Origin of the sequence: Methanobacterium sp., from assembly GCA_039666455.1 — an archaeon.
Classification (GTDB): Archaea; Methanobacteriota; Methanobacteria; order Methanobacteriales; family Methanobacteriaceae; genus Methanobacterium_D.
Window position 1 is genome coordinate 1 of sequence record JAVSLW010000035.1, and the last position, 57,671, is coordinate 57,671.

General features: G+C 35.0%; 57 protein-coding genes, 1 tRNA gene and 2 pseudogenes. 33 read left to right on the forward strand and 27 right to left on the reverse strand.

The genetic code is table 11. From position 1 onward, the window contains the following. Positions 1-44 precede the first annotated feature (44 nt). Genes rrp42 through PQ963_09135 form a run of 8 tightly spaced genes read left to right on the forward strand, consistent with a single transcriptional unit; the run spans position 45 to position 3,381 of the window. Complete coding sequence (gene rrp42 / locus PQ963_09100; GenBank protein ID MEN4029822.1) at positions 45-836, forward strand: exosome complex protein Rrp42; 792 nt, start codon at positions 45-47, stop codon at positions 834-836. 48 nt (positions 837-884) lie between these two features. Next, a complete protein-coding gene (gene rpl37A / locus PQ963_09105) occupies positions 885-1,154 on the forward strand; it encodes a 50S ribosomal protein L37Ae (protein MEN4029823.1) in 270 nt (89 codons plus the stop codon). Beyond that, positions 1,155-1,286 carry a DNA-directed RNA polymerase subunit P gene (locus tag PQ963_09110; protein MEN4029824.1) on the forward strand — a complete coding sequence of 44 codons (132 nt, stop codon included), beginning with the start codon at positions 1,155-1,157 and terminating at the stop codon, positions 1,284-1,286. A 29-nt stretch (positions 1,287-1,315) separates the two neighbouring features. Beyond that, the gene (locus PQ963_09115; GenBank protein MEN4029825.1) at positions 1,316-1,783 is read left to right on the forward strand and encodes a ribosomal biogenesis protein; all 468 of its coding nucleotides are present in this window, start codon (positions 1,316-1,318) and stop codon (positions 1,781-1,783) included. Then, complete coding sequence (locus PQ963_09120) at positions 1,780-2,049, forward strand: KEOPS complex subunit Pcc1 (protein ID MEN4029826.1); 270 nt, start codon at positions 1,780-1,782, stop codon at positions 2,047-2,049. Before PQ963_09115 ends, PQ963_09120 begins: the two co-directional genes overlap by 4 nt. A 33-nt stretch (positions 2,050-2,082) precedes the next feature. Next, positions 2,083-2,433 carry a prefoldin subunit beta gene (locus PQ963_09125; GenBank protein MEN4029827.1) on the forward strand — a complete coding sequence of 117 codons (351 nt, stop codon included), beginning with the start codon at positions 2,083-2,085 and terminating at the stop codon, positions 2,431-2,433. A 10-nt stretch (positions 2,434-2,443) separates the two neighbouring features. Then, a complete protein-coding gene (locus PQ963_09130; GenBank protein ID MEN4029828.1) occupies positions 2,444-2,701 on the forward strand; it encodes a DUF3194 domain-containing protein in 258 nt (85 codons plus the stop codon). Then, positions 2,698-3,381 (forward strand): HisA/HisF family protein, encoded by a 684-nt coding sequence (locus PQ963_09135; protein MEN4029829.1) that lies wholly within the window; start codon positions 2,698-2,700, stop codon positions 3,379-3,381. The genes PQ963_09130 and PQ963_09135 overlap by 4 nt, the downstream gene beginning before the upstream one ends. 3 nt (positions 3,382-3,384) lie before the next feature. Here PQ963_09135 and PQ963_09140 read toward each other — a convergent pair whose 3' ends face one another. Continuing rightward, entirely contained in the window at positions 3,385-5,664 is a 2,280-nt protein-coding gene (locus tag PQ963_09140) for a CDC48 family AAA ATPase (GenBank protein ID MEN4029830.1), read from the reverse strand. Between the two features lie 250 nt (positions 5,665-5,914). Between PQ963_09140 and PQ963_09145 the strand changes: the two genes are divergently transcribed. After that, positions 5,915-6,802 (forward strand): PfkB family carbohydrate kinase, encoded by an 888-nt coding sequence (locus PQ963_09145; protein MEN4029831.1) that lies wholly within the window; start codon positions 5,915-5,917, stop codon positions 6,800-6,802. Between the two features lie 41 nt (positions 6,803-6,843). Here PQ963_09145 and PQ963_09150 read toward each other — a convergent pair whose 3' ends face one another. The 3 genes from PQ963_09150 to PQ963_09160 all read right to left on the reverse strand — a co-directional run bounded on the left by PQ963_09150 (position 6,844) and on the right by PQ963_09160 (position 9,115). Further along, positions 6,844-7,653, reverse strand: coding sequence for a PIG-L family deacetylase (locus tag PQ963_09150; protein ID MEN4029832.1), 810 nt, complete (start codon positions 7,651-7,653; stop codon positions 6,844-6,846). A 230-nt stretch (positions 7,654-7,883) separates the two neighbouring features. Continuing rightward, on the reverse strand, positions 7,884-8,078 hold the full coding sequence (locus PQ963_09155) for a hypothetical protein (protein ID MEN4029833.1): 195 nt from the start codon (positions 8,076-8,078) through the stop codon (positions 7,884-7,886). 107 nt (positions 8,079-8,185) lie between these two features. Further along, positions 8,186-9,115, reverse strand: coding sequence for a sortase (locus PQ963_09160; GenBank protein ID MEN4029834.1), 930 nt, complete (start codon positions 9,113-9,115; stop codon positions 8,186-8,188). A gap of 659 nt (positions 9,116-9,774) precedes the next feature. On the opposite strand from PQ963_09160, the gene PQ963_09165 reads away from it, so the two are divergent. From PQ963_09165 to PQ963_09175, 3 genes are read left to right on the forward strand one after another with little or no spacing between them, the layout of a single operon-like run. Then, positions 9,775-10,548 carry an exodeoxyribonuclease III gene (locus PQ963_09165; protein ID MEN4029835.1) on the forward strand — a complete coding sequence of 258 codons (774 nt, stop codon included), beginning with the start codon at positions 9,775-9,777 and terminating at the stop codon, positions 10,546-10,548. Positions 10,549-10,587: 39 nt separating this feature from the next. Next, complete coding sequence (locus PQ963_09170; protein ID MEN4029836.1) at positions 10,588-12,864, forward strand: DEAD/DEAH box helicase; 2,277 nt, start codon at positions 10,588-10,590, stop codon at positions 12,862-12,864. Positions 12,865-12,876: 12 nt separating this feature from the next. After that, positions 12,877-13,131 carry an SWIM zinc finger family protein gene (locus PQ963_09175; GenBank protein MEN4029837.1) on the forward strand — a complete coding sequence of 85 codons (255 nt, stop codon included), beginning with the start codon at positions 12,877-12,879 and terminating at the stop codon, positions 13,129-13,131. A 16-nt stretch (positions 13,132-13,147) separates the two neighbouring features. On the opposite strand, the gene PQ963_09180 is transcribed toward PQ963_09175, so the two are convergent. Next, positions 13,148-13,300, reverse strand: a complete 153-nt coding sequence (locus PQ963_09180) for a hypothetical protein (GenBank protein ID MEN4029838.1) — start codon at positions 13,298-13,300, stop codon at positions 13,148-13,150. Between the two features lie 178 nt (positions 13,301-13,478). On the opposite strand from PQ963_09180, the gene PQ963_09185 reads away from it, so the two are divergent. After that, entirely contained in the window at positions 13,479-14,273 is a 795-nt protein-coding gene (locus PQ963_09185) for a response regulator (GenBank protein ID MEN4029839.1), read from the forward strand. 17 nt (positions 14,274-14,290) lie between these two features. On the opposite strand, the gene glmS is transcribed toward PQ963_09185, so the two are convergent. Then, on the reverse strand, positions 14,291-16,069 hold the full coding sequence (glmS, locus tag PQ963_09190) for a glutamine--fructose-6-phosphate transaminase (isomerizing) (GenBank protein ID MEN4029840.1): 1,779 nt from the start codon (positions 16,067-16,069) through the stop codon (positions 14,291-14,293). A 125-nt stretch (positions 16,070-16,194) separates the two neighbouring features. On the opposite strand from glmS, the gene PQ963_09195 reads away from it, so the two are divergent. From PQ963_09195 to PQ963_09235, 9 genes are all read left to right on the forward strand, one after another. Beyond that, positions 16,195-16,941: a phosphoribosylaminoimidazolesuccinocarboxamide synthase gene (locus PQ963_09195; GenBank protein ID MEN4029841.1), complete on the forward strand. Its 747-nt coding sequence runs from the start codon at positions 16,195-16,197 to the stop codon at positions 16,939-16,941. 15 nt (positions 16,942-16,956) lie between these two features. Then, a complete protein-coding gene (gene purS / locus PQ963_09200; protein ID MEN4029842.1) occupies positions 16,957-17,211 on the forward strand; it encodes a phosphoribosylformylglycinamidine synthase subunit PurS in 255 nt (84 codons plus the stop codon). Between the two features lie 18 nt (positions 17,212-17,229). After that, positions 17,230-17,889, forward strand: a complete 660-nt coding sequence (purQ, locus tag PQ963_09205; GenBank protein ID MEN4029843.1) for a phosphoribosylformylglycinamidine synthase subunit PurQ — start codon at positions 17,230-17,232, stop codon at positions 17,887-17,889. A gap of 4 nt (positions 17,890-17,893) precedes the next feature. Next, entirely contained in the window at positions 17,894-18,601 is a 708-nt protein-coding gene (gene cobA, locus PQ963_09210; GenBank protein MEN4029844.1) for a uroporphyrinogen-III C-methyltransferase, read from the forward strand. 2 nt (positions 18,602-18,603) lie between these two features. After that, entirely contained in the window at positions 18,604-19,377 is a 774-nt protein-coding gene (locus tag PQ963_09215) for a uroporphyrinogen-III synthase (GenBank protein MEN4029845.1), read from the forward strand. A 10-nt stretch (positions 19,378-19,387) separates the two neighbouring features. Continuing rightward, positions 19,388-19,666 carry a signal recognition particle subunit SRP19/SEC65 family protein gene (locus tag PQ963_09220; protein ID MEN4029846.1) on the forward strand — a complete coding sequence of 93 codons (279 nt, stop codon included), beginning with the start codon at positions 19,388-19,390 and terminating at the stop codon, positions 19,664-19,666. Positions 19,667-19,905: 239 nt separating this feature from the next. Continuing rightward, positions 19,906-21,255 carry a single-stranded-DNA-specific exonuclease RecJ gene (gene recJ, locus PQ963_09225; protein MEN4029847.1) on the forward strand — a complete coding sequence of 450 codons (1,350 nt, stop codon included), beginning with the start codon at positions 19,906-19,908 and terminating at the stop codon, positions 21,253-21,255. Between the two features lie 378 nt (positions 21,256-21,633). Then, positions 21,634-22,593: an alpha/beta fold hydrolase gene (locus PQ963_09230; protein MEN4029848.1), complete on the forward strand. Its 960-nt coding sequence runs from the start codon at positions 21,634-21,636 to the stop codon at positions 22,591-22,593. A gap of 57 nt (positions 22,594-22,650) precedes the next feature. After that, positions 22,651-22,926: a DUF5750 family protein gene (locus tag PQ963_09235; GenBank protein ID MEN4029849.1), complete on the forward strand. Its 276-nt coding sequence runs from the start codon at positions 22,651-22,653 to the stop codon at positions 22,924-22,926. Positions 22,927-22,946: 20 nt separating this feature from the next. Here PQ963_09235 and PQ963_09240 read toward each other — a convergent pair whose 3' ends face one another. After that, positions 22,947-24,167 carry an FprA family A-type flavoprotein gene (locus PQ963_09240; protein MEN4029850.1) on the reverse strand — a complete coding sequence of 407 codons (1,221 nt, stop codon included), beginning with the start codon at positions 24,165-24,167 and terminating at the stop codon, positions 22,947-22,949. Between the two features lie 185 nt (positions 24,168-24,352). Beyond that, positions 24,353-26,035 (reverse strand): histidine kinase dimerization/phosphoacceptor domain -containing protein, encoded by a 1,683-nt coding sequence (locus tag PQ963_09245; protein ID MEN4029851.1) that lies wholly within the window; start codon positions 26,033-26,035, stop codon positions 24,353-24,355. Between the two features lie 438 nt (positions 26,036-26,473). Here PQ963_09245 and PQ963_09250 point away from each other — a divergent pair, with 438 nt between their 5' ends. From PQ963_09250 to PQ963_09260, 3 genes are all read left to right on the forward strand, one after another. Beyond that, entirely contained in the window at positions 26,474-27,364 is an 891-nt protein-coding gene (locus tag PQ963_09250) for a UbiA family prenyltransferase (GenBank protein ID MEN4029852.1), read from the forward strand. 153 nt (positions 27,365-27,517) lie between these two features. Further along, a complete protein-coding gene (locus PQ963_09255) occupies positions 27,518-28,240 on the forward strand; it encodes a CDGSH iron-sulfur domain-containing protein (GenBank protein ID MEN4029853.1) in 723 nt (240 codons plus the stop codon). A gap of 102 nt (positions 28,241-28,342) precedes the next feature. Then, complete coding sequence (locus PQ963_09260; GenBank protein ID MEN4029854.1) at positions 28,343-29,110, forward strand: ion channel; 768 nt, start codon at positions 28,343-28,345, stop codon at positions 29,108-29,110. Positions 29,111-29,122: 12 nt separating this feature from the next. Here PQ963_09260 and PQ963_09265 read toward each other — a convergent pair whose 3' ends face one another. The 3 genes from PQ963_09265 to PQ963_09275 form a co-directional block, all read right to left on the reverse strand. Then, the gene (locus PQ963_09265) at positions 29,123-29,911 is read right to left on the reverse strand and encodes an MBL fold metallo-hydrolase (GenBank protein ID MEN4029855.1); all 789 of its coding nucleotides are present in this window, start codon (positions 29,909-29,911) and stop codon (positions 29,123-29,125) included. A 25-nt stretch (positions 29,912-29,936) separates the two neighbouring features. Beyond that, positions 29,937-30,872 carry a DUF2121 domain-containing protein gene (locus tag PQ963_09270; protein ID MEN4029856.1) on the reverse strand — a complete coding sequence of 312 codons (936 nt, stop codon included), beginning with the start codon at positions 30,870-30,872 and terminating at the stop codon, positions 29,937-29,939. A 434-nt stretch (positions 30,873-31,306) separates the two neighbouring features. After that, positions 31,307-32,536 (reverse strand): iron-containing alcohol dehydrogenase, encoded by a 1,230-nt coding sequence (locus tag PQ963_09275; GenBank protein MEN4029857.1) that lies wholly within the window; start codon positions 32,534-32,536, stop codon positions 31,307-31,309. Positions 32,537-32,965: 429 nt separating this feature from the next. Here PQ963_09275 and PQ963_09280 point away from each other — a divergent pair, with 429 nt between their 5' ends. The 3 genes from PQ963_09280 (at position 32,966) to PQ963_09290 (ending at position 36,705) form a co-directional block, all read left to right on the forward strand. Beyond that, positions 32,966-33,739 carry a heparan-alpha-glucosaminide N-acetyltransferase gene (locus tag PQ963_09280; protein ID MEN4029858.1) on the forward strand — a complete coding sequence of 258 codons (774 nt, stop codon included), beginning with the start codon at positions 32,966-32,968 and terminating at the stop codon, positions 33,737-33,739. Positions 33,740-33,849: 110 nt separating this feature from the next. Continuing rightward, positions 33,850-35,214: an Asp-tRNA(Asn)/Glu-tRNA(Gln) amidotransferase subunit GatA gene (gene gatA / locus PQ963_09285; GenBank protein MEN4029859.1), complete on the forward strand. Its 1,365-nt coding sequence runs from the start codon at positions 33,850-33,852 to the stop codon at positions 35,212-35,214. A gap of 9 nt (positions 35,215-35,223) precedes the next feature. Further along, entirely contained in the window at positions 35,224-36,705 is a 1,482-nt protein-coding gene (locus PQ963_09290; GenBank protein ID MEN4029860.1) for an AAA family ATPase, read from the forward strand. Between the two features lie 87 nt (positions 36,706-36,792). On the opposite strand, the gene ribB is transcribed toward PQ963_09290, so the two are convergent. From ribB to sepS, 4 genes are all read right to left on the reverse strand, one after another. Beyond that, positions 36,793-37,467 (reverse strand): 3,4-dihydroxy-2-butanone-4-phosphate synthase, encoded by a 675-nt coding sequence (gene ribB, locus PQ963_09295; GenBank protein MEN4029861.1) that lies wholly within the window; start codon positions 37,465-37,467, stop codon positions 36,793-36,795. Between the two features lie 135 nt (positions 37,468-37,602). Continuing rightward, on the reverse strand, positions 37,603-37,983 hold the full coding sequence (locus PQ963_09300; GenBank protein ID MEN4029862.1) for a DUF120 domain-containing protein: 381 nt from the start codon (positions 37,981-37,983) through the stop codon (positions 37,603-37,605). A 16-nt stretch (positions 37,984-37,999) separates the two neighbouring features. After that, positions 38,000-38,641 carry an endonuclease V gene (locus PQ963_09305; GenBank protein MEN4029863.1) on the reverse strand — a complete coding sequence of 214 codons (642 nt, stop codon included), beginning with the start codon at positions 38,639-38,641 and terminating at the stop codon, positions 38,000-38,002. A gap of 12 nt (positions 38,642-38,653) precedes the next feature. Further along, entirely contained in the window at positions 38,654-40,249 is a 1,596-nt protein-coding gene (gene sepS, locus PQ963_09310; protein MEN4029864.1) for an O-phosphoserine--tRNA ligase, read from the reverse strand. A gap of 162 nt (positions 40,250-40,411) precedes the next feature. Here sepS and tfrA point away from each other — a divergent pair, with 162 nt between their 5' ends. Then, the gene (gene tfrA / locus PQ963_09315; protein ID MEN4029865.1) at positions 40,412-42,061 is read left to right on the forward strand and encodes a fumarate reductase (CoM/CoB) subunit TfrA; all 1,650 of its coding nucleotides are present in this window, start codon (positions 40,412-40,414) and stop codon (positions 42,059-42,061) included. Between the two features lie 16 nt (positions 42,062-42,077). Here tfrA and PQ963_09320 read toward each other — a convergent pair. The 11 genes and pseudogenes from PQ963_09320 to cfbD form a co-directional block, all read right to left on the reverse strand. Beyond that, positions 42,078-42,149: transfer RNA gene (locus PQ963_09320), tRNA-Arg, on the reverse strand. Positions 42,150-42,263: 114 nt separating this feature from the next. Then, a pseudogene (locus tag PQ963_09325) lies at positions 42,264-43,445 on the reverse strand (NAD(P)/FAD-dependent oxidoreductase). A gap of 5 nt (positions 43,446-43,450) precedes the next feature. Further along, complete coding sequence (locus PQ963_09330) at positions 43,451-43,624, reverse strand: 4Fe-4S binding protein (GenBank protein MEN4029866.1); 174 nt, start codon at positions 43,622-43,624, stop codon at positions 43,451-43,453. A 244-nt stretch (positions 43,625-43,868) separates the two neighbouring features. Further along, positions 43,869-44,519 (reverse strand): TetR/AcrR family transcriptional regulator, encoded by a 651-nt coding sequence (locus PQ963_09335; protein ID MEN4029867.1) that lies wholly within the window; start codon positions 44,517-44,519, stop codon positions 43,869-43,871. 155 nt (positions 44,520-44,674) lie between these two features. Beyond that, complete coding sequence (locus PQ963_09340) at positions 44,675-45,292, reverse strand: phosphatase PAP2 family protein (protein MEN4029868.1); 618 nt, start codon at positions 45,290-45,292, stop codon at positions 44,675-44,677. A 95-nt stretch (positions 45,293-45,387) separates the two neighbouring features. Beyond that, positions 45,388-45,795, reverse strand: a complete 408-nt coding sequence (locus PQ963_09345; GenBank protein MEN4029869.1) for a hypothetical protein — start codon at positions 45,793-45,795, stop codon at positions 45,388-45,390. Positions 45,796-45,814: 19 nt separating this feature from the next. Next, complete coding sequence (locus tag PQ963_09350) at positions 45,815-46,981, reverse strand: hypothetical protein (GenBank protein MEN4029870.1); 1,167 nt, start codon at positions 46,979-46,981, stop codon at positions 45,815-45,817. 333 nt (positions 46,982-47,314) lie between these two features. Continuing rightward, a complete protein-coding gene (locus PQ963_09355) occupies positions 47,315-48,646 on the reverse strand; it encodes an AIR synthase-related protein (GenBank protein MEN4029871.1) in 1,332 nt (443 codons plus the stop codon). Between the two features lie 51 nt (positions 48,647-48,697). Next, positions 48,698-49,291 (reverse strand): imidazole glycerol phosphate synthase subunit HisH, encoded by a 594-nt coding sequence (gene hisH / locus PQ963_09360; protein ID MEN4029872.1) that lies wholly within the window; start codon positions 49,289-49,291, stop codon positions 48,698-48,700. A gap of 14 nt (positions 49,292-49,305) precedes the next feature. Then, on the reverse strand, positions 49,306-50,364 hold the full coding sequence (locus PQ963_09365; GenBank protein ID MEN4029873.1) for a sugar phosphate nucleotidyltransferase: 1,059 nt from the start codon (positions 50,362-50,364) through the stop codon (positions 49,306-49,308). A gap of 87 nt (positions 50,365-50,451) precedes the next feature. After that, positions 50,452-51,534, reverse strand: coding sequence for a Ni-sirohydrochlorin a,c-diamide reductive cyclase catalytic subunit (gene cfbD / locus PQ963_09370; GenBank protein ID MEN4029874.1), 1,083 nt, complete (start codon positions 51,532-51,534; stop codon positions 50,452-50,454). A 492-nt stretch (positions 51,535-52,026) separates the two neighbouring features. Between cfbD and PQ963_09375 the strand changes: the two genes are divergently transcribed. From PQ963_09375 to PQ963_09390, 4 genes and pseudogenes are all read left to right on the forward strand, one after another. Then, the gene (locus tag PQ963_09375; protein MEN4029875.1) at positions 52,027-52,761 is read left to right on the forward strand and encodes a hypothetical protein; all 735 of its coding nucleotides are present in this window, start codon (positions 52,027-52,029) and stop codon (positions 52,759-52,761) included. Between the two features lie 2 nt (positions 52,762-52,763). Then, a complete protein-coding gene (gene sfsA, locus PQ963_09380) occupies positions 52,764-53,480 on the forward strand; it encodes a DNA/RNA nuclease SfsA (GenBank protein MEN4029876.1) in 717 nt (238 codons plus the stop codon). Positions 53,481-54,092: 612 nt separating this feature from the next. After that, on the forward strand, positions 54,093-54,500 hold the full coding sequence (locus PQ963_09385) for a hypothetical protein (protein MEN4029877.1): 408 nt from the start codon (positions 54,093-54,095) through the stop codon (positions 54,498-54,500). A gap of 114 nt (positions 54,501-54,614) precedes the next feature. Next, positions 54,615-54,716: pseudogene (locus PQ963_09390) on the forward strand (IS5/IS1182 family transposase). Between the two features lie 200 nt (positions 54,717-54,916). On the opposite strand, the gene PQ963_09395 reads toward PQ963_09390, so the two are convergent. Next, complete coding sequence (locus PQ963_09395) at positions 54,917-57,514, reverse strand: right-handed parallel beta-helix repeat-containing protein (protein MEN4029878.1); 2,598 nt, start codon at positions 57,512-57,514, stop codon at positions 54,917-54,919. Positions 57,515-57,671 lie beyond the last annotated feature (157 nt).

The window sequence follows — 57,671 nt, forward strand, 5'->3', positions numbered from 1 at the left end:
TGAAGTGCAAAAAGAAGCCATAAAAAACAGGTATGGTGAAGAAAATGAGTAGTATTATTCCTGAAATTACAAGAAAAAGTATAACTGAACTTATCAAAAAAGGAGAGCGTGCAGACGGTAGATCTAAATACGATTACAGAGACATATCTCTTGAAGTAGGAGTAATTGAAAAGGCTGAAGGATCTGCAAGGGTTAAAATAGGTAACACCCAGATTATGATAGGAATAAAACCTCAAATAGGTGAACCTTTCCCAGATACTCCTAATGTTGGTGTTTTGATGACCAATTCAGAATTATTGCCCATGGCATCCCCTACATTTGAGCCAGGGCCCCCTGATGAAAGATCTGTAGAAATAGCAAGGGTGGTGGACCGCTGTTTAAGAGAAGGTGAAGTGCTTGATCTGGAAAAACTATGCATACTTGAAGGTGAAAAAGTATGGATGATATTTTTAGACATTCATGTTCTGGATTACGATGGTAACTTGATAGATGCTGCAGTTTTAGGAAGTGTAGCAGCACTCATGAACACAAAAATACCCTCTGTAAGTGTTGAAGACTCCCGGGTTATTGTGGATGAAGAAAATAAAATTCCACTTCATATAAATGAAAAACCTTTAATGTGTACATTTGCAAAAATAGGTGATGAGCTGGTCGTCGACCCTTCACTTGAAGAAGAAAATATTATGGGTGCCCGAATTTCAGTTGCTGTTAGAGAAGACGGCAGCCTGTGTGCAATGCAAAAGGGTGGCGAAGATCCACTAACCCGCGAAGAAGTAATTAAAGCAGTTAAAAGTACAGGTGAAAAAACAAAAGAACTTAGAGAACATTTACCTTAAAAAAAATCGTTTACATAAAAAAAAAACTAATATTTATAGGGTGATAAAATGGCAAAAACCAAAAAAGTAGGAATTACAGGACGTTTCGGTTCAAGATACGGAAGAAAAGCAAAAAGAACCGTTAAAAGTATAGAAGAAAAAATGAAAAAAGATCATACCTGTCCTCAATGTGATAGAATCGGTGTTAAAAGAGTAAGCACAGGTATATGGAAATGTAGAAAGTGCAGCACTGTATTTACAGGCGGCGCATATGTTCCACAAACTCCAATGGCCAGAACAGCAGCAAGAAACATCAAGAGGATTGTTGGAGGTTTATAATTGTACAAGTGTGCAAAATGCGGTACTTTAGTTGACCTTAAAGGATATACTGAAGCAAAATGTCCAAAATGCAGGTACAGAATCCTCTTTAAAGAAATTCCCCCAGTTAAAAGAGATATAAAAGCCAGATAGATAAAATATTTTATTTAAGGCAGCAGCAAATGTTTATAACAACATCAAGGAAACCATCCGCTAAAACAAGATCATTTTGCCGAAGCTTAAGTCGTGCATTAAACGCTGATTATACCAACAGAGGCAAAATGAGTTTTCGAGATGTTTTAATTAAAGCATCTGGATTTAAAATAATTGCAGTTGTTTCTGAGATTAAAGGAAACCCCAGTAGAATTGAATTCTACAATCAAAAAGGCGAAATTCTGCTAACTCTCTATATTACAGAGGCAATTTTAGATTTAGATGGCAGAATAAATCCAGATAAGCTGACCCTAAGGTGTGAAGTCGACGAACTAAAGGGGAAGCTCTTAGACATCCTTGAAATAAAAGAGGATGGTGAAGGCTCAAATGAAAACCTGCTCTGGATTAAAAAAAGAGACGGTAAAGCCATATTTGAGTTTTATGGCAATGATGGTTCAGTTGTAAACCCTAAAATTTACGTTAGAAGATTTGAATGAATGCCCCAGAATGCATAAAAGCAGAGTTCAAAATAAAATTTGAAAACAGGGAAGATGCAGAAGTAGTTTTAAAGACAATAGAAGTAGAACTTAAAACTGCACCTTCAGATAGGTCCTCTGTAACTGCCAGTTTAAAGGAGAACACACTGCATTTAACAATCAATGCAGAAGATACCCGCATCGCTCGAGCATCACTAAATTCATATCTCAGGTGGATAATACTGTCTTATGACATTCAAAAGTTGAAACAAAATTGTTTGGTTTGAATGTAAATTAACAAAAAAGGTTGGTGATTATTTATGGAACTTCCACAAAATATACAGCATCAATTAGCACAATTTCAGCAGGCCCAGCAACAGGCACAGGCAATTTCAATGCAAAAACAAAGCATTGACCTGCAGATTAAAGAATCTGAAAAAGCGCTTAAAGAGTTAAAAAAGATTGAAGAAGATGGAGATGTCTACAAAAGTGCTGGAACATTGCTTATAAAAGTTAAAAAAGATGATATAACCAGAGAACTTGAAGATAAACTTGAAACCCTCAAGCTTCGTGAAAAAACCATCAAAAGACAGGAAGAACGTATTATGAACAGGCTTCAGGAAATGCAGGCTTCTCTTCAAGAAGCAATGCAGGGGCCAGGGGCACAGTAGAGGTCCGCAATTGAAGAAACTTTCTGATGCCAAACTGGATGAAATCTCAGAAGCTGCAGTGTCTTCTGCAGAAGATTATATTTTATCCAGGGTTTCAAAAAAAGAGATCATCGACATTGATATTAGCGTGGAACTCATCTACAACGACGAGTTAGATGTGGATGTACAGGTTAATGTTATATTCGATGATCTTTCTTCTGCAGACCCTCGGATTGCAGATGAAGCTGCAGAACATGCAATTAAAGAAATTGAAAAGATCCTTAAATGATAATACCAGTTTTAGATCTAAAGAACAGAATTGCAGTTTCAGGAAAATCAGGTGAAAGAGAAACCTACACACCACTGGACACAGTATTTCATGATTCATCTTCACCACTTAAAATCGCAAAGGCATTAAGTAAAGCTGGAGCATCAAGAATTTATATTGCAGATTTAGACGCTATAGAAGGTAAAGGATCTAATTTTCAGGTAATCAAAAATATTAATGACATAGTCTCTGTAATGATTGACTGTGGTGCAAACGATATAGCAAGTGTAAAAATTGCACTTGAAGCTGCGGATTATGTCATAGTTGCAACAGAAACTCTTAAAAATATTGAAGACTTGAACCAAATTTTCAATAGTTTTCCAGAGGATAGATTGATAATATCAATAGACATTAAAAACAGAAAACTTTTCAGCAAGTACTTAAAAATAAGTCTTGAAGAGTTAATTCAAAAAATTAAAGAAATAAACCCTCCTGAAGTCATACTACTTGATATTTCAAAAGTTGGATCAGAAAGTGGCGTAAATATGGACTTAATAAAAAAAATCAATGCAATTGGAGGATCATTGATTATTGGGGGCGGCATAAGAGATGAAGACATAATTCAACTTGAAAAGGCAGGATTGAATAAATTTTTAGTGGGTTCAGCACTTCATAAGGGTAAATTAAAGATCAAATTTTAGTTATCAGGCCACTTCTCTAAACTCTTCTCTTGCCTTTGGTTCCAGACCCCTTTCAAGTTTCTGGGTTATACTTTCATAATGTCTGACCAGTTCCGGTGTTATTGATGGTCCTGTTCGTTCCATGGCCTCTTTAAAGTGCTTCAAAGAGACTTTTTTGTTTTCAATGTTTTCGTGAAGTGCAAGCATACCTGCCTTTCTGCAGAGAGCAGCTATATCCGCTCCAGAGTAACCTTCTGTCTTTTTAGCCAATTCCTTTATGTCCACATCACCATCAAGAGACATGCCTTTTGCATGCACCCTAAATATCTCCAGCCGAGATTTTTCATCTGGAGGAGGTACCAGAACCACTTCATCAAATCTCCCTGGTCGAAGTAGTGCAGGATCAAGTAGATCAGGCCTGTTAGTTGCTCCAAGAACAATAACTCCCTTTAATTCTTCTAATCCGTCCATTTCAGAAAGTAGCGTGTTCACCATACGTTCAACTACACGGGGCTCCCCAATCCCGGTACCTCTCATGGGGGCTATAGCGTCCAGTTCATCAAAAAATACAATACATGGTGATGCCTGTTTAGCCTTATTGAATATCTCAGATATCTTCCGCTCTGATTCTCCAAACCATTTACTGAGTATCTCTGATCCTTTAACGCTTATAAAGTTAGCCTGGGACTCTGTGGCCACAGCTTTAGATAACATAGTTTTACCTGTGCCTGGAGGCCCAAATAGAAGTATTCCTTTGGGAGGTTCGATTCCAATAGTTTTAAAAGCATCCGGGTATTTCATAGGCCACTCCACAACTTCTTTTAAGGACTGTTTCAATTCGTCCAGTCCTCCAATATCAACCCAGTGAATGTTTGGGACCTCTATGAAAACTTCACGAAGTGCAGAAGGGCTTATAAATTTAAGTGCATCAAGAAAATCCTTCTTTGTTACAAAAAGCTTTTCTAAAATTTCTTTGGGAATTGTGGATTCCTCAAGGTCTATATCTGGCAGTACATTTCGAAGTGCATTCATGGCAGCTTCACGGCAGAGAGCAGCTAAATCTGCCCCTACAAATCCATGTGTAATCTCAGAAAATTCGTCAAGGTGAACATCATCTGCAAGGGGCATGCCTCTTGTGTGGATCTGCAGTATTTCACATCTACCCTCTCTGTCTGGAACGCGCAGTCCTATCTCTCTGTCAAACCTTCCCGGCCGTCTAATGGCAGGGTCAAGAGCATCTGGCCGGTTGGTTGCCCCTACTACTATAACCTTGCCCCTCTCCTTTAGGCCATCCATAAGTGCAAGTATCTGGGCTACAACCCGTCTTTCCACCTCTCCGGTGACTTCTTCTCTCCGGGGTGCTATGGCATCGATTTCATCTATAAATAATATGGATGGTGCACTGTCTTCTGCATCCTTGAAAAAGTCCCTTATCCTCTTTTCAGCCTCACCAACATATTTACTCATGATTTCAGGACCGTTTATAGCTATGAAATTGGCATTGCTTTCATTGGCCAGTGCCTTGGCAAGGAGGGTTTTTCCAGTGCCTGGAGGGCCGTGTAAAAGAACCCCTTTAGGAGGGTCAATGCCGAGCCTGTCAAATATCTCTGGATGACGCAATGGAAGTTCTATCATCTCCCTTACTCTTGATATTTCTTTTTTCAGCCCTCCCACATCATCATAGGTAACGTCTGGAACCTTTTTTTCAATGATCTTTACAGCTTCTGGGCGCATTTCAATTTCAGTTATTTCAGTGATCCTTACGATACCAGCAGGGCTGGTTGATACAACAGCAAATTTTATTTCTCCAAGAGAAAAGGGTGTTGATACATCAAAGAACCCGCTGAATATGCTTCCAACATCTGGAAATTCCCTGAAGGTTTCCCTTGTTCTTCTGGGAGATATCAAAGTTAGAACATCACCCTTAGAAACAGCCCTTCCCATCAGATTTCTTTTGAGTATTTCTCCAGGGGCCATTATACGTATACCTTTTACTGCAGGAGCAAGAACAATTTTTTTTGCCTCTCTAATTTCAGCCTTCCTTATTGTTACCATTTCGCTTATTGATGTCCCTGCATTTGACCTTGTAAGGCCATCCATTCTCACTATTTCAAGACCAACATCTGCAGGGTAAGCTTCCCCAACAAGGGCACCTGTTAATCTTTTACCTATTATTTCCACAAGATCTCCAGGCACAGCACCAATTTTATGGAGTAAACTTTTATCAATTCTAACAATACCCTTTCCAACGTCCTTTTGAAGCGATTCTGCAACTCTTAGCTCGATTTCACCGTTTTCAGGCATACAATCATCCCTTATAACAAAATTAATAAAAACAATACTGTTTTTATTATTATTTTATGTGGACATGATTTATAAATTTTATGATTGGTAAATTGTAACTGCAAAACCAATGTCTTAATCACAAACATTTTATACTTTTTATTTCAAAATAATGTATAATAATCTGTTTTAACGAGATTAGAATATGTATCATTAGATTATAATAAATTTAATAAATAAATTACCACTTAATGTAAATATACGTGATAACATGTCCCACATAACGTTAATAGGCCCTGTAACCCAGGATACCATAATAAAAGGCAGTTTAAATTATAAATCTGCTGGTGGGCCTGTATTTTATCAGTCAAGTGTGTTATCAAACCTCAAAATCAATACCCGAGCACTTATAACCATTTCCAGGGATGATGAGTATTTATTGAAGGCATTTCCATCCAGTGTAGATATCATCCCATTTTATGTAAATGAAACAATAAAATTCCAGAATATTTATCCAGATAATGACCCCAATCACAGAATACAGAAGGCAAAAATCCCACAAAATCCGATTAAAAACATTTCAAATCATATTAATGATTCAGATATCCTTCTTTTAGGACCTCTCTGTCCCTATGACATTCCTTTTAAAACAATTGAGGAGTTATCAAAACTAAAAACACCGATTTATCTTGGAGCACAGGGATATTTAAGACATATTAATGGGAATAGAATTGTATTGAAGCCCTGGAGCGGATTTAAAAAATTTTTAAAGCACATTGACATTCTATTTATGGATGAAAATGAATCTTCCATTATCCTTGGAAAAAGATATTCACTGGGGAAAACTGCAAGAATACTTACATCTTTTGGGCCTGAAGAGGTTATAATAACCTGTGGAAGTTATGGATCATTTATTTACTCTGCAAAACTGGATAAATCATACATAATTCCTGCCTTTAAACCCCAGAAAATTGAAGACCCTACAGGACTTGGAGATACATACATGGCAGCTTATGCAGCCTGTAAACTTGAAACAGAAGATCCAAAAAAGTGTGGACTCTTTGCTGCAGCAGCATCAGCTCTTAAACTTGAAAACAAAGGTCCTTTTAAGGGAGAAAGGAGGTCAATTATGAATATATGCAAAAAAATCATGAATTAAATGAAAAAGTCATTTAAAAGCAATATGTAATAATCATTATGCTAATTTATATAATATATTCTTTCTATATCCATTTTGTACAGGCCTCTTTTAAAAATTTCTATGTTGTAATATACTTCAAATGCTTCCTGCTTTTTAGGAAGATGTTCTTTTATATTATAATCTGTATAGTTGTTAACAATAGGCATAGGCTTGTATTTAGGTGAGGAGTGCCAATAAACAGGGAATTGCCGATATTTAAGTTGTGGATATTTTTCCAGCATAGACTTCATTGCATTGTGACAGCTTAAATGATCTACATTATAATCTCCCGTAGTTGTGTAAAATTCAGTATATCCATCTCTATACATTTTTTCCATTACATTATATACCATTTCAGTAGTTACTGTACCATCATCAATACCCATCATTTCATATGAACATTCAAATATATTCATTACTCTTTTGAATGAATCTTCCCGAATAATTTTTTTTCTTTCTGCTGCCGACGCATTTTGCGGGATGTTCAGCCCATAATAATTATTACAAAGTGGAACTTTACTGGTTATGCCATTTCCAGAAGTTAATAAAACACAATGAATTTCTTTACCTTGACTTTTCAGTTTTTGTATCCATCCACCCATGCCAATAGCTTCGTCATCGGGATGGGGTAAAATAATAGCCACTTTATTAGAAGTTAATTCATTAGAAATATTTGCTGTAACATTGGGTTGATTGAATTGATTATTTTGATCAGTAATTGGAAGGAACTGAGAATCAGCGTTATTAATTACATTTAAAAGCGATGCCAATCCACTTATAATAACTGAAATTAGTAAAATCAATACTAAGAACTTTATTTGTCGTCTCATCTGTATTCTTCACCTGCTTAGATGTCCCAAATTTCTTGAAATTTAATAGTATTTAATTACATATAAAGTTTCACGCAACAAACAAAAAATACAATTATTACTTAAAAGTTGACTTGTATGCTTAGTTTATAAAAAGAATATTCCTTAAAATCCATTAAAAATGTAAAAATAAAAAAACTGAACTGTAAAAAGCAAAATAGGGTATCATTTTAAATAATTAAAATAAATTTTTATATTCCTAAAATAAATGGAAGAATCAAGAATGGTAAAACTCCTGCAGCAAAAAAGAGTGCTACTCCTACAATAGTATACTGCATTTTTCTGTCCATAATACCGTTTGCAATAAAAAGTATGCCTAAAAATCCAATTATTGCTGGAAGTACATGAGAATAGATTAAAAATCCACTGACTGGTACATCTGCCATTAAATCACCTTTACTTAAAATTAAAAAAAATGTGTAATTTAAATTAAAGTTCATCTCTTTTTTCTGTATTTAATTTGATAACCATAGATTTATATTTTTTTATTTTTTTAGTTTAGTGGTTTCACATCAACAAGCCTGGAATGAATAATCAACGCTGCCCTTGAAAATCCCGGAGGATGACAGGTAACAAGGAGTAACTGTGGTTCTTCGCTTGCCTGATAATCAATGTTGTTCCATTTTACGCCCCATCTTACGTCATTATTTGAAGTAACATGATAAGTATATTTCTTCTGTGTTAAAAAATCATTTATTATAATGCTGTTTCCTGGTTTTAATTTATTTATATGCAAAAATGGTGCATGACGGGTAGTACGATGACCTAATAAAGCCATTTGTCCCATTTCTCCAGGGAAATAACTATGGGGTATGTGATAAACAGCACCGGGCGTATTCAGCGACCATGAACTGAACTTCCACCGGGCATTAATGTCCGGCATTACAATTTCAGCCCAGCCGTTGTATTTTGGATCAGCATTAGACTCATTTATTTTTAAACTGCTAACCAGTGTATCCAGTGAATTTCCATTTACTTCACCTGGAGCTGTTAAAATTATGCCGTAAATCAGGTTATTTTTCTTAATCCAAACTTCTTTTCTTTGTTGTGTTCCATTTTCTCCAGTAACATTGTAATCACGTTTATAGGCAGCTGTTCCATTTACTGTAACGTTTTTCTCTGATACAAGCAGAAAATTTTCATCTATAGTTCCTGCTGCATCTAAATTAAGGCGACGGGCTAAATCATAGTTAGGTGGTGTTCTTAATTTGAAAACTTTAACCTTTAATCCATTAGCATCTGTAAACGACACCACATTAGAACCTGTACCATTTGTTTCATTCCATGTATCTGGATAATCAAAAGAAATTTCTCCATTATCAAAATGTTTAGTCCCAATACCTGCAATTTCACCATCTTCTGGTTCAAATGCAAAAATGACAATAATTAATAAACCCAGGATAAGAATCATATACCTATTCAAATTATTAACCACCTATTTTTATGTCTCTATACTCATTTCTTCATCATTCTTATTGTATTTATATTTTTGGCCAACCCAGTATATAATCATAACTAATATGAATTTTATATTAAAATATACATGAGGTCCTTTCTAAGACCGATAAACATCAATTAAAGCTATAAACTAAAACAGGGATAATTAAATTAATATAAGATGGAAGGTTGTCTTGGAACTTAAAATCTGAACAAAAATAAGCGAGGATAGATCTTTCAAACACGTAGTGTTTGATGCCTCGAACACGAAGTGTTCGACGGCTTTCAAAATTCTCCGAATTTTGACTGCCCGAAAATCGAAGATTTTCGACGGCTTTCAAACACGTAGTGTTTGATGCAGGAGAAAACCCACAAAATCCACGATTTTGGGGCCTTCGAAAATCTTTGATTTTCGATGCCCCGGAAATTCGTAGAATTTCCGAGGGCCCCGAACACTCCGTGTTCGTGGGCTTTCGTTTTCTCTGCCTTACAGAACTTTGTTCTGTGGCCCCAAAAAATCGAAGATTTTTTGACGGCCTCGAAAACCTACGGTTTTCGACGGCTTTATAACCAGAAATAAATATCATGACTGCTAAAGTGTCTGGTTATAGACAGCCTCATAGAATTATCTAATCTGGTGAGAATATGGGAGAAATAAGGATCATTTCATGGAATGTAAATGGATTAAGAGCTGTGCACAGGAAAGGATTTCTTGAATGGTTTAAAAGTGAAGAACCCCAAATACTGTGCCTTCAAGAGACCAAAGTTTCCTATGATCAGCTGCCCAGGGCTTTAAAAAGAGTTGATGGATACTATCCTTACTTTTGCCAGGCAGAAAGGAGAGGGTACAGTGGTGTGGCTATCTACTCAAAAATAAAACCAAAAAAGGTAGAATATGGATTTGGAATTCCAAAATTTGATAGTGAAGGAAGGATTTTAATTGCTGACTATGAAAAATTCGTTTTATTGAACATATACTTCCCCAACGGTAAGATGTCTAAAGAAAGACTTGATTACAAACTGGAATTTTACGAGGCACTTCTTGATCACGCAAACAGGCTAAAAGCAGAGGGTAGAAACATAGTTATTTGCGGAGATCTAAATACTGCACATAAAGAGATAGATCTTGCAAGGCCAAAAGCTAACGAGAAAATCTCTGGATTTTTACCTGTTGAGCGAGCGTGGATTGATAAATTTCTTAAAAACGGATATTTAGACACTTTCAGAATGTTTAATAATGAACCTGAGCAGTATACCTGGTGGAGTTACAGGACCAGAGCAAGAGAACGGAATGTTGGGTGGAGACTTGATTATTTCTTTGTAAATGAAGAATTTAAAGATAAAGTAAAGTCTGCAGGCATACTTGATGAAGTTATGGGTTCTGACCATTGTCCGGTGGACTTAGAATTAGAATTATAAAAAAAGATAAATTAAAAACTATATAAAAAGGAATCATTAATGATTAAAGACACACTGGATACGTTAAAATCAAGAAAGTGGTATAAAAACAGGGTAGAACATATTGAAACCTTAAAACCACAGGAAGCAGTCTATGGAGAAACCAGAGCAATCTTACCACAGTATATAAAAAATTATTTATCAAGAAAAAACATCCGTCTTTACAAGCACCAGTGCAAAGTAATAGATATCCTGCGTAAGGGAGATAATGTAATTATAACCACCCCCACAGCTTCAGGTAAGACCCTTTCTTTTAATATACCTATTTTTGAGAAATTAGCCAGTGATACTGATGCAACAGCACTTTACATTTATCCAGCCAAGGCCCTTGCTAATGATCAGCTTAAATACATGAAGGAACTTGAAAAATACTGTGGAATGGGCATGAATCCCGAAGTATACGATGGAGATACAGATAGAGAGAAAAAAAGGAAGATCAGAAAAACTTCAAGAATAATAGTAACCAACCCCTATGAGATGCACAACGTTCTTCCATGGCACCACCAGTGGGAAAAGTTTATAGGTAACCTTAAATATGTTGTTGTTGACGAAGCACATCAATACAGGGGCGTTTTTGGATCTAATGTGGCGTTTTTAATCAGAAGATTTCTAAGAATCTGCAATTATTATGGTTCCAATCCTCAGTTTATTTTATCAACAGCAACACTTGCAAATCCTCAGGAGTTTAGCGAAAAATTAGTGGGCCTTAAATTCAGTTTAGTATCTGCTGATAGCTCGCCTAAAGGTAAAAAACATTTTATATTTTATAATCCTTATTATGATGGTTCTGGAAAAACCACCACTCATTTAGAATCCCAAAATTTATTCCAGCTCTTTCTATTAAATAATTTACAGACCCTCTGTTTTGCAACATCCCGTAAAATGGCAGAATTGATTGCAAGGCGTTCCAAAAAGGAAATTGCAGAAATTGATGAAAGTCTGGCAGGTAAAATTTCAGCTTACCGGGCGGGTTATCTTGCAGAAGACAGGCGTAAAATAGAAAATGGGCTTAAAAAAGGGACTTTAAAAGGTGTTACTGCTACTAACGCGCTTGAATTAGGAATAGATATAGGTTCTTTAGATAGTGTGATAATTTCAGGCTATCCTGGAACTTTGATGTCCATCTGGCAGCAGGCAGGTAGAGCAGGTAGAAGAACAGATGATTCCATTGTTGCTTTTGTGGCATTTCAGAATCCACTTGACCAGTATTTTATGAAGCATCCACAGGTTTTCTTTGACAAACCTCATGAACATGCTATAATTGATTTATCCAATCCACAGATTATTTCAGGACATTTAATGTGTGCTGCAAATGAAATGCCAGTGCGCCCCGAACTGATTAAAATTGACTTTGAAAACGATGTTTGCAAACACCTCAAGTCTTTAAAAGAGAAAAAATTAATTGAAAAATCTGGTTCTGGATGGATTTACTCTGGCTCAGATTATCCTCCATTTAAGGTAAATCTTGGAAACATATCTTCAGAAACTTTTAAAGTTTACCATAAAGGTCAGGTTCTTGAAACAATGGATAAAAGACAGGCTTACACCGAAGCACACCAGGGAGCAGTACTTATAAATAAAGGAGAGACTTACATTGTGCACGATTTCAATTTAGCCAAAAACACTATAAAAGTGGTTAAAAAAGACGTGAACAGCCATACCACTGTTCAAAAAGATATTGAAATAAATGTATTAAAAACTACAAAAGAGAAAAATGTAGGGAACCTTAAAATTTCATTTGGTGAATTAAAAGTAAGCGAATCATATCCTAAGTACAAGGTAATTGAAAAAAGTAAAGTGGTAAGCGTAAGGAATCTAAAGTTACCTCCAATTCAATTTAAAACCAAAGGAATGTGGTTTACATTACCTGAAAACCTTAAAGAAGATGTTGAATCTGCTATAAGTGGTAAAGAAGTATTTGAAGGAGGTATTCATGGGCTTGAACATGCTATGATTGCTGTTATTCCTTTTCATGTGATGTGCGATAGATTTGATATTGGAGGAGTTTCCACAGCCTATCACGAAGATACTGAAATGGCAACAGTTTTCATTTATGATGGGTTTGAAGGAGGTATAGGTTTAACATGGAAAGCATTTGACCTGATTGAAGAAATAACTTTGATGACACAGGAACTTGTTAAAGACTGTACCTGTGAAGAAGGCTGTCCAGCATGTATATACTCACCAAAATGTGGAAATGATAACAATCCCCTGAATAAAGAAGGAACTCTTTTTTTACTGGATCAAATACTTCATTTAATGGAAATAGAAAGATAATAGGGATTAATTATGGTAAACAGGAGGCAGGAAGGATTAAAACTCTACAGAAAAGGCCATATTGAAATTGAATTAATTGAAGAGGATTTAATGATTTTTAATGTAGAGAGCTCTGGAAAGAATGTCTATCAGGTTAGCATGTATGAAAACATGTGGCTATGCGACTGTGATGATTATCAGTGGCGCAGCGAAAAAGAACCTGGAAGCTATATCTGCAAGCACCTTTGGGCGGTCTTTTTTAAAGTTGCAGAATTAGAGATGAAATAAAACTGAATTTATATATCTATTTAGAGTTAAGCATCTCAATTTTGTTTATTAACTGTTCATTTTTAAGCTTAAACAAATCAAGCGCTTTTTTGTTATTGTTGTTATATTTTTCAAGTGCAGTGGATATATTTGAAGCTAACTCTGCATATTCTGCCTTAAACTTGTACAAGTACACCCTCTAATTTTTCCAGATCTTTTATTTCATCGCTTACCTGCTAAAGTCATATTAAAAATAAGTTCAAGTTATATTCGTTACTATAATTTAATAATACTAAATAATAAAATTAATATGTATTGTTTAAAGTATTTTAAAGAAGTTTAATAACATGAATATTGGAGGTGAAAATTTGTTAAGTGTCATTAAAGTACTTATTATTGAGGATAATGCTGCAGACATCCGTTTAATAAGCGAGATGTTTAAAGAGATTTCAAAACCCCGATATGAGTTAATTCACTTTACAACTCTTCAAGAAGGACTTATATATCTTGATAAACACCAGGTTGATATTTTACTTTTAGATCTTAGTTTACCTGACAGTGTGGGATGGAAAACCTTTAAAAAAGCACATAAAAGTGCACCGAAAGTGCCAATTGTTATATTAAGTGGCTTAAACGACGAAGAAATGGCCTTAATGGCTGTACGTGAAGGTGCTCAGGATTATCTAATGAAAGGAGATATCAACAGTAAATTGCTTTCAAGATCCATAAATTATGCAATAGAACGTAAAAACGTTGAAAAAGAATTGATTAAAAGTAGAGATGATTTAATTGAATTAATCAATAAATATACTGAAGAATTAAAAAAAAGAGGCATTGGAGAAATAGATGATGTGAAAAAAAGATTAGAGGAAAAAATCCAATCATTTGATAAAATAAGTATTCATTCTACCGGAAAAGAAGAAACCCACAGCAATATAAGACTCTTTAATGAAAGAGTTCCCAAAAGCCTATGGTTAAAAGTAGCAGAAGACTTTAAAGTAGCGAATAATAAATTATCTGTCAGTGAAAAAGATATTAAAGTCCAGTCTGCAGAGTCAGGCGATCTTGAAAATCTGGTGGAAATAATAAAAGAATTAGGTGAAAGAGGCTATTTTGTAGAGGAACACTATGTTTTAGATTTGAATTTAAATCCAAATACATGAAAAGACATCAAATTACATCAGTCAACTGTTACGCATTTAGCCAGGTTTTTAGGTTTATCCGGGTCAATACCTCTTAAAACACTTATATGGTATGATAAAAGCTGTAGTGGTATCACATAGGGTATGGCTTGAAACATTTCATCAATTTCATCTTCAAATCCAATAAAGTCGTGGACTTTAGATTTCAAAACATCATCTTCCAGAGATCCAAGACCTATTATTTTAGCTCCCCTTGATTTTACTTCTTCTACACTGCTCAATGTTTTATCATGGCTTTTACCTGGAGGTGCAACTGCTACTACTGGAACATTATCATCTATAAGTGCTAAAGGCCCATGTTTTAGCTCACCTGCAGCGTAACCTTCACCATGAATGTATGTTACTTCTTTAAGCTTCAGTGCACCTTCAAGAGCGGTGGGATAGGAAAAACCCCTTCCAATAAAGAAGAAGTCAGAAGCATCCTTGTATCTTTGAGCAATTTCTTTAATTGAATCTTCTTTTTCAAGCGCACTTTCCATGTATTGCGGAAGGTTATTTAATTGTTCCAGTAACTCTTCTTTTTTGCTCATAAATATAGCAAGTAAATAAATACATGTTAATTGACTTACATAGGTCTTTGTTGCAGCAACACCAATTTCTGGACCTGCTCTTGTATATATAACATACCCTGCTTCCCTTGTTACTGTACTTCCAAGCACGTTAACAATAGCAAGACTTTTTGCCCTGCGATTTGCATGTCTTAAAGCTTTAAGTGTGTCTGCAGTTTCTCCTGATTGGGTTATAACTATTACCAGTGTTTTTTCATCCAGAGTTCCTGCAGAATATTCAAATTCAGATGCAAGAATTACATCTGTTGGAATTTCAAGCAGATTTTCCAATAAATATTTGCCTGTTAAGGAAGCATGGTATGATGTGCCGCAGGCTACAAAACATACTCTATTGAACTTTGGAAATTCCTGTACAATTTTTTTAATTTCAGATGCTTCAAGAAGAGTATTTTTAACGGCTTCAGGCTGTTCATGTATTTCCTTTAACATGAAATGATTGTAACCTCCTTTTTCTGCCATGTCTGGAGTCCAATCTACTGTATCCAGTTCTTTTTGGACTATGTTACCGTCAGCATTTTTTATAACAATTCCATCCTCATTTAAAACAACTATTTCGTTATCTTCTAAATAAATAACTCTGTTTGTGTGCTGTAAAATAGCAGGTGCGTCAGAAGCTATGAAAAATTCAGTTTCACCTTTTCCAACTATAAGGGGACTTTCTTTTCTAACCCCCACAACTTTATCTGGTTCTTCAGAGGAAATTGCTGCAAGCGCGTAAGAACCCTTTAGATTTTTTACTGCAAGTCGTACTGAATCTTCTAAATCATTTCCTTCATCCATATATTTTTCTATAAGGTGCGGAATCACTTCAGTATCGGTTTCAGATTTAAAAACGTGCCCTTTTTCTATTAATTCATCTTTTAGTTCTTTATAGTTTTCTATAATTCCATTATGCACCACGGCTATTTTATTTTTACAGTCTGTATGGGGGTGAGCGTTTTCTTTTGTTGGAACGCCATGGGTTGCCCATCTAACATGTGCTATTCCCATTTTCCCTGCTAAATCTGTCAGATTTAAATTCTCCTGAACGTCATCAATCTTACCACTGTCTTTTTTAATATCTATTTCACTTCCAGAAGTTGCTATGCCTACAGAATCATAACCTCTGTATTCTAATCGTTTTACACATTCTAAAAGTACAGGGGCAGCTTTTTTATTGTCCAATATACATCCTATTATTCCGCACATGGTTTCACCGAATGGCGTTAATTAATCATAGTTATTTTTATTCTTTCAACCAATAACACTTAATTGTAATTATATGTATATATATTTGATACTTATGAACTTAAATATAAGGAACGGAGTTAAACATGAATATCAAAATTGGAAAGCTGATATATCAGGGAAAAGCTAAAAGTGTGTATGAAACTGATGACCCTAAAAAAGTAGCTGTAGAATTTAGAGATGATATTACTGCAGGAGACGGTGCTAAAAAAGATAAAATCAATCAAAAAGGCTACTGGAACTCAATAATTTCAGCAAAATTCTTTGAAATACTTGAAAACGCCGGGATAAAAACCCAGTATATAAAGCTCATAAAACCGGGCTGTATGCTTTCATGGAAGCTTGAAATGATCCCCCTTGAAGTAATAACCAGGAATATAGCTGCTGGAAGTTTGCTTAGAAATTATCCATTTAAACCAGAACAAACATTCGATCCCCCAATTATACAGATCGACTACAAAAGCGACGAATATGGAGATCCAATGTTAAACGACGATATTGCAATTGCACTGGGTCTTACGGATAGAGAAAAACTTAAAATTATAAGGGAAACCACTTTAAAAATTAACAGAGTTTTAAAGGATTTTCTGGAATCTAAAGGACTTCTATTCCCTGACTTTAAAATTGAGTACGGTTACAATGATGAGGGAAACTTAATTTTAGGAGATGAAATAAGTCCAGATACCTGCAGGTTCTGGGACAGTGAAACATGCGATGTTCTGGACAAGGATTTATTTAGACAGGGAGAATCTGGAGTTATCGATGCTTATAAAAGAGTTGCTACAATAATACTTGAGGAAGAAGATAAAAAAAGATGGAATGTTGAATTTTAGAATTCTGGTGATTCTATGAAATACGATGCTGAAGTTAAAATAAGCCTTAAAAAAGGCATGTTAAACCCTGAAGCTTCAACAATACAAAGAGCGCTTGCTCTTTTAGGATACAAAGTTGAAGACACAGATACCATCAAAATAATTAAGTTTACAGTTGATGAAAAAAATGAAGAACTTGCCCTGGAGAAGACAGAGGACATGTGTCAGAGACTTCTCTGCAATCCTGTAATTCATGATTATGAAATTAAAATAACCAGTAAATTATTGTAACTATATTGAGGAAAAATAATGAAAGTAGGAATCATACGTTTTCCAGGTTCAAACTGCGATAGAGACGTCTTTCATGCCATTAAACTTGCAGGAGGAGAACCTGATTACATCTGGTGGAACCAGAGAGATTTAACCGATTTTGATGCCATCGTAATCCCTGGAGGATTCTCTTATGGAGATTATTTGAGGGCTGGAGCAATAGCAAGCATCACCCCTGTTATTGAAGGCGTTAAAGATGTAGTTAAAGAAGAAAAACCAGTTCTTGGAATCTGCAATGGTGCCCAGATACTTGCAGAGGTGGGCCTGGTCCCCGGAGTTTTTACAAACAACAAAAATGCCCGATTTATCTGTAAAAGAGCTGAATTAAAAGTCAGTTCAACAAGAACCCCATTTACAAGCATGTACAAAAAAAATGAAATAATAGAAATGCCCATAGCACATGCTGAAGGCCGTTACTACAGTGGAGAAATTGAAAAACTTTATGAAGAAGACCAGATTGTGCTGCAGTTTGAAGGAGAAAACCCAAACGGATCTATGGAAGCAATTACAGGAGTCTGTGATGAAAGCGGACTCATCTGTGCAGTAATGCCCCACCCAGAAAGAGCTTCTGAAGCAGTTTTAGGTTCAGATGATGGTTTAAAATTCTTCAAGGGAATGGTAAACTTTACAAAGTGGTGAATACATGGTTGTTTATTTAGTGGGCGCGGGCCCTGGAGATCCAGAGCTAATCACTCTAAAAGCAGTTAAAGCATTGAAAGAAGCTGATGTAGTATTATATGATAAACTTGCAAATGAAGAAATTTTAAATCATGCAGAAGGTGCCCGGCTCATTTATGTGGGTAAACAGGCAGGACATCACTCTAAGAGTCAGGATGAAATTAATAAAATTCTGGTTAAAGAAGCAAAAGAAAATGATACTGTTGTAAGGCTTAAAGGAGGCGATCCATTTGTATTTGGAAGGGGTGGCGAAGAAATACTTGTCCTTGTGAAAGAAGGGATAGATTTCAAGTTAATTCCGGGTGTAACTTCAGCAATTGGTGTTCCTACAACAATTGGGCTTCCAGTTACCCATAGAGGTGTTGCAACTTCATTCACCATCGTAACCGGCCATGAAGACCCAACTAAAGACTCAAAACAGGTGAAGTGGGATTTTACAGCTGACACATTAATAATTCTTATGGGTATTGGAAATTTAAAAGATAATGTTGCTGAAATAATGAAATACAGGGATCCTGACACTCCAGTGTGTGTAATAGAAAATGGCACCATGGAAAACCAGCGCGTGATTACAGGTACTCTTAAAAACATACAGGAAAAGAAGATTAAACCGCCCGCACTAATAGTTATAGGACATGTAGTAGATGTTTTTAAAGAAATCAAAGAGGTTTAATTATGAATGGCTTAAAAGGGAAAAAAATTGTGATTACAAGACCTGCAGAGAGAGCTAAAGATTCGGTTGAAATGGTTAAATCTTACGGTGCAATTCCAGTTGTAACACCCACAATTGAGCTTAAAGATTCAAAGCCAGAAGAAATGATAAAGTTTTGTAATATTTTAGGTGAACTTGACTGGCTTGTATTTACATCTCCAAAAGCCATAGAATCTTTTTTTAAATACTGTAGTCTAAAAAATGCTCCTGATTTAAAAATTGCTGTTATAGGTCCAAAAACAGGTGAAATACTGGATAAATACGGTGTTAAAGCAGATTTAATTCCTGATAATTACACTGCAGAAGGCCTGCTTGAAGCATTTGAACAATTTGATGTTACAGGAATGAAAATAGGGCTTCCAAGGACTATGGTAGCAAGATACACCCTTCCCCACGGACTTGAAAAAAGAGGTGCAGAAGTCATACTTGCCGATGCCTATAAATCAGAAATGCCTGATGATAAATCAAAGATTTACGAGCTGATTGATGATATATTAAAAAGAAAGGTCGATGTTATAATGTTTACAAGCCCTTTAACCGTTAAAAACCTCATTAAAACTGCAAAAGATGCAGGTTATGATGAAATTATAGATATATTACAGAAAAGAGAAGTTATAGTTGCTGCAATTGGCCCTATAACTAAAAAAGTCCTGGATGCCTACGAAATTGACCCAGTAATGCCTGAAGTTTACACCTTCAAAAAAATGCTGGATAAACTTGAAGAAGTAATAAATTGAGTGGTTCAGTATGAGAACAATTATATGGCCTGTTTACATTGATTCTAAAAAAACAAAAAAGGAAGGAAGACGTATTTCTAAAGAAAATGCTGTTCCTTCCCCCAAACTCAGAGAAATATCTAATGCTTGCAGAAAGTTGGATCTAAATCCTGAGGTTGAAAACAACAAATCTTATTCCAGATCATGGTGGGAATCTTCAGGCAGAGTTTCTGCAGATAAAAACATTCCAAAAAGGGAACTTCTTCTTAAAATAAGCAATATGATTAAAGGTTCACGATCAAAGTCTTGATTTGAGATGTTCATAACTAATTTATTTAATTTGTAAGTAGATTCTCACATAAAAAAGTGGTTTTATGTCAGATTATAAAGAGATAAAATTTTAAATTTCATGGGAGTTAGTAAATGGAAAACCAAGCAATATTTATGAGGAAAGCCCCAAAACATGAAATGTTTGGGGCCCTCGAAAATCAAAGATTTTCGAATGCATCAAAAACAAAGTTTTTGAAAGCATTCCAAAAAGCCCATGAGATGGTCAGGAGTGCCGAGGATATTAAAATATACAGCCATATTGACTGCGATGGAATAGCTGCCGGTTCTATACTTTCATCCATGCTTGATAAACTGGAAAAGTATCACGAAGTAGAGTTCATAACACTGGATAAAATTGATAGTATTGAAATTGAAAGCGAACTTACAATATTTTCTGATCTTGGATCTGGCCAGAACGTGGATAAGTTAGGTAATCCCACGTCAAAGATACTGATTTTAGATCACCACCCTCCTATAAGGCCAATGGTTTATGATAAGCATGTTTTTAACAAATTTTTAGAATTAAACCCCTACTATTATGGGTTAGATGGTTCGTATGAAGTTTCAGGTGGGGGGATGTCATATCTACTTGCAAGAACTTTTGGTTTTTATGATTTAAGCTGGTTTGGAGTTTTAAGTGCTGTTGGAGACATGCAAAACAGCTTAACTGGAAAACTACTTGGTTTAAATCGGAATATACTTAATGACGCAATAGAAAACAGACTTATATCATCTGCAAACGATCTTTCCATTTATGGAAGGCAAACCCGCCCTATATTTATTGCTCTTTCATATTTTGGAGATGTTAACCTTCCAATTACAGGTAACAGAAATGAATGTATTGAAATGTTAAAGAGTCTGGATATCAAGATAAAAGATGGTAAAAAGGCCCGTACTTTATCTGATTTACGGGAAGAAGAGAAAAGTAAAATATTTTCAGAGCTTGTAAAGATGTTAAGCCGTGAAGTACCTCAAAAATACATAAAACACCTTCCTAAACTTATTGCTGGAGAATATTATGAGTTTTTAGATGAAGAAAAATACACCCCACTTAGGGATGCCAGCGAATTTTCTACTGCAGTTAACGCCTGTAGCCGCCATAATAATCCAGATATTGCATTTAAAGTACTTAAAGGAGATAGAAAACTCGCTTTAGATGAAATGGAATATCTAACCAGGGAGCATAGAATATATCTTGCCAGAAAGATGGATTGGATGCGAGAAGAAGATAGAATCGTGCAACTTAAAAACATTCAATATTTTGAAGGTAGTGAAATAAAAAGCGAGGTAATAGGAACAGTTGCAGGTATGAGTCTAAGTTATGGTGACTGGAGAAAACCAATAATTGGTTTTACACCGATAGATAATAATCGAATAAAAGTCTCTCTCAGGTGTTCACGCCTTTTAGCCTATGATGGCATACATTTTGGCAACATAATCCGAAAAATAGCAGTGGAATTAGGTGGAAATGGGGGAGGGCATTCAGTTGCCTGCGGTGCTTATATTAAGAGTGATAAAATAGATAAATTCCTTAAACTATTTGATGAATACTTGAATAGGAAATTATAAATTATTTATAGCTCATAGAACTTGAGGAACATGACTAATTTTGACCAGTCTTTTTCCATTTAAAATTCTTTGTGTGCTTTGCATATTTGAATATCAAAGTTTGGTTTCATCTTTCCAGGTAAATTATTTGTGTGGGTCATGGGATCTGAAGTTAGTTCGTTATAGGTAAATATAACGAACTAAAAATCCGAAAAATCACAGATTTACAAAATACTATTAATATTATAGAATTGTTTTTTATTAATTAAAAAGTGGGTGAATTTAAACCGTTCCATATATACTTAACATTTATTTATCCTTAATTATTCAAAATTAGTTCCAGCATAAAATGAAAAAATTATTAATAAATTAAAGAAATATAGAATTGGAGGGTAATTCATGCAGCCTAAATATTTCACCTTAAAAAATTTTAAATTTGAATCTCAATTTATTTTACCTGAATTAAAAATAGAATATTACTCCTTTGGAAAAAAAGAAATAGATAGGTCAGGAAATTTAACCAATGGTATTATTTATCTACACGGCTGGTCTGGAAATTACAGCTCAATTAAACGTATTAAAGATATTGTAGGTGCTGGAAAGCCCATTGACACAGAAAAGTATTATATAATCTGTCCAACTGCTTTAGGTTCACCTGAAACATCATGTCCTTCTAATTCAGGATTAGGCCATTATTTTCCAGAGTATACAATTAAAGATATGGTAAATGTTGTTTATTCGTTTCTTAAAGAATGTTTTAATATTTATCACCTTAAAGGTGTGATTGGAACTTCTATGGGTGGATTTCAGGCTATTGAATGGGCAGTTAGTTACCCTGATTTTATGGATTTTGTTATACTTATCACAACCAGTCATGATGTGAAAGGAAAAAATTTTGCAGTTTTTAATTTAATGAATACATTTATAAGAAATGATCCTGATTATAATGATGGTAAATATGAAAGGAATCCGGAAGTTGGATGTCAAAACGCTTCTATGTTGCTTTATCTTTTCGGATTTTCCAATACTTACTATAAAAACAGTTCCGGTGAAGAAATAGTTGAATCAATCAATGAAATGAAAAAAGAAGGCAGTCGAATGGATGCTAATGATATTGTATGGCGTAATAAAGCTGCTATTTCTCATGATGCCACTTCAAGGATCTCCAGTATCAAAGCAAAAGTATTGATTATTGGTATAAACCAGGATCAGTATTTTCCACCAGAAACTGATGTAATACCTCTTTCAAAAATGATTAAAGGGTCTAAACTCTTTTTGTATGATTCTATACTGGGACATCTTGGAACCAGTGAAATAAAAAAGGCAGAAAGTATTATTCAAGAGTTTTTAAGTGAATAAATGCTAATTTATTTCAAAAATCATAACAGATAACATTAAAAATAGGAGCAAAATTGTATGAAAGTTAAGGTTATGGACTATGGACTCCTGGAAAATTCAAAATATTTTGTAACTTACCGTGTCTTTGATATTGATAAAAAAACATTGAATAAATTAAAGGATCGTGTTAAAGATGAAGTGGATGTTAAATCTGGAGAACTGCTTTTAACGGTTTATTTTGATGAAGGTTATTTTCCCTTTGGCAGCGATGAATATAGATTCCGCAGGCAGGATTTTATAGCAAGGGAAGAAATAGAAATGATGGCTTATTTACTGAGTATTTTAGAGGATTAAAATTTAAAAGAGAAATGAAGTTACATTTCTTTAATTTTAACTGCTATTTTTTTACCCAGTTCATATAAATCTTCCATTTCTTCTTTTTTAGGCACGTATATTAGTTCTCTTGTGTCAAAAACTTCAAAACCGCAGTTTTCAAGGTCAGTGGCTATTTTTTTTACAGCTCCACCAGCCCATCCCATGGAACCAAAAGAAACTGCTAATTTTTTAAATCCAGTTCTATCAAATCTTAATCCATCTAAATAATATATTAAATCACCCATACTTGGAAATGGTTTGTTGAATATTGTTGGAATTCCAAATAACACTGCTTTACTGTCCAGTATATCCTTAATTATTTCGCTTCGCTCGTCTTCGTGAAGTAAATACATTGCAACATCTACTTCTTCACTGATAACCCCTTCTGCAAGTGCATGTGCCATCTTTTGTGTGGATCCGTGCATTGTATCATATACTATTGTTATTTTGTTTTTGCACTTACCTGTAGCCCAGTCACTGTAAGCACCTATGATTTTCATGGGGTCTGTCCAGATCTGGCCATGAGACGGGGCTATCATCTTGATCTGCTCCAGAAGGCCCAGGTCAGTGACTTCTTTAAACTTTTTAAGCACTAATGGGGATAGAGGGGTTAACAGGTTTGCATAGAACTTCTTAGAAGCATCCATAAGCACATATTCTGGTATTTCATGGTCATATCGCTGCGGGAAACATATATGCTGTCCAAATGCATCGTTAGAAAATAGTATTCCATCTTCTAAAAGTAGTGTAAACATACTGTCTGGCCAGTGCAGTAACGGAGATTCCAGGAAGGCTAATGTTTTATCTCCAATATCAAGTGTATCACCAGTTTTTACCACGTTAAAATTAATTTTTTCAAAAGAATAATGATTTTTTAAACCTTCAAATCCTTTTTGTGTGCAGTAAATGGAAGCATCAGGGAATTTTTCTGCTATTTCTATTAGCGCACCACTATGATCCTTTTCTATATGGTTTTGAATAACAGCATCTATTTTAAGATCTTTTCCTTCTTTAATAAAAGCATCTTTGATTCTCCCCCATAATTGAGAAGAAGTTCCAGGATATGTGTTGTCAATTAAAGCGGTTTTGTCTCTACCAAATACAAGATATGCATTATAAGTTGTTCCAGAGAGAGTATAACCATGGTAAGTTCTAATATCCCAGTCTAAAACTCCTACCCAGTATACTCCATCCTTAATTTTTACAGATTCTGCTTTCATACTAATCCCCCCAAACTTTGTCTGGTTTTTTTTTTCAATGTGTACTATCTACACCTAATTTCATATAAATTTTTCTGTCTGGTTTTTTCCGAACTAATATCAATATTATTACTATGATCGGTAATAGTAAGAAAAATAATGGTAATAACTTTAATTACAGTGGTTTTAAATTTAGCTTTGAAAATTTAAAGTCTTTCTGCATACTCGAGCCTGTTTATAATAATTTTAAATCTGGTCCCATTAATACTATCAAGTTCAATGGTCCCATCAAGCTGCTTTACAAGACCATTTACAAGTTGTAATCCTAAAGTTTCAGTATTGAAATCAAAACCTTCCGGAAGTCCAGTACCATTATCTGCAACAGTTAACGTGTATTGATTGTCATCAATGGAATGTAAATCTATGCTTATTTCTCCAGGTTTACCCTGAAAAGCATGTTTTAATGAGTTAGTAACGAGCTCATTAATTATTAAGCCTAATGGAATTGATGTATCCAGATCTATGAAAACATCTTCTACATTAATATTTAATTTAATGCTTCCAGGGTCTTCTGTGTAATAATGAAGTAGATAGGTCACTAAATTTCCTATGTATTCAGAAAAATTAATATTAACAAAGTTTGAAGATTGATAAAGCTGTTCATGGATAAATGCCATTGATTTAACTCTACTTAGACTATCTTTAAATATTTCAAGGTCATCTTTGTTTTTAATGTACCCTGATTGAAGGTTTAAAAGACTGCTAATTATTTGAAGGTTATTTTTAACCCTGTGATGGACTTCTCTTAGAAGCAATTCCTTTTCCTGCAGTGAATTCTTTATTTCATTTTTTGCACTGACCATATCAGTGATATCGCTTCCAATGCAAACAATTCCAACTGTTTCATTATCTTCACTTTGAATTAATGAAATTGAAAAAAATACAGGGACTATAGTGCCGTCTTTTGCCTTTAAACATGTTTCTTTACTTTCTAAAAATTTTTTTCCCATTAATCCATTAAACATTGCTTTTTTTTCCTTTGTGCCTGGAAAGATAATTTCTACAGGTTTACCAATTAATTCTGAATCATCATAGCCTAAAAGGTCCCTGGAAGCTTTATTAACATTTATTATCTTCTCTTCGCTATCAAGCAAAAACAAGAAATTTGACATTGTAGAAATTATTTTATCAGCAACAACTGTGGTGGTAAGTGCTGGAAATCTGTATTTCCAGATTCCGTAGCTTATAAGGACGATCCCCAGGGACATCATGGTCATGGTCATTTCTGGAACTCTTAATGATACACCAGGCATAATAAAATCAGTTGAAAAACTTATTAAAAGAGGCATGTAAAGCCCTGCAAACATGTATTTTGCCTGCTTTCTTTTTAAACCCTGGGAATTTAAATAAAATGAAAAACACATTAGTCCTGCCAGAGCTACAGTAGAAACCGACCACAGTGCCATAATGTTAAATAAGGTCATGTCTGCAGGAAGAGCGTAAGTCCATCCCCAATATTCTTTTAAAGCACCACCTATAAGTAGATTGGTACTTAATCCAAATGCAGAAATAATAATTGCTGGTAAATATATTAGAATGTAGATTAATTTGTTTTTTAAATACACTGACTTTGTAAATACCAGAGAAATATGCAGTAATAACGACGGTACCAAAGGCCATAAAGTGCTAATTTTAAGCCAGAAAAATGCTGTTTGAGCAGTTTCAACAAGTCTGTATTCAAATTCAATAAAAGCAAGGAATCCTGTAAATATACTTAAAAATGCGATTAAAATATTTAGCCGACTCCACGGGTTTTTATGGTAAATGAAGTTACCAAGAAAAAAGCATATTATAAATGCTGATAGTGATAATAATGCATAAATGTTCATTGACCTACCTTTATTTTATTTATCTGCATTATAATTAAAGTAATTAACGTATTATTAAATTACCTAATATTATTTATTTATGTATTTAATCACTTATTTTTAATTATAATTACATATAACCAGTTAATATGGAGTATTTTTATTAACAGTTTGGTTTCTTTCTATATTTATACTTTTAATTAAAAATAATAGTAGTATAAATTAATTAATAAGTATTGCTACTAATTTTTTTTATAAAACCCATTAATATGTACAATATGAGTAAATAAAAATCATATAATATCTTAAAACTAATATAAAGTTTAATTATGTATTATTTTAATAAAAAAATCTACAATAGATGTCTTTTTTTAAACATCATCTATAAAAAAAGATTAGAATTTTTAAAACATATATTGAATTATCTAAAAAATATTAAATAAAAAAGGAGGGTTAATAATGAATATCAACCAGAATAAATGGAACAAAAATATAGATATAAGTTCATTAAAAGATGAAATTACCTATGGCGGATATCTGGCAGCTTTATGCAGCCCATGTTTAATAATATCCACATCTATAATTTTAAATATCAAAATAGATTTACCCATGCTTTTAATAGCATATTTACTGCCCCTGATAGTTTACAGCTACGATTATTATAAAGATATCGACAAGGATATTAAAAATAATTCAAAAAGAGCTGTTTTTTTAAAAAAAAAAGCAGATAAATATCCATTTATCTTTGGCTTTTATATCCTGTCACTGGTTTCTCTTATGATCCTATATTCCAATTACAGCCTGGTTGCATTTATAGCAGCCATAATAACTGGAGGAATATTATATAACAAGCTGCTTAAAAACCTCACAAAAAAGATCCCTGCATTTAAAAATATATTTACAGCAATGAACTGGGCATTAGTAGGGGCGTTTTTCCCGCTTTTTTATTATTCCATGGATATCAATATGTCATTTATAATGGTCTTTCTGTTGATATTCATGAGATGCATGATAAATGTTATCTTTTTTGATTTGAAGGATATAGATAATGACAGAGCTGAGGGACTGAAAACACTCCCTGTAATTTTTGGAAAAAAATCCACAATTAAAATACTGCACATCATCAATATAATTGCTTTTGCCCCATTGATTATGGGATTATACTTTAGTATAATGGATTTCAGCGCTATTTTTTTACTAATATTCCTTTTTTACGGGTATTTCTATATTAGTAAAGCTAAAACAGCAAACAGCAATCAAATAGAAAAGGTATCTCATACGTTAGCAGATTCAGAATTTATATTATGGCCATTAATACTTTTAGGGGCTAAATTTTTGGTTCAGTTTTGAAATTTAAAAAATCATTTTTTACTTTGATTTTTTGCTGGCATGTCATCACCGGGAAAAAGCAGTTAATATGTGATAAAACAAATAAATTAATACGAATAACCAGAAGTTCCTGTTTTCCAGTTAGGGAAACTATTGAAACAATCGAGGGAAAATATGAAAACTGATAAGGGTGAAATGAAAATAAAAATCTTAAAAGATGGTCCATATTTAGTTTTAGGAGGAATACCTCTTCTTGAGCAAGTAATTACAACAGATGAATCAGGTCACACCCGTGAACTGAAGGATGTACGGGAATACCCTCATAAAGAAAGATATATTTTATGCCGTTGTGGTGCATCAAAAAATAAGCCATATTGTGATGGTAATCATAATAAAATCAATTTTGATGGCACTGAAACAGCCAGTAGAAAACCTTATATCGAAAAAGCAGAAATTTTTGAAGGAAAAGACTTAAAATTAACCGATGTTCCTGAATTATGTGATCATTCACGTTTTTGCATGCGTGCTGGTGGAATAAGAGAACTGATAAAAAAATCAGATGATCCAGAGGCCAGGCAAACAGCCATTGAAGAAGCAATGATTTGTCCTTCAGGAAGGCTTGTCCTATGGGGAAAAACAGGTGAACCATTTGAAAAAGAGTTTGAGCCTTCCATTGTAATGGTCCACGATAAACAGAAGGGATGTGAAGGTCCAATATGGGTCAGAGGAGGCATACCTGTTGAATCTGCAGATGGAACTATTTATGAAATCAGGAATCGGCAAACTCTTTGTAGATGTGGTAAATCTGAAAATAAACCCTACTGCGATGGAAGTCACTGGATGACTGCAGAGCAGAAAATAAAATTTCGTAAAAAATGGGGAATTGATAAAAAATAATGGCTGGATAAAGCTCTAAAAATCGATGACTACTTATGATTTAAAAGCAATTTATTATTAAATAATTTGTTTAAATACATCTCATGGAAACAGAGGATTAATATGCAGAGAAATTTCAAATTAGTATTCAATGCTTTATTATTTGTGTTTATCTTCATTGACATCTTGATTTTAATTTTCCTAACTTTGAACTTTGCTTTGAATCTAAAATCTGTTATATCCGGTCTGGTACAGTTTGATATAATCGTTTCTTTATTGATAATTTTTCAGTCTGTAGTATGGATAGGAAAACAGGAAAATAAAAGGCTATATTTGGCAAAAAACTGGACTGATATTTTCGCTATGATCCCTATTGCATATTTTGTGCTTATAATAGCTCCAAACACACAGGTTTTAGTTGTGGTATTGCTTTTAGTTAGAATTTATGCTCTCTTCAGGTATATGCTAAAAATTGAAGATATAATACGGATTACTGAAAAAACTAAATTGGACTATGCTACATTTCTTCTTATAGGTACATTAGTATTTGGGTCCCTGATTTTTTTCTGGGTAGAATCTCCAGTAAACCCTCAGGTCACTAATCTTGATGATTCTGTCTATTTCATGATTGTAACCATGTCTACAGTAGGTTACGGAAACATAGTCCCGTATACTGGGAGTGGTAGATTAATTTCTGTAATAGCAATTATTGTAGGTGTTGGATATGCAGGATGGGTTACTGCAGCTATAGCAACATCTCTTATCGAACAAATAAGGAAGGAGAGAAAAATGGACACTGAAAAAGAAATTGAATCATTTAAAGAGATTTTAGATAAATTAGATAAAATAGAAAAAGAATTAGAAGAAATAAAATTTCGAAAAAAAGAGTGATAGGTGTTTGTTTTAAATGGTTAACCTGAAACGATCCAGTGTTTCCTGTTTTCCCATAAACGTGTCAAGATCAACTTTCATTCCATCATAAGCTGCAACAGTATTTACTCCAGTTTGATCGTTAACAGTTTTAGCTTCTTTACTGGCATTATCCATTATCATTTTCATTCCAAGATGTGTCATTATGGCAAGTTTAGGTGAAACTTCACTAACAAGCTTTATAAAATTATCTGTACACATATGTCCGCGTATTTTTTCATTTCCGGGCCTTATAACGCTTGCAATTAATACATCTGCTCCCTGGTGATGCTTATGAAGATCCTCAAAATATTCAGTGTCTGATGTGTAAGAAATTGAAAAATCTTTAATCTTCAAATTGAAACCCACTGCTTTAGGATCGCCATGAACGGTTTTTGTTGCAGTTATCTTAATATTACCGAGTTTAGTAATGTCATTAACCTCTAAAACTGAAACTTTAGATCTGCTTAAATGATATTTTGAAATGCACGGTCCAAACTGCTTATATCCTTCAATTACACTCCTACTTCCAATTACTACACCCTTCTTTCTGGTCATTCCTCCAGTCATAGCTTCAATAAGGACTTCAGCGTCACTGTAGTGGTCTGTATGTGAATGAGAAACAAATACGGCGTTCAGTTTGAGTGGATTAAGCCCGAATTGATATGTTCTAACCAGTGCCCCGGGCCCAGGATCGATGTGTATGTTTTTACCGTCAATTCCATCTATCCTTAACCCTCCGGTCATTCTACGCTGAGTTATGGCAGCGAAAGCGTCCGCCACCACTTCCAAGTACAGTTAATTCCATTTATTCACCTTTATCAGTTTTACATATTATTACATTACATTGAAGGTTTGATTTCGTTCTTTTAATGCATAAATTCTCATTTTCAATTACTGCTATGTCCCCCACCATAACGCTTGAGGGATGGCCAATATTCATTTCAATAAGATTACCGGGGCCAGCAATGATATTCCCTTCCATGTCCATAGCCTGAATACCTTTTTTTAATAGAATTTTAAGTTTTTCACCGTTAATACTTTTTACCATTCCAATTTCACCTTCAAGAACTATTCTGGATGCCATTTCAATGGATTTTGTAGTTTGATCAAGCTGTTTTCTTAACCCTTCCCTCATCTTTTGAAGGTCTTTAACATCCTTTATCAGGGTTTCTCTTAGAAGTTTTTGAGCTTCCTTTTTATCTAATTTAATGTCTTGAGTGTAAATATCATATTCTTTACTTACAGAAGGCGTAATTTTTGATATTTCACCCATTACTTTCTTAAAAACTTCAAAGACATTTTCCAAACTTGCTCTGGATTTCCAGTACCTTTTTACAAGTTCGTTAGCTTTTGATTTGGTAAATTTATTCCCAAAAATAATTATAGAGCTATCTCCATTTTCATATTTGTCTATATGTGATCCTATAAGTTCTGTAATAATATATCCATTTGAAGTAGCATAGATTCTTTTTCTCCGGGTCTCAAAGGGAGTTTTTTGCCTCACTTCACCAACAATAACATTGTCAATAACACGGACCTTTTTGGCATCATCCGATACTTTAAGTGTTATTTCATGCTCTTCTGCTACTTTAAACAACTCTTCATCAGTTATAATGGCTCCAGAATAAAGGTATTCTTCAAGTTTTTCTCTTTTTTCTTTATCTCCAAAAAAACCAATTCTACGCTTATCTCCTGCCATTACACATCCATTTCTTCCAATATATGACATTATAAGGCTCATTTAAATCACCAGTTACTTTATAATTAATCAGGTGTTAAAAGATGTTTAAAACCAGGCACATGCTTATAAATACTTAAAGGTAATGTATGAAATTCAATACTTCAGTATTTCCAATTTAGGGCTCTCGGTTGAGTCTGGATGCACCCCTCAATTTTAACCAAATAAGTTACAACCTCCACTAAATATTTAGATTTACCTCACATATTTAAATTATGTACTGAATGTGCTAACCAGATGATTTGAATAAGACCAACCACAAAATAATGAAGAGGTATTAAACAAAAATAAATGTCCATCATTAAAAACAAAGCATTTTAAACCAGATTACATAAACATTTTACGAAGTACTGGTAAATTGTTATACTACAGGCTATTTAGATTACAAGAAAATTGTAATTCTTATTTTTTCGATATATGCACTTAAAATATAAAACTTAAGATAGTGAATGCATAGAATCGAGATATATCTGTTTTATACCCTCGTCAGTGCTTTCTACAGGTGTTAAAGAAAGTAAAATATCTAAACTTGGAGTTGATTTTACAAGGTCTGTTAAATCGTTCACATCGGCTTCACTGAATCCAATATCTGACAATTTTTCATTTACGCCTACGCTATATAACCATTGTTCCACTTCTCCTGCAAGATATGCCCCATCAGAATTTGCCTTTGACACATCTTTTACAATTGGCTCAAATATATATGCAAATCTTTCAGATGCAGCAGCATGACTGTATTTAATCACAGCTGGCAAAAGCACTGCTAATCCTAAACCATGTGCAATATCTGGTTTCAATGCACTCAATGGGTGTTCAAGTGCATGGGTGTAATGTAAAAGTCCGTTATCAAAACTGATTCCTGCAATTGCTGATGCATACAGTAACCAGTATCTTGCAGTTAAATCATCAGGATTTTTAAGTGCATCTGAAAGGTATCGTGATACCAGTTCAATGGTTCTTTTTGCGAGGTTGATTGTATATGGGCTTGCAGCAATGCTGGTTGCAGCTTCAACAACATGATTTATTGCATCTACTGCGGTGTATTTTGTTTGATTTTCAGGAAGTTTTGTAAGCAGCACAGGATCATCAATTGAATATAATGGATATATACACTCATACACCAGTGCAGGCTTAAAATTGTCTTCTGGTATAGTTGCTACTGCAAATCTATTTACTTCAGTGCCTGTTCCATGCGTTGTATTTATCAAAACTATTGGCTTTGCTTTTTTTGCATTGAATTTAAATTTATATAAATCTCTTGCTGTTTTCATCCTGTGTTCAAGTAGTATTGCAGTGCTTTTTGCGATATCTAATGGACTTCCACCTCCAATACCAATAACTGCATCTGCATTCATTGCAAGTCCAAGTTCTTTTGCTTCATCTACCATATCTACGGTGGGGTTTGCACTTGCTTTATTATAAATTTCATAGGTGATATCCTGCTCTTCCAATGCCTCTTTAATAACATCCCATGCACCACATACTTTATATGAGCCTTTTCCTGTGACAAATAATAAATTATTACTTCCTTTATCTTTTAAACTGGAAACAATGCCTTCAAATTTATGGATTGCCCCCACTCCAAAATAATCGGTTGTTTTACATCTTAACTCAAATACATTGTTGATGTCGATAAGATCATCCACTTTGTTTGAAATTTTACTCATATAAATCACTCCCTGATCTGGATGTTTTTCTATTATATCACTTCATTAATACATGATTATAATAATATAATTTATACAATATATATTATTTGTATAAAAATCAATACACTTACATCAAAATTAACCATTGCAATTTTAAATAAAAAATATTTGTTGCAACGCATTTTCTAACCACTTTACTCCTTTTAAAGGTAAATTTGAGTTTTTTTGAAACACCCCCGAATAAATTCTTAAATATTATCTTAGAAGTGTGTCTGTTTTCACATGTGTAGCATGATTCACACATCTGAAGTTTAGAACAAGTGTTGTTTCAGCAAAATTTTTTAGACGCCAATTACAGATAAAAGGGAAAATATGAATGTTACAAAAGGGATTGATAAGTTTTCAGGTATCATTTAAAACTTGAAAATTTTTATCAATGGTGTTTGGATGAATACCAATTTAAATAAAAGATTTTGGGAGATAGATTCTCTAAGGGGCGTTGCAATAGTGATGATGGTCACATTTCACTTTATTTTTGACCTTTATTACTTTAGAATTTACAGTCTGGACGTTCATTCTGGATTTTTATGGTGGTTTGCACGTTTAACTGCATTCACTTTTATTTTCCTTGTAGGGGTTTCATTGAGCCTTAGTAATTCCAGAAATATATTAAAGGCAAATTATGGGGGTCAGAAAAATCTTTTTTACACGCATTTAAAAAGAGGACTTAAAATATTTGGATATGGGCTTATAATAACTGCAGTAACATGGATATTCACCAGGGAAGGATTCATAATATTTGGAATTCTTCAACTTATAGGAATATCCATTATTTTAGAATATCCCTTTTTAAAATACAGGTACGCTAATTTGATTTCAGGTATAATCTTTATTGCTGTGGGTATTTACTTGATGGGATTCAAATTCGATTTTTATGAACTTTTATGGCTGGGATTTACTCCTTATAACTTTTACACGCTTGATTATTTCCCCCTGCTTCCATGGTTAGGTGTTGTATCTTTGGGGATATTTCTGGGAAACACACTTTATGGAAGTTATACTCGCCATTTTAAACTTCTGGATTTATCAAAATATCTTCCCCTAAAAGTTTTAGGATTTTTAGGGCAACATTCACTGTTTATTTACTTTATTCATCAGCCAGTGTTGATTATTATACTTTTAATAGTAGCACCTGCAAATGTTTTAACATTGATTTTTTAGATAATAAAATAATTATAGATAAAAGCTTCAATTATATAGAATATATGATTTAAAGGATTAATCCATCAGGATCATTATTTTATTAAAACTGCAAAAAGTTAGGTGTGTCCATGAATATTTTAAATAAATCAGAATTGATTAAAAATCACGAAATAACTGCATTAGATAACTTAGAAGAATCATTAAAGAACATAAAGAGTAAAAATGATAAGATAAATGCATTTCTTGAAATAAAAGAGGAAGAAGCTGTTTCTTCGGCAGAAAAAGTTGATGCAAAAATTAAAAATGGTAAAAAAGTGGGGAAGCTTGCAGGATTAACCATTGGAATTAAAAGCAACATCAACATCGAAGACTTTATAATCTCAGCAGCTTCAAAAACACTTGAAAACTACATGGGAAGCTATAATGCCACAGTTATTGAAAGGATAAGAAAAGAAGATGGAATAATTCTTGGAACAACCAATATGGACGAATTTGCAGCAGGAAGCTCAACTGAAACATCTTATTTTGGAGTAACTGATAATCCAGCAGCGCCTGGAAGAATTCCTGGGGGCTCAAGTGGAGGAAGTGCAGCTGCAGTAGCAGCGAAAATGTGTGACCTTTCCCTTGGTTCAGATACTGGCGGCTCTATAAGGAACCCTGCATCTCACTGCGGTGTCATGGGCTTTAAATCAACTTATGGTGTAGTTTCAAGACAGGGATTGCTGGATCTGGCTATGAGCCTTGAACAAATTGGGCCTTTTGCTCGTGACGCTGGCGGAATTGCTTTGATGCTTGATTCCATTGCGGGATACGACCCAACTGAGTGCACAACCTTGAAGAATGTTCCTGATTTTAAGGGAAAACTTGAAAATTCACAGGAAGTTATGAAAGGAATGAAAGTGGGTACTGTAAAAGAATTCTTTGATGTGTCTGATGAGAGAATAGTGAATATAATTAAAAAATGTCTTGATAAAATGCAGGAGATGGGTGCAGAAGTGGTTGAATTAAGCTTTGACTATATTGATTTATGCCTGCCTACCTATTACCTCATAAACTATGTTGAATTCTTCTCAGCAACCAGAAAGTATGACGGCAGAAAGTATGGTTACAGAATTGAAGAAGTATGTGGAGAGGAAGTTTTAAGAAGAATACACACTGGATCTTACATTAGTCAGAAGGAATACAGTGGTAAATACTATAAAAAAGCTTTACAGGCAAGATCACTTATTAGAAGAGAAATTACGAACCTTTTAAGTGGTGTAGATGCTATAGTTGGTCCAACAGTTCCAAAACTTCCACATAAGCTTGGTGAGTCATTAGATCCAATGGAGATGTATGCATATGATGTTTTAACAGTTATAGCAAACCTTGCAGGGATCCCGGCAGGAAGCATGAAGGCTGGTGAGGTAAAGGGCATTCCTGTTGGCCTTCAAATCCAGGGAAAACCACTTGATGATGCTAAAATCATCCAGATGATGGCTGCACTTGAATGAAGTGAAAAGATGAAAAAAATAGGTCTTCTTTATGTAAAAGGTTCTCTTCCAGTTTTTGAAAACTTTGGGGAGCTACCAACTCATATTGTAAAAGAAAATGGTTTGGTCAACGGCCAAAAGGCACATAAAGCTTTAGATGGATTAATTATTCCTGGCGGAAGCATAATTGAGTCTCAGAGTGTTCAAAATACTTTAAAGTCTGAAATTCGAAAAATGGAAAAGGAAGGTAAGTTCATTTTTGGAATGTGCTCTGGGTTTCAGCTTCTTGCAAATAAAACAGATATAGGGAGGCGTTCGCCATGTCCAATTGAAAGAGAAGGACTTGGAATTTTAGATGTAACCTTCAGGCCAATGATTGGAACAGACCAGGTGGAAGCAGAAATCCTTGACAGCTCTTTTTTAACCCAAGGAATGGTTGGTAAGACAGTCACTGGATTTCACTGCCACACTTACGGTTTAATTGAAGGAAATGCCCCACAACTGTTTTTAAGCACTGTTAAAAGAACTGATTATCATGATAACCCTCGAGAGATACTGTCTGGAGTTAGAAACGATGATGGAAATGTTGTAGGGACTATGGTCCACGGGTGCCTGGATGAAAACCATTCACTTGTAGAAAATATTATAGATTTTATAGATGCTTCTGAAGTTGATGTTTTGAATATTAAAAACAAAAACAGGGAGCTGATTTCTAAAATCAGGACTGAAATTGGTATAGATACAAATATCTATGTAAAACATGCTAATACAACAGAGAGAACTCCAAAAGCATTGATGATTGCAAGCACTGGTTCTGATTCTGGAAAAACATTTCTAACAACAGGCATGGCTGGGGTTTTAAGGAAAATGGGATACAGAGTCGCTGTATTAAAAGTAGGACCAGATATCAGAGATATAGTACCTTCTCTTTACCTTAATAAAGAAAATATGGAAAAATTTTCCTCAATTAGAATTGGGGGACTTGGATGGATGGATCTGGAGGAAGTAATTACAGATCCTGGAGACTACGACATTGTACTTATAGAGGGGGTTATGAGCGCATTTACAGGCACTTTAAACGAAAAAATACCATTTTCAACAGCTGAAATTGCAAAGGCAGCTAATATTCCAGTGATTATGATTACTTCGTGCAGTAAAGGAGGAATAGAAACAGCTGCAGTTGATATTGTGGGCCATATCGAAGTTCTGAACAAACTTGGGGTTAAAACATGTGGCGTGATACTTAACAGGGTTTATGATAGGTCAATTTCAAAAATAGCCTCATCATTCATAAAAAGAAGGACAGATGTAGATGTTATTGGGGAAATTCCCAAAGTCAAAATGACAGAAAGAGGAAACACCCCGGAAGTTGAAATTAAACTGGAGGAATTCTGTTTAAATGCCATGAAAACAGTTGAAGAACATCTGAATATCCCTGAAATATTTAAAATGGCTAAAATACCCCAGTTTGTAGGTTACATGTCTTATGAGGATATTAAAGATAAGTTTTAAAGATAAGTTTTGATCAACCTTTTTTTAAAAGGTTGATTTGCATGTCTTATGAGGATATTAAAGATAAGTTTTAAAGATAAGTTTTGATCAACCTTTAAAGTCTTTATAAGCTTTTATTACTTCTTCCCCACTTAAAAACAGTAGCCCTTCTTTTTCAGCGTATTTTTCAACTTCAGATGTTGGCAGTGAATTCCCGGTGTTGTCATCCATCATTTCACAGCAAACAGCGGCAGGAGTTAGCCCTGTCATCTCAGTAAGTGCGACACTCATTTCAGTATGGCCCTGACGCCTGGTTAAAAGTCCTTTTGAACCTCTAAGGATTGTTACATGTCCTGGAGCTCTGAAGTGTTTTCCAAAGTTGTTGTGATCTTCATTTTTACAGAGCATTGCAAGTTCTTTTATGGTCAAAGCTCTGTCATTATCTGTTATTCCAGTAAATGTTTCTCTGTGGTTTATGGTCAGTGAAAAGGCTGATCTTTCATCGTAGGGGATATCATTTGGTGAAAGTTCGGCTAATAAGGGATATCGGTACTGTGCTGCATCCATTACATCAGTCATGAAGGGTAATCTCAGTTTTCTGGCTTCTTCGTGAGATACAGCGGTACATATCAGCCCCCCGGCATCATTTCTCATTCTTGAAATGTGCTGCGGCTTAATAAATTCTGCTGCGATAATCATATCGGTTTCTCTTTCCCTATTATCACTGTCAAATACCAAAATGATCTCACCGTCTTTAAATGCTTTCAATGCGTCCTTTATCATTTAATCGTAACTCCATTATACGTTTTTCGTGAATTAATAGACTTCCAATTTAATATGGTTATAATGTATTTTTATAAAATTAATATTTATGCATTTTCTAAAGGAGATTAATTATTTCATTTAAAAGATAAAAATTTAATATTCGAGGTTTAATTTAACTTTATGCCCATTTTTAATTTCTAAAGACTCTTTAACCTTAATTGAAGTTATAAATTCAAGAATATTTTCTCCATGTGTGGTTTTTTTTGGAAACACTACTGCACCACATATATCATTGTTTAAAACAGCTTTTATAAGTAGAACATCCCCAAAATTCCCTTCACCTTTAATTTTTTCCATTTTATCCTTTTTAATCTGGTGGATCTTCTGGATTTCACTTTCAGATATCCTGATATTTAAGGTACCTGGAAAGGGAGTAAAATTAAGTTTCTTTTCAAACTGATCCTTATAAAATGATCTGGACATGAAATAAGCACCTTTTCCCTGTCCTGATACTACAATTCCTTTAATTTCCATTTTAATCACACTTAAATTATTGGTTACGTTTGTCCAGCTCTTTCATAGCCTTTGTGGCCAGAATATGCGCCTTTCTGATTGGTTCAGGCATCTTAAATACAGAAGCTTTTAATACAGCATCAACTGCAGTTTTAAGAGAAATTTTATGACCTATACTCACGTACTTATCTTTAATGTATGCACCTACGGTTTCATTTCCTGACAGAACATATTTTATGACGTTTTCATATTTAAATTTATATTTTCCAGGCGCTAATCTTTTTGCAACTCCAATTGCAGGTGTATCCATAAGCAGTCCAACATGGGAGGCAAGGCCAAAGCCCCGTGGATGCATGATACCATGGCCATTGACCATTAACACGTCGTAACTATTTTTCAGTGTTTTTAGAACTGAAACCATTGCATCGGCTTCTCTAAAACCTAAAAAACCTGCAATATATGGAAACTGAATTTCAACTTTTAAAGTTTTTTCTTCTAATACTTCAAGCGTGTTATAATCAATCACTACAGCTGCTGCAATGGCATAATTATCCCTTAAAAATGATATATCGACTCCTGCAACTTTTTTAATATCTTCAAATTTATCTTCTTTTATTATTTCCTTTGAGAGATTATTTTGGATATTTGAAAGATATTGGGTTAAATTACAGGAGCACATGGTGTTTAAATATCAATCTTTAAGTTTGCATGTTATTGTACAAAATACAGGGCCTCTTAAATCAATCGCTTTATTATTACTGGTTATGTAGTTTAATGCAACTTCCTCAAGTTTTAAATTTATGTCAGAAAGAGATCTTGAAATTGGCACTCTTACAATAACTTCATCTTTACCGCTTACAATCATTTCTTCAATTTTATAAGCTGCATCTGCTGCAATGCCATCCATATAGCTGATTTCTGTTGATATTCCTTTATCCAGTGCTTCAAGGGCTTTTTCATCAGTAATATCTTTAATAGGGACTCCAATTATATCTCCATTGTTAATATAAACTTTATTCCAGGCAGCAGGACCTAAAAGCTTTGTACCTTCTTCAGGCTCTAAAACTTTGACAATTATCTCTTTACCTAAAAATTCCCCTTCAAACGCTGTAAATTCACATGGAGAAGGCTCATTACCATTTTCTTTAAAGGTATCAATTATATGATCCATTAGTTCTTTTCCTTCATCTGTTGCAGGGTAATAATTAATTCTAAGCACTGAAGCCATATCTCTATCTGAAAGAGTCCATTTACCATATGTTTCAGGATAAACCATTTCTCTTACATCTGTTTGATTGTAAAGCAGCATGGCAATTCTTTCAACACCTACTCCAATGTTTAAAACATCTTTTTCAATACCGTATTTTGCAAGGGCGATTGGTGAATACAATCCAAATGTAGCCACTTCAACCCATTCCTTAAGCCGGGAATGATAACCATAAACCTCTGTCTGGGTCCCTTCAACATAATATTTGGACTTTTTCTCATCAGGAGTGAATTTAAACTTTTCAAAGCCGAAGTATTCCAGTAAACTTTCAGTAATAGCCTTACCAAGGTCAAGCGATACTTCATCGTCCATTACTACGCATGATGCAGAATGGTAAGTCGTTAAATGACTTGCATCCTCACGCTGTTCTCTTCTAAAGCATCTGTCAATGGAAAACATTTTAACTGGAAGTTTTCTTTTGTTGTTAACTGCTTTAAGGGTTATAAACCACCCTGAAGTCATATGAGATCGTAAAGTGGTTTTTGCAGGAACTGGTTTTAATTCACGGATTTCTGGAAAGACTTTTTCCAGAACACGAAGCCCCATATGGTCTTCAACTTCAAGGGCCTGTGAAACTTCTAAAACCAGATCATCTCCACTTACATCTCCCTTTTTGTATTCTCTAAAGACTTCTTTTAAACCTTCAATCCTATCATCATCTAAAGAAACACCCAGATTTTTTATTTTTTCTATTTTATCCATTCCAATTCCAATGTCTGGTCTTGGAAGTCCTGCAATGTAAAAACACCTGTCAAGGACGGCCGGCGCTTCAGGGCCGAACTGCCTGTAGATATGGTCTTCTTCAATAAAAACGGGGTTCACTGTCTCTTTAAAACCTAAATTTAAATATGCCTGCCTTAACTGTGCCACTGTATCATACAGCACGTGGCTTTTACCGGTTTCAACTCTCACTCGAGGATATTCGTCATCATGATGGGGCTTTTTTATGGTTTGGGAGGTCATCATCCATGCTCCTTCAAAATCCTTTTTTGCAAGCTTTATAATTTTCTTTTTATCCAAGTAATGCCTCCTAAAAGTATATTTAAGTAGAATTAAGTTTTTTATAAATTTATAATTCTTTTATGCCTATTTTTTAATAGATATTAAAGGTTTTTAATTGATCCTTTTTAATATTTACTTCCTCCGTGAAAATTTAAATAATATATAAATCTAAATTTTATTATGGAAAGTGAAATTTACAAAACAGATGTCCTGGTAATAGGCTCTGGCGGAGCAGGATGTAGGGCAGCAATAGAGGCTTCTAAACATAATTTAAGCGTTTTAATAGTATCAAAAGGTTTATCATTTAAATCAGGTTGCACAACACTGGCTGAAGGAGGATATAATGCAGCTTTTGGGGCAGTGGATTGTGCAGATAGTCCGGAATCTCATTTTGAAGACACGCTTAAAGGCGGAGCTTATCTAAACGATCCTAAACTCGTAAAAATCCTGGTTGAAGAAGCACCACAAAGACTTATTGAACTTGAAAGCTATGGTGCTCTTTTTGACAGGCAGGAATCTGGAGAAATTAACCAGAGGCCATTCGGAGGCCAGACATTCAGGCGTACATGTTTTCAGGGTGATAGAACAGGTCATGAAATGATGATGGCCCTTAAAGAAGAGGTTATCAAAAGAGAAATCGAAACCTTAGACGAAGTAATGATAACATCACTCATCATGGATGAATCTGGAGAATCTGTGATAGGTGCAACAGGAATTTCACTTCCAGATTCAAAATTCATAGTTTTTAAAGCTAAATCTGTGGTTATGGCATGTGGAGGAGCAGGATGGCTTTATCCTGTAACTTCAAATACCTTGCAGAAGACTGGAGATGGATATTCACTCGCTTATGATGCTGGTGCAGACCTGCTGGACATGGAACAAGTTCAATTCCACCCAACAGGAATGGTTTTCCCGCAATCAAGAAAAGGAGTCCTTGTAACAGAAGCTGTGCGTGGAGAGGGTGGAAAGCTCATAAATGCCAGTGGCGAGAGGTTCATGAAAAATTACGACCCGCGGGGGGAGCTTGCAACAAGAGATATAGTTTCAAGGGCCATATACAACGAGATTAGAGAGGGGAGAGGTACTTTAGTAGGGGGGGTCTATCTGGATGTAAGTCATCTGGATGATGAAGTAATTGAAGAAAAGCTTGAGACCATGCTTTTACAGTTCCAGGACGTGGGTGTGGACATTAGAAAAGAGCCAATGGAAGTGGCACCAACTGCGCACCACTTCATGGGTGGTGTAAGGATAAATGAACATGGTGAAACCACAGTTAGAAATTTATTTGCAGCAGGTGAGGTAACTGGTGGAGTTCACGGTGCAAACAGGCTTGGTGGTAATGCACTTGCAGATACACAGGTTTTTGGAAAAAGAGCTGGTGAAAGTGCTGCAAAAAATGCTCTTAAAGTTGAATTAAGCTCAAATGATGCATTTGTGGAAGCAGAAAAAGAACGAATCTCCAGTCTGTTTAAAGGTGGAGATGTTTATCCCTTTGAGATTAAAAAAGAGCTTGAAGAGCTAATGTGGAAAAATGTGGCCATAATTAGAAATGAAGAAGGTTTAAGATATGCTTTAAACAGAATAAATGAACTTAAAGGAATGCTAAAGGATATGAAAGTGCCAGATGTTGTAAGTTACAATAATGACCTTCTTGATGCGCTTGAGGTAATAAAGATGCTTGATGTGGCAGAACTTGTTACAAAATCGGCACTTTTCCGTCGTGAAAGCAGGGGGGCACATTACAGGGAAGATTTCCCTGAAACTGATGATAACTGGAAAAGAAGTATTGTTTTTAATAAGAGTGGGAGATTAAGGTTTATTAAGAGGTAACACAAGAAAATAAGTATGCCCTGACCGGGACTTGAACCCGGGTAATAGGATCCGCAATCCTACGTGATATCCGCTACACTACCAGGGCAAATGTAAAACATTTTAATTCCAAAATTAGTCTGAAATCTAATTGGCAGTGTTTTTGAATTTAAAAAAATTCTATATCTTAATTGGGCCTTTTCCTATTTAAATTTTTAAAAATTTAAACAAGTTTACCAAGCTTAAGCATGGCCTTAGGAGATACATTCACCAGCTTCTTTAGGAGAGCGCTGGGACTGATGCGTTCAAAATCACTTCCCTGGAAGGTTTGGGCTATTGAATCCAATTCTTTATCGGAAAGGCTTAAGAGATATTCTTTGGCTTTGAGATATTTTTTGAAAGAATTACCAATTTCCTCATGAAAACGTTTCTTATACTCTTTAAGGCTTTCATAGGACCAATTTCCATTTTTAATTGCATTTGTAGCTACTTCCCCTGCAATGAGACCAGCCTGCATACCACTTATGATTCCACCACCAGTAAATGGGTTCACCTGACCTGCAGCATCTCCTACCAACATTACATTATTTGTAACCAGATTTTCCAGCGGGCCACCTACTGGAACACCTCCTACGTTGAATTCAACAGGAACAGCATTTTTAGTGGCTTCACAATTCTTCATAAAATCCAGGAGATGTTCATATGCACTTCTTGATGTCATGGTGTTTATTACACCTAATCCTACATTTGCAATGTCATCTCCTTTGGGAAATATCCATGCATATCCACCAGGAGCCACGCTTCCAAAGTAAAACTCAGTGGCATGTTTATCTTCTAATTCAGCACCTACCATTTCAAACTGGGCTCATGATTCCATATTTTTAGCCTTAGTTGTTGTTTTAAGCCCAGCCCATCTTCCAACTCTTGATTCTGGACCATCTGCCCCTATAACGATCTTTGCCTTTATGTCAATTGTTTTATCCATATTTTCTGCCTTAACCAGCACATGGTCCTCTTTTAAGGTAAGTTCTCTAGCCAGAGTTTTTACCATAATCTGGCTACCAGCACGGGCAGCATCCATAGCCATATGTTTGTCAAATACCTTTCTCTCCAGATTATAACCAGTTTCAGGAAATTTAACATTCTCTTGATTAAGCCAAACATCAATCCCTCCGGGTGATACAAGACGAACTCTATCTATTTCTGCAGCTACCCATCGGTTGCTGGGTTTAATGCCTAATTTTTTCAAACCATTCTTTGAAACACCTTCAGCACATCTTTTAGGAGCTCCAATCTCTGATTTTTTGTCTATAAGTAGCACTTCAACACCACCCATGGCGGCATGTTTGGCTGCAGATGAACCTGCTGGGCCCGCTCCAACTACCAGAACATCGGTTTCTATCATTTTTATCATGAATTCACCTCATTTTCCAGGGCTTTGACAGGGCAAACCTGGATACAGATCTTGCAATCTTTGCAATCTTCTTTGTTGAATTTTAAGCTATTTTCCCTTACTTCTATGAGATTATGGGGACATGCACCAGCACATTCCCCACAATACATGCAAAATTCCTTAACTCTCATGTCAAATCCCTCTTAGTAAGTTTAGTAACTATTTTTAAATTACTACTTAATGTAACCACTGGTTTTCATAGTATATAAAATTTTCTATTTGAAGTTCAAAAAGGATTTAAAATTTGATGAAAAGCCAATAAAAAGAAGATAAAATACCAGTTTGGATATACAACAAAATTTAAAAATAGAATACTGTCTTATTGATTCTATTTCTTATTTAAAACAACATAAAATGATCTATGTAAAAATCAGTTTAACTTTCTATGGAATTCATGACCATGTGTCTCCAGAGATCCATGGAATCTTCTATAAACTGTTCATGGTTTATTCCCTGACTTTCCAAAACATTTAAAGTGCTGGGACTCAATCTCACGATTCTTTCAGCAGTTACGGCAATAAAAACAGCTAATGCCATAGGTTTTAGACCCTTTCGCATGGTCCCATCATCGATTCCTTTTTGTATCGCATCACAGATTGTTTTCATAATGTCTTTTGTCAGTAAATCGATTTCTTGGGCATGTTCTATTTCCCTGAGCTCGAATCTCTTTGATCTTGAGTAGAGATAAGCATCATGATAGTCAGGATAATTTTTATAAAATTCAAAATAAGCCCTACCTGCTTCTTCGAGTTTTTCTATTCCTGTTTCATTGGACTTAACTTTCTCTTTAAACATTTTGTTAAAAATTTTAGTTCCACGTAAGACAATAGCAAAGTATAAAGACTCTTTATTTTTGAAATGACGGTAAATTACAGATTTATTAAGCCCAACTTCTCGAGCTATATCGTTCATGGAAACATCGTCATAGCCATTTAGGAAGAATAACTTTTCGGCTATATCTAAGATATAGTTACGCCTCTGTTCGTTTTTTTGTTTCCTTATATCTTCAGTTGACACTATAATCACCTAAATAGTTTAGTAGAGATCAAATGTTTTCATGTAAGATGCTGATTAGCACTTTGCAACTTGTATCTAATGTACATTATCAAATTGTTTGTATCATAACTCAATAAATTTAATATTAATGTATTTGGAAGTTTAAATGCACTTATGCCACGTTTTCAAATTAATATATATATCTGTCCTGCAGTTGAAAAAAATCCAAGCAGTGCACCTATTATAACCTGAGACAGGGTATGTTCCTTTAAATAGACTCTGCTCCACATCACGACAGGGATTATTAATGTAAATAATATTCCAGCTGGCCCGAAAACATATATTAATGCTGCTGCTGGTCCGGCAACTCCCATGGAGTGAATACTTATTTTCCAGTAGAGATTTATGAAAAACACTATTAGAGTATTTGAAAAGTAGCAGAACATTAAAACAGTTGTTATTAACGGTGCATTAAGTAAATACAGCACAATAACTCCTATTGAGTAGGATAGAAGTACCAGTAAAAGAGGATAGTTCCTATCTGTTCTTTCAGGTATATCCATGTCAATTTTATTGTTATTTCCATTTTTACCTTTAAGCCACCATAATACAAGTAAAGTGGGCATTAAACCCGTAAAAATAACACATGCACTGGTAATTATTATAAAATCTGCTAAATCAAGTAAAAAATAATTAATTAGTGCAAACACTGGAATTGAAATTAAAGGGGCGTAAGCAGCATTTGAGATAAACTCTGCAAATTGTTTTTTGGAATTTTCTGTGATTTTAAAATAGATTGTCATGGAATTACCTTATAATGACTACTGATTGAGTAGAACAAGTATTTATAGTTACAATAGTTTAAACTTTAATCTTCAATACAACTGAAAGTCCCAACCTAATTCCATACATAAAGTTTGAAAATGTATTTTCCACTACTTTTAAAACCTACAGAAACATCATTTGCTTTTTTTATATCTCCATGGGATACAATGGTTTTATTAAGCGCGCTGATTTCCATCAGGCTGTAATTTGAATTTCCAAGGGTTTTATTCAGGTAAGGGCCTGCTATTTTCCCTGCTTCCTGGATTCCTTCCTTTGAATTATTGTTTAAAGTAAGAACAGACGCTGTATTTTGAAGAACATTGGAACTGGTCATAATTTCCAGTGTATCCTGCGCATCCTGAATATAGCGAACCTGTACTGATTCTGGAACACACACATTAGCCACTGCAGTAATAATGATAAAAACAGGTATCAGGGCTAATACCGCATCTAAAGTAAATATTAATCCTTTTTCATCCATTAAAACCACCATTTTAGATTTAAATAATTAAAAATCCATTTGGAGTCAGGCTTGTTGCAAGCATAACCATGTTTATTTCTCTGTGTTCTCTAAAGCTTCCAAGTTGCCAGTTTTTCCTCTGGCTCCAAAAAGTTTCAATTGCATCTGCAAGTGATGAATAGTTTATGAGGGATGCAACCATTTCCTGGATGAAACTATCCCTTTTAAAACAGTTTTTATTATCAATAAACCATTTTTGAACGCTTTTAACACCTTCTATTCCAATTGAAAGTCCTAATTCTCGAAATGCAAGGCGATATTCTGGTGGAACTCCCAGAGGGTTGCTCTTTACAAATGAACCGATCCCCATAAGAGATGAGTTTAAAATCAGTTCAAGCAAGTTACTGTAATCTTTATATCCTTTCATAATGAACTGTGCAACTCTTGAAGCATCAAATAAAAGCCCTCCAATCCCAAGAGGGTCACTGGTAGCCCAGCTCATACCTCTGCAGATATCTGCCATTTCCTGAATTTCTCTGTCAAGCTGTGGAATATCTGGTTGGTTGAATTCCTTGGCAGCTATTTGAAGCTCATTATAGGTTACAAAACCGTCCAGTGGGTCATGCTGTCCCATTGATGGAACAAGAGGATAGCTAAGGTCAATGCTCATTTTCCAGTGCATTATTTTCTTTTTCCTGTTAGCCGAAGTAGTGAACCCAGCATGGGCAGTCTGCGCCAGTTCAACTGCCCATTTAACATAAACTGGATCTTCTGTGACTATACTTACCTTATTAAGTGCATGCATCCATTTTGTGAGGTAATGATAGTATTGTCCGTCCTGATCCCATTCTAAGCGCTGATCCATTGGTTCGTATGGTTTTCGTTCATTCAATTTCTTTCCTATCCTCAATCCACCAATTGTGGGATGTTTTTCAGCTTCAATACCTTCAAAACCGCTGATCCATCCAGATCGATGGTCATCATCCCTGTGCTTACCTAAAACATGGTGAACCTGATCTACCAGGCGGAGTGCAAGATCAAGATATTGTTTATCTCCTGTCTGTCTGAAAAGCTCAAGGTAGTTGCATACTGCAAATGCATCAGTCCACAGATATCGTTTTGGACTTTTACTTACTGGTTCAAGTCCGGTTAAGCTTGCAAAATCTATCATAATTTCTTTTACCATTTCAAGGATATTTTGTTCCATTTTATCATTCAGATTAGTTTTTGAAGTAGCATATTTAATTTTAAGTGGTAAATTTTTTTAGTTAAATAGCAAATTAATGTTTAATAGAATATTAGTGAATACTAATTATCATAATGTTATTATACTTTTAATTCTATGTGTAAAATCAGCATATTTATAATTAACTAAAGAAAGAATCATCAGGGAGAACTGGAAACATATTTTAAAAAAGGATGCCGTCAAGTAATTAATTTTGACATCTTAAATTTTCTGCTTTATTTTACAGTTTAAAGCTGTTTAATTTATCCTTTTTTGATTTTGAATTACTGGACAACTCCAAAAGGAGTAAAAGAACTATTTTTCCCTTATAAACTTTACCACTCTGTTTTTTTTCTTTATTGCATTTAAAGCAGCTTTTTCAACCTTTTCACGCATTATATCAAAATTCTGAGGTTCTGTATCTCCAACAATTTTTTTAATCTTTGTATAAGCTGCTTCTCTAAAGAGTGGCTTTAATTCTTCTTCAGCACCATCTTTTATAAGTTTCGCTTTTCCACTGTCATCAACATAACCAATTTTAGATATAGCTACATCTACGCTTGATATTGCTTTTTTAACCTTCTCTGCAACGTCTTCAGGGGCAATTATCATCAGAGAATCTATAGAAACTCCAAGAGGGTCAATATCAAGTTCTTCAAGCATATCAAGCACTTTTGGATTTATCAGTTCTCTTATCTTATCATTGGAGAATGTTAATCCAAGCCCTGTTGTCCTTGAAATTTCATGTGCATCTCCACGAAGCCCACCGTTAGTAACGTCGGTCATGGCATGAACTTCAGAGAGTAATCCTGCATTAAATATGGCTTCTGATGCCTTTATGAAGTTTATATCCATTGTTTCACGTACTACATCAAACATGCCGTGATATATGGCTGTTGTGGTTATGGTTCCTCCTCCAGAACCTTCAGTCATTAAAATAACGTCCCCAACTTCAGCGCGCTTCCTTGCAGTTGGAGGATATTCTGATATTCCTATTGCACCCACGGCGCTCACTAATCTATCGCCTAAAACCATGTCTCCACCAACTCGAAGCGTACTTCCAGCTACAAGTGGCACGTTTACAAGTTCTGAGACTGCACAAACTCCTGCAGTAAAATCAAAGAGTTTTCCAACGTCCCCATCATCTGCAAGGTGTAAATCGCTTATAACAGCAACTGGATCTGCTCCCATGACACAAACATCTCTAAGTGCAGCTCTTGCAACGTGAAATCCTCCTAAAAATGGATATTCGCTTAAACGGGAGTGTATACCATCAACCGCTGTTGTTATGTAAACATCATTTGATTCAACGCTTTTTTTGACCACTCCTCCATCGTCTTGAGCTTCAGGAGTTATAAAAGCGCTAGTGTGTGTGCTTGAGACAATATCTGCTATTTTTCTGTGAACGAAGAAATCTCCTTCACCTCGAGAACCAACACCAATTTCACCCATTGCAACATCTGCCCGGGGATACTCTATTAATTCCTTTAAAAACCCATCAGAGCATGATTCAATTTCCAGGGTATGTTTTACCTCTTCAATTACAGCATATGCCATTTTTGAAGCCTGTTCTGGATTAATATTCTTATATTCCAGAATTTTATCTTTCAAACTTTGCTGGATTGATTTTTCATCCTCAGTTTTTATTGCATGCCTTACGTAACCTTCTATGTCCACATAATATTCTCCTTTGAAGTTTTAAATACCATTTACAAAGTTTTTCAAAATATTTAAACCCTTTTCTCCGCTCTTTTCAGGGTGAAACTGTGTAGCAAAGACATTGTCCTTGCATATGGCTGCTGGAATGTCAATTCCATAACTTGTGGTTGCTGCTATGATATTTTCATCTTCAGGCTTTACATAATAAGAATGAACAAAATACATGTAGTCATTATCTATTCCTTCAAGTAAACTGCACCTATTTTTAATTTCTAAATTATTCCAGCCCATGTGAGGTATTTTTAAACCTTCAGGTAGGCGTAATACTTCTCCTTTAAGTACATTTAATCCTTTTATTCCTTCACTTTCCTCACTTTTTGTAAATAGAATTTGCTGTCCTAAACATACACCTAAAAATGGTTTTCCTGCATCTATGTGTTCATGGATTAAATCCTTGTAGTTTTCAAGCTGTTCCATGGCCTTTCCAAATGCTCCTACTCCCGGTAAGATCAGGGCATCAGCTTTTTCTATTTTCTGGATGTCTTGAGATACGATTGTCTCTTCACCTATCTTTGAAAAACCATTTTTGATGCTTTTGAGATTTCCAGACCCATAATCGATTATAACTATCATTTCATTTACCTAAATTAAGGAGATACAGACTTATCATGCGCAGCTCTGGCATAATAATCGTTTACACGGATAGTATCGTCCAGATGTGGTGTTGAAACTTCGTGTAAAACTGTATTTTCCATTGCAACTATTGAATGAAGCTTTCCTGGCTCTATTCTTACTGTATCATTCTTTTCAAAGTACTCTTTACGGTCTTCAAATTCTATGTAACCTGCACCACCTAATATGTACATGGTTTCATCTTTTTCAGCATGGTAATGGAAAGAGGTCTGATAGCCTTCTCTTATAAATAATTCCTTTGTAAGATACTTTTCTGTGTAAATTAACACTTTTTCATATCCCCATGGTTTATCTTCCCTGTTTTTATATTCCTTTTTAATTTCTTCAAGTTCTTTGGAGGTGTCTATTGCCATCCAGAATAAACCATTCTCTTTGTAATAACCAAGCTGATTTTCCTTGGCCATCATTGGAAATACTGTTTTTTCAATATCTCCCACTTCAAAATCGCCGAAATTAATTTCGCCGTTTGAAAAATAAACTCCCCCGTTTATGTAATAATCAAGAAGAGGCTTTTCCTTAAATGAAACAAGTTTATCCCCACTTATTTCAACTATACCATATGGTGAAACCATTTTGGTGATGAACATGGAAAGAGGATAATCTGATTTTGCACCCTGATAAATCATCTTTTTTATGTTTAAATCAGCTACAACATCTCCATTCCGTATTACACACTGTTCACCTTTGTTAACATGTTCCATACCTAATCTTATGGCATTTAATGTTCCGAGGGGCTCGTCTTCTATTACGTATTCAATTTTCATTCCATTGTAACTGTTTCCATATCGTTCCTGGATTTTTTCGCTTAAAAATCCGGTTAAAAGAAGCACACGTTCTACACCAGCATTTTTAAAATCAAAAATTTGTTTATCAAGGATAGTATAATTGTTCTGACCCTTTAAAATGGAGTAATTATCTTTAATTTCAATTAAAGGCTTGGGAATTCGTTCTGTAAGTGGTCTTAATCTTTTTCCAAAGCCGCCGCAAAGTATCATGCCTGTGGTACTGTTCATTTTATCACCAAATAATCCATTACTGTTATTTTTATTTTCACAGATATTAATCTGCTGGAGATTTGAATTTCAATTTAAATATACATATTAATCTATTTTTTTATTCAGGACTTTTTTTACTGCATCACCAAAATCTGAACCCACAATTTCATGCACACCTAAGGTTTTAGCATGTGCATCAAGTTCTGTGACAACATGGGTGTAACCTAACTCTTTTAAGGGCTTAACAAGTCTCGGACCGTCTGTTATTGCTAAAGTCTCTGCATTCAGTGTTTCTATGGGTAGTGCATGGGGCACTCCTGCAACAACAACAAAATCTACATCAATATCCTTTAAAGCTTCAACAGCTTTTTTTCCAGTTACCGGATATTCATCAAGCCCACCGGTGATAACATCAATTTCAATGCCGTTATTTTTGAGTTCTTTTTTGATATTTGCTGCGTGTTGTCTTATTCTTGGAAGTCCTGTGTTTTCATCGAGGTTTGCAATTATAAAAGGCATATTATTGGGGTTTATTTTGTTAAATTGAATTTTCAATATGTCTGAAAATAAATATGATGTTTCTTTTTTTGCATTTAACACTATCACAGTCTTTTTGTTGTTTTTTAATTTTTCAACAAGTATGGAAGCTATTTCATCCTTATCGTCACCATACGATGGGGCTATGTAACCTCCTTTGGCCATTCCTCTGGTTTTTTCTATTTCTGTAGCTAATCTAAGCATTTTTGACTGTCTTTCTGTTTCTTCTTTTGAGATTATCCCTCCATTACTTGCCGCTTCTAAAACTGCTATTGCACCTTCTGTATTGTCTCCTTCGCTTAAGCCTCCGTGAGATTCAACAATAAGTACTTTAGCATTTATATCTGCGTTTGAAACAGCCTCTTTAAGGTCTTCCCCTATTATCATACTGGCGCAGGTTCCAACAATTCCCACAAGCTGGGGAGAGAACATGGAATCCACTTCTTTCAGTGTTTCTTCCAGTTTGGCTGATGCTCCAAAGATAAAATCATTTTCAGACATTGCAGTGGTTACAACTCTTACACCGTCATTTTCAAGGAGTCTTCCTGTTCTAAAACAACAGCCATGAGGGCCGTGCAGTATGATAACGTCAGTATTCATGTCTCTTAATGTATATAATGATGCTGCGATTGGACTTGGTCTTGGATGCAAATTTTCACCTCTAAATAGCAATTCAGTGGTAAACCATGTTTTTTGAAATAATTTGTTATGAATGGAATGTTAATAGTGCTCTCTGTTTATATCTTGATCAGTTTTTTATTTATATTTAAAGATTCTATAGAATTTAAACATCGAGTCTTAAAATGTTTATTTAATGTGGAGAACAGGGCATATTCAATTTTTGAATAAAATCAGATGTTAACTTTAATCACCTGGAAATTTAAATTTAATGTGATATTATTGGAATGATAAGTTAAAAACCTGTTAAATTAAAAGTGTTGAAGAAAAAACACGATTACAACCTATTTAAAAAACAACCTCTACCATTCATAGAAACATTAAAGAACACATGATTCAAGTACCAGAGGATAACAAAATATAACAAAGAATTAAGAAGAGAAAGAGTTGCATCGGGATATACGATAGGTAAAATGAAAAAATATAAGATCATGAGATCCAGATTCATTATGTTAAGGAGTTCTAATGAATAAAATCAGCTTTTCATTTATAATAATCATTATATCAGTAATTATATTAGCAGGATTAATGGATTATTCTGATTTATATAAGGATTATCAAAAAGAAGGTTTAAGTCTTAATTCCATTGGATCATATTCTGTTCAGGTATTGGGGAGCGCAGATTATGGAGTTGTTTTAAAAAGCGGGCCTTACGGGAACCTAAACAGAACACAAAAAATTGCTTTTATTGTGGGAGTTCATCCATTAGAGATAAATTCTCATAAAACCATTGCTAAATCTATTTTAAGCTTAAATAAATCTGCTAATTATTCTTATTATATCTATAGCGTGAATGTTACTAAAGATAGGGATTTGTACAACGAGGGAAGAATGAATGGGCAGCTGCTGGCAAGTAAATTTGCTGTTCCAGATATAATACAGAATAACTATGATCTGGTGGTGGATGTGCATTCTCATAGCGGGGGTAATTACCTTGAAGAATTTTTCATCTTTGCTCCCAGGGAGGATGTTAGATCAAAGTCTATTGCCACCAAACTAATAGCTGAATTACCGGGAATTGTTTATTATCTACCTCCTAAAGAAAAAGGTCCAACAAGCCCTCTTTATGTTACAATACCCATAATAAACTCTGGAACACCAGCAATAATATATGAAACCTATAGATACGAACCATATGAAACGTCTTTAAAGCATGCTGCTGATTTTATAAGGGCAGTTGAAAAAATTGAAGTGAATTGAAAATGATAATCAAAAATTTAATAAAGGGAAAATTTGTAGAGAGGCCTAACCGATTCACCGTAACGTTCAAATACAATAATAAAATTGAAAATGCACATTTAAGAGATCCTGGAAGACTTAAAGAACTCTTAATTGATAATGCAGACTTGATTTTAAGGCCCGCCTTAAATACTGAAAATAGGAAGACTAAATTTGATGTAATAGGCGTTTTAAAGGAGAATTTGTGGGTATTAATAAACTCTGGGTTTCATGAGAGTATGGCTGCCGATTTAATTGATTCACAAACTATAAACGAATTTAAAGGTTATTCTGTTGAAAAAAGAGAGTACACTTACGGTAAAAGCAGAATTGATTTTCTGCTTTCAGCTGAAAAGAGTGCAAAAATGCTGGTTGAAGTTAAAGGATGCACGCTGGTTGAGGAGGGATTGGCCAAATTTCCAGATGCACCAACTTCAAGAGGTAAAAGACATGTTAAAGAACTCATAAAAGCCAGAAAAAAAGGATTTAATGCATCGATATTATTTTTAATAACCTGTGAGGATGCAAAATTCTTTTCTCCGAATTTCAAGATGGATCCCCATTTTTCAAATGCTTTAAAGGAAGCATATAAAAAAGGAGTTAACATAATTGCTTATTCATTTAAAAATAAATACAAAAAAGGAATTTTGGAAATAAAACCTTTTAAAAGAATTAAAATAGGTTTTAAATCTTTAATTTAAGTTTATGGGCAGGATGCAATTTCCAGGTGAATACTTATCATAGATTTATTTAGTTTCGCAAAAAAACTAAAAACAACAATTTCCATGCCTGAGCATGTTGAAAAGGATATCCCTACAAACCTATTAAAGGATCACAGATTAATGCTATGAAACATACATTTTTCATAAAATCAGAGTATTTTAACCATATCTACAAATTATTTTACTACTGATAATACGATTTCTCGCCTTTTTTTAGCCCATTTCCTGTATTTGCAATTCATCCTATATTTCTCTGTACTTATCCAGAAAATATTGGTTTAACGACTTTATGATACTCATATGGCTATAATACTAATTTGTATATACTGATTTAAACAGATTTTAACCTAATTCGATCCATCAATTAATAAGACCCAAGATTTAAATAGATCTAAAGAACAAACACATTAATCGAAGTTCTCCTATGCAATAAGCTGATTTAATGATATTGTAAATCTGATTAGATATGAAAAACCATTATATCTTGCAATAAACACTGACAACAAATTTGCATACATTGGAACTTGCCAAACCGAACCAGTAGGAGAACAAGAAGGTGTATAAAGAAATTAATGGATAGAGAGTGATGATATGGGCGATGATGGCAATAAACCTATAAGAGGGTTGGATAGCAATATGTATAACGCAGTAGTACTGATAGCTGCATTAATAGTGCTTGGTGTAGCATTTGTTTCAACTAGAGCGGGACTAACTGAAGCTAATGATGTTTTAGCACTGTTTAGTGGATTAACAAGTGTAATTGGTATAATCATAGGAGCATATTTTGGTATAAATGTTGGCGCTGCAGGAAAAAAGGAAGCAGTAGCTGCAGAAGCAGCATTAAAAGAAGACGCAATGAAAAAACGAGAATCTGCATTAGAAAAAAGAGACAACGCAATACAAGCTGCACAGGATTTAGCTCTACTTGTAACACCAGACCAGATAAAAAGCTTAACTCCAGAAACACAGCAAATATTCCTTAAAAACTTTAAACAATGAAAAAAAGAGTTTAAAAAGGGTTTGATTAGATCAAATCAGATAAAATTTTATTTTAAAAAAATAATACAGAATTTCTATTTACTTCCTTTTTGAGTTTTTTTTTGATGTTTTCACATAACAAGGAAAGGGGATATCATAATTATGGATAAAGGCTATTACAGCTACTATAATTATTTAGTTGGAATATCAAGGTTTAGGATCCTTCCTATCATCTTCTAAGGAAAGATTTCAAAATAAAGAAAGTTTTAGGCCTTTTAAGTTATCCTTTAAGCTCTTAAGCTCTGATCAGTTAGTTTATAGTTTCAGCATGCAGAGCATCATTAACAGTGCCTGGTTCAACAGGCTCTAAGTTATTAAAATAAAATACATGATATTCAGAGAGTTAATTTTAAAAAAATAAAAAAATGAAAGAGTTTTCAACTTAACTCCCATCTTTGTCCAGTTCTATGTTTAATGGTGGTTCTTGGAACTCTAACCCATCTGGATCTCCATTTAAACTTCCATTTACCTCCCGATCTATACCAGGATCTGTACCATCTTTTAACTCTAATAGTAGCAGGCACGCTAACCCATCTGGATCTCCATTTAAACTTCCATTTACCTCCGGATTTATACCAGGATCTGTACCATCTTTTAACCCATCTCATAACAGGTACTCTAACAGTGTACGTGTAAGCTACCTGACGGTAAACATTATAGGTTTCACTGTACACTGAGGAGTTAGTTCCCAGATTGTCCTGTGCAAAGAACCTGAGAATGGTAGTTCTGACAAAGTTTAATGGTGCAGCGTATACTGCACTGGCATTTGTTGGTATGCTTCCATTAGTTGTGAAGAAAATCCTTACAGGATCATATCCTCCGCTTGATGTTAAATTAACAGTTACATTGTTGTAGTAGTTACCTCCACGTGGACTGGCTGCAGCGGTTGGAAGAGCTGCTATCTGGATAGACGTATACACAGTTTGAGTATCAACTGCTGCGCTTACATTAGTAGTTCCGGGTGTGTTTCCAGCAGTGAAAGTGGTGTTTGCTGTGCTGTTAGTGGTATTACCCGAAACTGGATCTACAGTTCCAAAGGTACTGCCCCAAGTTACTGGTATTCCATCCATAAGATAGGTTACATTGTGTAATGTTCCGTTACTATCGTGTCTGAGGTCAGCAGCCACAGTAGAATTTCCTCCAGTGTATATATTGTCTGGTGTGGCGCTGATGTTAAGTACCAGCCACGGTGTAAAGGTCACGTTACCAGAAATCAACGCTGCTGTTACATTGTTAGTACCAAACCAGTTGAGGGTTGCATTCACTGCATGTGCAGTTGCGGTATTAATGATGGCAAATCTGCCAGCTACAGGAATTATTCTGTTGAAGTTTATCCTGTTTCCGGTGTGCGGTCCTGTACCAAGGAAGATTCCATCATGAGTGTTGTTGGTGATGGTGTTTCTGCTGATGGTGTTGTTGGTGGCAATAATAGGGATGTTGATTCCATTAAGTAGGTTTCCGGTTATGTTGTTGCCGCTGATGGTGTTGTTGGTGGCAGTCCTGATGTGGATTCCATCCCTCACGTTTCCGGTCACGTTGTTCATGCTGATGGTGTTGTTGATGGCAGTAAGGATGCCGATTCCATCAACATTGTTCCTGGTTATGCTGTTGCCGCTGATGGTGTTGTTGGTGGCAGTCTTGATGCCGCTGATGTGGATTCCAGTCCTACTGTTCCCGGTTATGTTGTTCCTGATGATGGTGTTGTTGGTGGCTTCACTGATGTGGATTCCATCCAAGTTCACGGTCTCGGTGATGGTATTTCCGGTGATGGTGTTGTTGGTGGCAATAGTATGGATGTTGATTCCATGTTCCCTGTTCATGGTTATGCTGTTTCCGGTGATGGTGTTGCTGCTGGCATTACCGACAACGATTCCATCCACATGGTTCCCGGTTATGGTGTTCATGCTGATGGTGTTGTTGTTAGCAGTAGTGATGCTGATTCCATTAAATCGGTTCCCGGTTATGGTGTTCATGCTGATGGTGTTGTTGGTGGCAGTACCGACGACGGCGATTCCATTCCTATCGTTCCCGGTCACGTTGTTCATGCTGATGGTGTTGTTGGTGGCATCACCCCCGACGTTGATTCCATCCATCGGGCTCCCGGTTATAGTGTTCCCGGTTATGGTGTTGTTGGTGGCATTACTCCAGATGCTGATTCCAATTCCACTGTTCGTTATGTTGTTCCCGGTTATGGTGTTGTTGGTGGCAGTCCTGATGACGATTCCCCCAAAATAAAGGCTCCCAGTTATGTTGTTTCCACTGATGGTGTTGTTGGTGGCAGTACCATGGATGGTGATTCCACCCCCGTTCCCAGTTATGTTGTTTCCGGTGATGGTGTTGTTGTTGGCATCACCATGAAACTCGATTCCTTCATCATCCCGGTTCCCACTTATGTTGTTTCCACTGATGATGGTGTTGTTGGCAGTAAAGATATCGATTCCACCACCCAAGTTCCCGGTTATGTTGTTCATGCTGATGTTGGTGGCATTACCATCGCTGATGATTCCATTAGTGTTGTTTCTTATAGTGCTTCTTGTTATGGTGGTGTTGCTGGCATTCACTATAGATATACCCATCAAGAATCCTTCTATAATACTGTCTTCAATTGTAATGTTATTTGATCCATTCAATAAAATTCCTGTACCTGTACCATTTCCTCTTATATGCAGTCCTATCAAGCGTGAACCACTTCCAGCAGGAGTTATAGTTATTGGCCCTTCTATAATAGGTCTGGTAGTACCATCCCACCGCAGGGTCAGGGTCTTATTCACAACTATATTACCTGTGTAGTTTCCTGGTCTTATTAATAGGGTGTCATTTGCTATGGTGGCAGGATTATCTATTACTGGCTGTATCTGTCTATCGCTGATGTTTCTATCGATGTTTGTAGTGTTGTTAAAAGCAGTTGCTGAAACTGTGCTGCTTATAAGAATCATAAGCAGTGCTAAGAGTGCTAAGAAAATTGCTTGTTTCATTTTTTCACCTCCTTTATGCCTGATTAAGTAAAATCACTGGTCTTGAGGGAATCAATTTAATGGTGCGCTTCAAAAAAATGCAAATGAAGTGAAATAATCCATCGAAACTGTCAGTAAATGATTTTATCAAATGTGATATACAAAAATAGTGTGGTTT

Bases quoted from the DNA above. Each gene is read 5' to 3' on its own strand.
- PQ963_09215 (MEN4029845.1), top strand. From the start codon at position 18,604: ATGAATGGCTTAAAAGGGAAAAAAATTGTGATTACAAGACCTGCAGAG.
- PQ963_09175 (MEN4029837.1), top strand. From the start codon at position 12,877: ATGGTAAACAGGAGGCAGGAAGGATTAAAACTCTACAGAAAAGGCCAT.
- PQ963_09375 (MEN4029875.1), top strand. From the start codon at position 52,027: ATGAATAAAATCAGCTTTTCATTTATAATAATCATTATATCAGTAATT.
- PQ963_09330 (MEN4029866.1), bottom strand. From the start codon at position 43,624: ATGAGAGTTAAGGAATTTTGCATGTATTGTGGGGAATGTGCTGGTGCA.
- PQ963_09290 (MEN4029860.1), top strand. From the start codon at position 35,224: ATGAAAAAAATAGGTCTTCTTTATGTAAAAGGTTCTCTTCCAGTTTTT.
- ribB (MEN4029861.1), bottom strand. From the start codon at position 37,467: ATGATAAAGGACGCATTGAAAGCATTTAAAGACGGTGAGATCATTTTG.
- PQ963_09165 (MEN4029835.1), top strand. From the start codon at position 9,775: ATGGGAGAAATAAGGATCATTTCATGGAATGTAAATGGATTAAGAGCT.
- gatA (MEN4029859.1), top strand. From the start codon at position 33,850: ATGAATATTTTAAATAAATCAGAATTGATTAAAAATCACGAAATAACT.
- recJ (MEN4029847.1), top strand. From the start codon at position 19,906: ATGGTCAGGAGTGCCGAGGATATTAAAATATACAGCCATATTGACTGC.
- PQ963_09250 (MEN4029852.1), top strand. From the start codon at position 26,474: ATGAATATCAACCAGAATAAATGGAACAAAAATATAGATATAAGTTCA.
- PQ963_09255 (MEN4029853.1), top strand. From the start codon at position 27,518: ATGAAAACTGATAAGGGTGAAATGAAAATAAAAATCTTAAAAGATGGT.
- PQ963_09395 (MEN4029878.1), bottom strand. From the start codon at position 57,514: ATGAAACAAGCAATTTTCTTAGCACTCTTAGCACTGCTTATGATTCTT.
- rrp42 (MEN4029822.1), top strand. From the start codon at position 45: ATGAGTAGTATTATTCCTGAAATTACAAGAAAAAGTATAACTGAACTT.
- PQ963_09305 (MEN4029863.1), bottom strand. From the start codon at position 38,641: ATGTGCTCCTGTAATTTAACCCAATATCTTTCAAATATCCAAAATAAT.
- PQ963_09195 (MEN4029841.1), top strand. From the start codon at position 16,195: ATGAATATCAAAATTGGAAAGCTGATATATCAGGGAAAAGCTAAAAGT.
- PQ963_09260 (MEN4029854.1), top strand. From the start codon at position 28,343: ATGCAGAGAAATTTCAAATTAGTATTCAATGCTTTATTATTTGTGTTT.
- rpl37A (MEN4029823.1), top strand. From the start codon at position 885: ATGGCAAAAACCAAAAAAGTAGGAATTACAGGACGTTTCGGTTCAAGA.
- PQ963_09150 (MEN4029832.1), bottom strand. From the start codon at position 7,653: ATGAGACGACAAATAAAGTTCTTAGTATTGATTTTACTAATTTCAGTT.
- PQ963_09135 (MEN4029829.1), top strand. From the start codon at position 2,698: ATGATAATACCAGTTTTAGATCTAAAGAACAGAATTGCAGTTTCAGGA.
- tfrA (MEN4029865.1), top strand. From the start codon at position 40,412: ATGGAAAGTGAAATTTACAAAACAGATGTCCTGGTAATAGGCTCTGGC.
- hisH (MEN4029872.1), bottom strand. From the start codon at position 49,291: ATGATAGTTATAATCGATTATGGGTCTGGAAATCTCAAAAGCATCAAA.
- PQ963_09345 (MEN4029869.1), bottom strand. From the start codon at position 45,795: ATGGATGAAAAAGGATTAATATTTACTTTAGATGCGGTATTAGCCCTG.
- PQ963_09145 (MEN4029831.1), top strand. From the start codon at position 5,915: ATGTCCCACATAACGTTAATAGGCCCTGTAACCCAGGATACCATAATA.
- glmS (MEN4029840.1), bottom strand. From the start codon at position 16,069: ATGTGCGGAATAATAGGATGTATATTGGACAATAAAAAAGCTGCCCCT.
- PQ963_09365 (MEN4029873.1), bottom strand. From the start codon at position 50,364: ATGAACAGTACCACAGGCATGATACTTTGCGGCGGCTTTGGAAAAAGA.
- PQ963_09275 (MEN4029857.1), bottom strand. From the start codon at position 32,536: ATGAGTAAAATTTCAAACAAAGTGGATGATCTTATCGACATCAACAAT.
- cobA (MEN4029844.1), top strand. From the start codon at position 17,894: ATGGTTGTTTATTTAGTGGGCGCGGGCCCTGGAGATCCAGAGCTAATC.
- PQ963_09385 (MEN4029877.1), top strand. From the start codon at position 54,093: ATGGGCGATGATGGCAATAAACCTATAAGAGGGTTGGATAGCAATATG.
- purQ (MEN4029843.1), top strand. From the start codon at position 17,230: ATGAAAGTAGGAATCATACGTTTTCCAGGTTCAAACTGCGATAGAGAC.
- PQ963_09120 (MEN4029826.1), top strand. From the start codon at position 1,780: ATGAATGCCCCAGAATGCATAAAAGCAGAGTTCAAAATAAAATTTGAA.
- PQ963_09115 (MEN4029825.1), top strand. From the start codon at position 1,316: ATGTTTATAACAACATCAAGGAAACCATCCGCTAAAACAAGATCATTT.
- sfsA (MEN4029876.1), top strand. From the start codon at position 52,764: ATGATAATCAAAAATTTAATAAAGGGAAAATTTGTAGAGAGGCCTAAC.
- PQ963_09235 (MEN4029849.1), top strand. From the start codon at position 22,651: ATGAAAGTTAAGGTTATGGACTATGGACTCCTGGAAAATTCAAAATAT.
- purS (MEN4029842.1), top strand. From the start codon at position 16,957: ATGAAATACGATGCTGAAGTTAAAATAAGCCTTAAAAAAGGCATGTTA.
- PQ963_09125 (MEN4029827.1), top strand. From the start codon at position 2,083: ATGGAACTTCCACAAAATATACAGCATCAATTAGCACAATTTCAGCAG.
- PQ963_09280 (MEN4029858.1), top strand. From the start codon at position 32,966: ATGAATACCAATTTAAATAAAAGATTTTGGGAGATAGATTCTCTAAGG.
- PQ963_09240 (MEN4029850.1), bottom strand. From the start codon at position 24,167: ATGAAAGCAGAATCTGTAAAAATTAAGGATGGAGTATACTGGGTAGGA.
- PQ963_09220 (MEN4029846.1), top strand. From the start codon at position 19,388: ATGAGAACAATTATATGGCCTGTTTACATTGATTCTAAAAAAACAAAA.
- PQ963_09170 (MEN4029836.1), top strand. From the start codon at position 10,588: ATGATTAAAGACACACTGGATACGTTAAAATCAAGAAAGTGGTATAAA.
- PQ963_09245 (MEN4029851.1), bottom strand. From the start codon at position 26,035: ATGAACATTTATGCATTATTATCACTATCAGCATTTATAATATGCTTT.
- PQ963_09140 (MEN4029830.1), bottom strand. From the start codon at position 5,664: ATGCCTGAAAACGGTGAAATCGAGCTAAGAGTTGCAGAATCGCTTCAA.
- PQ963_09350 (MEN4029870.1), bottom strand. From the start codon at position 46,981: ATGGAACAAAATATCCTTGAAATGGTAAAAGAAATTATGATAGATTTT.
- PQ963_09340 (MEN4029868.1), bottom strand. From the start codon at position 45,292: ATGACAATCTATTTTAAAATCACAGAAAATTCCAAAAAACAATTTGCA.
- PQ963_09270 (MEN4029856.1), bottom strand. From the start codon at position 30,872: ATGAGCCTTATAATGTCATATATTGGAAGAAATGGATGTGTAATGGCA.
- PQ963_09155 (MEN4029833.1), bottom strand. From the start codon at position 8,078: ATGGCAGATGTACCAGTCAGTGGATTTTTAATCTATTCTCATGTACTT.
- PQ963_09300 (MEN4029862.1), bottom strand. From the start codon at position 37,983: ATGGAAATTAAAGGAATTGTAGTATCAGGACAGGGAAAAGGTGCTTAT.
- PQ963_09230 (MEN4029848.1), top strand. From the start codon at position 21,634: ATGCAGCCTAAATATTTCACCTTAAAAAATTTTAAATTTGAATCTCAA.